This window comes from Pseudomonas sp. 9_2_1 (assembly GCF_059295275.1).
Genome location: NZ_CM181239.1, coordinates 565,869 through 620,872, shown reverse-complemented (window position 1 = coordinate 620,872; position 55,004 = coordinate 565,869). Strand labels below are relative to the sequence as shown.

The window sequence follows — 55,004 nt, the reverse complement described above, 5'->3', positions numbered from 1 at the left end:
ACAGCCCGCCCAGACCTGGCAGACGCTGGGCAGACGCTGCATTGACGCGGCGCAGCTGGTCCATGTCGAACAGCTCACCGATGTGCTCTGGCAGGCGCCCCAGGCGCTCCACCAGGCGTTGCCGCGCCAGGCTGTTGATCGCCTGCAGGCGGCCATCGGCGTCCCACGCCAGCAGGTAGTCAGGCTGGCTTTCCACATAGCCCGGCGTGCCATGGGCGCGCATCACCCAATGGCCTTGGGCACTGTGCATGAAAAACGCGTTTTCGATTTCGCGGGCAGTCTGCTCCACCAGCTGGCGGATCAGGTGCTGACTGCGACGGTCGTCCGGGGACTGCAAGGCCGAGACATCCACCACGCCCAGCAACTCGCCCTGCGGGTCGAACACCGGTGCTGCGGTACAGGTCAGGCCGATGAAGGCCGCGCGAAAATGATCGCGCTTGTGCACCGTGACAGGCGCCCTGCTGGTCAGCACCGCCGCCACCCCGCAGGTGCCCTCCTCGCCTTCCGACCAGCAAGTGCCCAGGTACAGCCCGGCCTTGCGGCAGTCGTTGCGGATGGATGACTCCACCCGGTAGTCGATGGTACGCCCCAGGCCGTCGGTCAGCAGCACGCAGTAGTCGGCGCCGCGCACCTGCTGGTGCAGGCGCGCCACGGCATCACTGGCGATACGCAGGAACAGTTCCGCACGTTCACGGCATTCGTTGAGCAGGCTTTGCGAGAGGATGCGCGGCCCTTGCTGAGAGCCAGGGTCGAGGTGGTGCAGGTCCATGGAGCGGCGCCATGAATCGAGGATCAGCGCAGGCACCGGCGCCTGCGGCAGGCGATCGGCGTTCTTCAGCACCCTGCTGACGCAGTCGACATGGGCTCGGGAGTTCGCGGCAAGCATTCAGGCCCTCCGGTTCTCGTTGCTGTTCTTGTCGTTGTGCGGCCATTAAGCGCTTCCGAACATGCCCCGACAAGCACTGCGTGATTACCGGCTCGCTTGAGACGCAGCGTCTCGGCGTCTCGGCAATTACCACCCTGCGCAGGCACCCGGCGTCTCGCCGGCGCTGCCGTCAATGTGCGGCCGAGCGCATTCAGACCGCTCTGCCTCAGGTATTTCAGCGCAGCCGGAGAAAGCTGGCACCGGGCTTGCTCCTGCCTTGGCAAACAACAATACGAGGTGCGCCATGCCGCTACCCGCCCCGACTGTCGGGATCATTGCCAACCCGGCCTCAGGCCGCGACCTGCGCCGCCTGACCGCCAATGCCGGGCTCTATTCGAGCACCGACAAGGCCTCGGCTATCCAGCGCCTGCTTGCTGCCTTCGGCGCCACCGGCATCGGCCAGGTGCTGCTGCCCAGCGACATGACCGGCATCGCTGCCGCCGTGCTCAAGGCCAGCAACGGCCCGGTCGCCCATGACCAGCACTGGCCTGCCATTGAAATACTCGACCTGCCACTGACCCAGACCGTGGCCGATACCCACCAGGCCACCCGACGCATGGTCGAACGCGGCGTGGCGATGATCGCCGTGCTCGGTGGCGACGGCACCCACAAGGCAGTCGCCGCCGAGGCCGGTGACATACCCCTGCTGACCCTGTCCACCGGTACCAACAACGCTTTCCCCGAGTTGCGCGAAGCCACCAGCGCGGGCTTGGCCGGCGGCTTGCTCGCAAGCGGCCAGGTGCCCGCCAGCATCGGCCTGCGCCGCAACAAACGCCTGCTGGTGAAGGTACCCGAGCAACAACTTGCGCAGTGGGCCCTGGTGGAAGTGGCGGTGTCACCCCAGCGCTTCATCGGTGCACGCGCGCTCAGCCGCAGCGAAGACCTGAGCGAAGTGTTCGCCTGTTTTGCCGAGCCTCACGCCATCGGCCTGTCGGCCCTGTGCGGCCTGTGGTGCCCGGTCTCGCGCCAGGACCCGCACGGCGCCTGGGTACGCCTGAACCCGGGTGCCGACCAGGCGCTGCTCGCGCCACTGGCGCCCGGCCTGCTGCAAGGCTGCGGCATCACCGCCAGCGGCACGCTGACAGCGGGCGTCGCCCACCGCCTGAGCCTGGCCAGCGGCACGCTGGCCCTGGACGGCGAACGCGAAATCGAATTTGCCGAGCACGACACCCCCACCATCACCCTCGACCACCAAGGCCCGCTGAGCGTGGATGTCGAGGCCGTGCTGGCGCATGCCGCCCGCCACCACCTGCTGGCCGTGCCTCGCGGCCATCGGCTGCACCCTGCAAACCCGCGTTGAGACAACCCTGGAGAACAACAAGATGTCCAATCAACTGAGTACCGAACAACTGCTGCATGCCTATGAAGTGATGCGCACCATCCGCGCCTTTGAAGAACGCCTGCACATAGAGTTCGCCACCGGCGAAATCCCTGGCTTCGTCCACCTGTATGCCGGCGAAGAGGCTTCCGCCGCCGGGGTCATGGCCCACCTGCGCGATAGCGATTGCATCGCCTCGACCCACCGTGGCCACGGCCACTGCATCGCCAAGGGCGTCGATGTGTACGGCATGATGGCCGAAATCTACGGCAAGAAGACCGGCGTGTGCGGGGGCAAGGGCGGCTCGATGCACATTGCCGACCTGGAAAAGGGCATGCTCGGTGCCAACGGCATCGTCGGTGCGGGTGCGCCACTGGTGGCCGGTGCTGCCCTGGCCGCCAAGCTCAAGGGCCGCGACGACGTGTCGGTGGCGTTCTTCGGCGACGGTGCCTCCAACGAAGGCGCGGTGTTCGAAGCCATGAACATGGCGTCGATCATGAACCTGCCGTGCATCTTCGTCGCCGAGAACAATGGCTACGCCGAAGCCACTGCCTCGAACTGGTCGGTGGCTTGCGACCACATCGCCGACCGCGCCGCCGGTTTCGGCATGCCCGGTGTCACCATCGACGGCTTCGACTTCTTTGCCGTGCATGAAGCCGCCGGGGCAGCCATCGAGCGTGCGCGTGCCGGGCAAGGGCCGTCGCTGATCGAGGTCAAGCTCAGCCGCTACTACGGGCACTTCGAAGGTGACGCGCAAACCTACCGCGCGCCCGACGAAGTGAAGAACCTGCGCGAAACCCGCGACTGCCTGATGCAGTTCCGCAACAAGACCACCCGTGCCGGCCTGCTCACCGCCGAGCAACTGGACGCCATCGACGCCCGCATCGAAGACCTGATCGAAGACGCCGTGCGCCGTGCCAAGTCCGATCCCAAGCCGCAGCCCGCCGATTTGCTCACCGACGTCTACGTCGCCTACCCCTGAGCCCCGGACTACAAGAACAACAGGAGAACCACCATGCCAAGAAAGATTAGCTACCAGCAGGCCATCAACGAAGCCCTGGCCCAGGAAATGCGCCGCGACAACAGCGTGTTCATCATTGGCGAAGACGTGGCCGGCGGGGCCGGTGCGCCCGGTGAAGAAGACGCCTGGGGTGGCGTGCTGGGGGTGACCAAAGGCTTGTATCACCAGTTTCCGGGGCGTGTGCTCGACGCACCGCTGTCGGAAATCGGCTACGTCGGTGCTGCGGTCGGTGCTGCAACCCAAGGCCTGCGCCCGGTGTGCGAACTGATGTTCGTCGATTTTGCCGCCTGCTGCCTGGACCAGATCCTCAACCAGGCTGCCAAGTTCCGCTACATGTTCGGCGGCAAGGCGGTCACCCCGCTGGTGATGCGCACCATGTATGGCGCCGGCTTGCGCGCGGCAGCCCAGCACTCGCAGATGCTGACCTCGCTGTGGACGCACATCCCCGGCCTGAAAGTGGTCTGCCCGTCCTCCCCCTACGATGCCAAGGGCTTGCTGATCCAGGCCATCCGCGACAACGACCCGGTGATCTTCTGCGAGCACAAGCTGCTGTACAGCATGCAGGGCGAGGTGCCGGAAGAGGTGTACACGGTGCCGTTCGGCGAAGCCAACTTCCTGCGTGATGGCGATGACGTGACCCTGGTCACCTACGGCCGCATGGTGCATGTGGCGCTGGAGGCCGCCAACAATCTGGCCCGCCAGGGCATCGACTGCGAAGTGCTGGACCTGCGCACCACCAGCCCGCTGGACGAAGACAGCATTCTGGAAAGCGTGGAGAAGACCGGCCGCCTGGTGGTGATCGACGAGGCCAACCCGCGCTGCTCGATGGCCACCGACATCAGCGCACTGGTGGCGCAGAAAGCCTTCGCTGCGCTCAAGGGCCCGGTCGAGATGGTCACCGCGCCGCACACCCCGGTGCCGTTCTCCGATGCGCTGGAAGACCTGTACATCCCTGACGCGGCGAAAATCGAGGCCGCCGTGCGCAAGGTGATCGAAGCTGCAAGGAGTGCCGCATGAGCCAGATCCATACCCTGACCATGCCCAAGTGGGGCTTGTCGATGACCGAGGGCCGGGTAGACACCTGGCTGAAGCAGGAAGGTGACCCGATCAACAAGGGCGACGAGGTGCTGGACGTCGAGACCGACAAGATCAGCAGCAGCGTCGAAGCACCGTTCAGCGGTGTGCTGCGCCGCCAGGTGGCCAGGCCGGATGAAACCCTGCCGGTCGGCGCACTGCTGGCAGTGGTGGTGGAGGGCGAGGCCGAGGAAGCCGAAATCGATGCGCTGGTACAGCGCTTCCAGGCCGAATTCGTCGCCGAAGGTGGCGCCGACCAGGCCCAGGGGCCTGCTCCGCAGAAAGCCGAAGTGGGCGATCGGCTGCTGCGCTGGTTCGAGCTGGGTGAAGGCGGCACGCCGCTGGTGCTGGTGCATGGTTTTGGTGGCGACCTCAACAACTGGCTTTTCAACCACCCGGCACTGGCTGTCGAGCGCCGGGTAATCGCCCTCGACCTGCCGGGCCACGGCGAGTCGGCCAAGGCCCTGCAGCGTGGTGACCTGGATGAACTGAGCGAAACCGTGCTGGCCTTGCTCGATCACCTGGACATCGCCAAGGCCCACCTGGCCGGCCATTCCATGGGTGGCGCGGTCTGCCTGAACCTGGCGCGCCTGGCGCCGCAGCGGGTGGCCAGCCTGAGCCTGGTGGCCAGCGCCGGGCTGGGCGAGGCGATCAACGCGCAGTACCTGCAAGGTTTCGTCGCCGCTGCCAACCGCAATGCCTTGAAGCCGCAGATGATGCAGCTGTTTGCCGACCCGGCGCTGGTCACCCGGCAAATGCTCGAGGACATGCTCAAGTTCAAGCGCCTGGAGGGTGTGGATCAGGCCCTGCAGCAGCTGGCCTCGGCGCTCGCCGACGGCGACCGGCAGCGCCATGACCTGCGCGGTGTGTTGGGGCAACACCCGGCGCTGGTGGTGTGGGGCGGCAAGGACGCGATCATCCCGGCCAGCCATGCCGAGGGGCTGGAGGCTGAAGTGCTGGTGCTGGCGGAGGCCGGGCATATGGTGCAGATGGAGGCGGCTGATGAGGTGAATCGGCGGATGATGGACTTTTTGCGAGGGCGTTGAGGGCGCATGCCTCTCGCTGTCTCAGGATCCAATTCTGCGTCATACTCGGCAGACCTATTGCCCGGTCCTCGCCATGCGTCCACTGCTCCCCATCACCTTGGTCCTGCTGCTCGCCGCCTGTGGCGATGGCGAATCGCTGCTCCCGCCGGACGCACGCCTGCCTGACGGCGGGCGCTACCGGGGCCAGGTGGTCGATGGCCTGTTGCAGGGCGAGGGCCGCATCGACTACCCCAACGGCAGCTGGTACGCCGGCAGCTTCAAGGACGGCCAATGGCATGGCCCGGGTGAATGGCACGGCCAGAACGGCGAGGTGTACCGGGGCCAGTTCAGCGAAGGGCTGTTCCAGGGCCTGGGGGACCTGACAACCCCCGGCAGCCACTATGCCGGCACCTTCAACCACGGTCGCCGCGATGGCGAAGGCACCCTCAAGCAAGCCGACCAGACCTACCGTGGCCAGTTCAAGGACGACCTGTACGAAGGCGCAGGCGAACTGGAGCTGGCCGACGGCAGCCGCTACCAGGGCCTTTTCGCCAAGGGCAAGCCCAACGGCGCCGGCGTGCGCAGCGATGCCAGCGGCAACCAGTTCAGCGGCCGCTTCGTCAATGGCCAGTTGCAAGGCAGCGGCACCTACGACAGTGTCGACGGCGAGCAGTACATCGGTGAGTTCAAGGACAACCGCCTGGAGGGCCGTGGCCGCTACGAAAACGCCGATGGCGATGTGTGGATCGGCGAATTCAAAGACGGCTCGCTGTCCGGCGAAGGCGAACTGCTAGGCAGTGACGGCAGCCACTACAAGGGTAATTTCGTCGACTGGCGGCTGTCCGGTCAGGGCAGCCTGCAGCTGGCCGACGGCAGCAAGTACATTGGCGGCTTCCTCGACGATGCCTACCACGGCAAGGGCCAGCTGACCTTGGCCAGCGGCAGGGTCGAAAGCGGCATGTGGGCCAATGGCGTGCGCGTGCGCGACCACAAAGGCAAGCTGCTGTCCGACCCGCTGGACCTGGCCCTGCTCAACCAGGGTCGGCTGCTGGAAGAGGCGCTGGCCCGGGTACCGCGCTCGGCCCCGCCGATCCAGCTGTACAGCCTGGTAGTGGCCGGCGATGGCCAGCAAAGCGTGTTCCTGCGCGAAGCCGACTACGTCAGCAACATGCTCAAGGTGCGTTTTGGCGCCCGTGGCCAGGTGACCCTGGTCAACCACCGCGACCACATGGCCACCCGCCCCATGGCCACCCGCGAGAACCTCACCCGCGCCGCCAGCACCTTGGCCGAACGCAGCGGCCCCGAAGACCTGGTGTTCATCTACCTCACCAGCCATGGCAGCCACGACCACCAGCTGGTGCTCGACCAGCCGCGCCTGCAACTGGCCGACCTGACCGCTGACGAACTGGCCAGCGCCCTCGCGCCGCTGAAGGACCGAGACAAGGTAATCGTCATATCCGCCTGCTATTCCGGGGGCTATATCGCCCCGCTCAAGGATGAACGCACGCTGATCATGACCGCCGCCAGGGCTGACCGGGTGTCTTTCGGGTGTTCGGAAGAAGCCGATTTCACCTACTTTGGCGATGCCCTGTTCGCCGAAGCACTGAACCAGACCGACGACCTGAAACAAGCGTTTGAACTGGCACGCGCCAGCGTTGCCGAAAGGGAACACAGAGAAGGCTTCGAAGCCTCTGAACCGCAGCTGTGGGCCCCCCCGACGGTGCTTGAGCACTGGCAGCACTTGCGCCGCCAGCAAGCCGAGGAGGCACTGCGCAATGCCACGCAGGCCAACATGGGGGAACAGGCAAAAACGCCCGGCAGCCACTAAGCTTGAGTGTAACAAGGGAGAGACATCATGTACTTGACGCCTCAGCATGTCCTGCTTGCCGGAGCCACCGGCCTGACCGGTGAACACCTGCTCGACCGCCTGCTCAACGAGCCGACCATTACCCGGGTGCTCGCGCCTACCCGTCGGCCCCTGGCCGAGCACCCGCACCTGGAAAACCCGGTGGGCGACCCGGCCGTGTTCCTGCCGCAGCTGGCCGGGCGGGTCGATATCGCCTACTGCTGCCTGGGGACCACGCTGAAGCAGGCCGGCTCCGAGTCAGCCTTCCGCGCGGTGGACCTGGACATGGTGGTGGCGTTCAGCAAGCGTGCCCGGGAAATGGGCGCGCGGCATCTGTTGGTGGTCAGTGCGCTGGGCGCGGACCCCAAGTCGTCGATTTTCTACAACCGGGTGAAGGGCGAAATGGAAGAGGCGCTGAAGGCTCAGAACTGGCCACAGCTGACCATCGTGCGGCCGTCGTTGCTGCTGGGCGAGCGGATTCAGCCACGGCTCGGTGAACAGCTGGCTTCACCGTTTTCCAGGCTGATACCCGGAAAGTACCGGGGGATCGAGGCCTGCACGCTGGCCCGGGCGCTGTGGCGCCTGGCGCTGGAGGAAGAAGACGGGATACGGGTTGTGGAGTCGGATGAGTTGCGCAGGTTGGGCAAGATATAGCCGTTACAGGCCGCCGGTGGCCTGGAAGCCTACCCCGGCCGCCGTCAGCAACGACAACGGCAGCAACAGGGTGTCGAGCAACATGCTGCCAGGCAGGTCCAGCGCTGGGTAACCCGGCGCGTCAGCCCCGTAGCGATCTCGCGGGCAGCAGCCACCATTGATCACATACAAGTCCAACCGGGTACCGGCATACACTACCGGTGCCCCGGGTTTGTTGGCGTCCAGCGTGCGCACCGTGGCACAGCCACTCAACAGTCCCAGGGTCAGCAAACCAGCCAGCGCTCGCTTCAATCATCCACCCCGTAATGATGCTCGCCCCAACGCGGCAACATGTCCTGGGGAATGTTCAGCAGGTTGAGCACACGCGCCACGACAAAGTCGACCAGATCGTCGATGGTCTGTGGCTGATGATAGAAGCCCGGCGCCGCCGGCAGGATCACTGCGCCCATCTGCGACAGCTTCAGCATGTTCTCCAGGTGGATGGTGGAAAACGGCGCTTCGCGAGGCACCAGGATCAGCTGACGGCGCTCCTTGAGGGTAACGTCGGCCGCGCGCTCGATCAGATTGTTGCAGGCACCGGTGGCAATCGCCGACAGGGTGCCTGTGGAACAGGGCACCACCACCATCGCCGCCGGGGCACCGGAACCCGAGGCTACCGGCGACATCCAGTCTTCCTTGCCGTACACGCGGATCTGCCCGTCGGCGGCGCCGGTGTATTCGGTGAGGAACGCCTGCATGGCCTGGGGCTTGGCCGGCAGCAGCACGTCGGTCTCGGTGGCCATTACCAGTTGCGCAGCCTTGGAGATCAGGAAGTGCACCTCACGGTCTTCGCGCACCAGGCAATCAAGCAGTCGCAGGCCATATTGGGCGCCCGAGGCGCCCGTCATGGCCAGGGTGATGCGTTCCGGCCCGCTCACTTCAGCGCCTCGGCCAGCTTGCCGTGCAGGCCGCCAAAGCCGCCGTTGCTCATGATCACCACGTGGGTGCCTGGGCGGGCCTGGCCCTTGATCCGTTCGATGATCGCCTCGAGGCTGTCAGCCACCACGCTCGGCACCTTGCATTGTGCGGCGGTGGCCGCCAGGTCCCAGCCGAGGTTCGCCGGCGCGTACCAGATCACCTGGTCAGCGTCGTTGACGCTTTCCGGCAGGCCGTCGCGGTGGGCACCCAGCTTCATCGAGTTGGAACGTGGCTCGATCACCGCGATCACCGGGGCCTCGCCAACGCGCTTGCGCAGGCCGTCGAGGGTGGTGGCGATGGCGGTGGGGTGGTGGGCGAAATCATCGTAGATGGTCACGCCCTGCACTTCGGCAACCGTTTCCATGCGCCGCTTGACGCTCTTGAAAGCACTCAGGCCGTCGATGCCCATGGCCGGCACCACGCCCACGTGACGGGCCGCTGCCAGGGTGGCGAGGGCGTTGGCAACGTTGTGCTGGCCGGTCAGTGGCCAGTCGACAATGCCCTGCGCTTCACCTTCGAAAAGCACTTCGAAACGTGAGCCGTCAGCGCTGAGCAGGCGCGCCTGCCACTGGCCACCTTCACCGGTGGTCTGCACCGGGGTCCAGCAGCCCATGCCGATGACCCGCTCCAGCGCCTGTTCGGTGGTCGGGTGAATGACCAGGCCTTCACTGGGGATGGTGCGCACCAGGTGGTGGAACTGTCGCTCGATCGACGCCAGGTCCGGGAAGATGTCGGCATGATCGAACTCAAGGTTGTTGAGGATCGCCGTGCGTGGGTGGTAGTGCACGAACTTCGAACGTTTGTCGAAGAACGCGCTGTCGTACTCGTCGGCTTCAACCACGAAGAACGGTGTGTCGCCCAGGCGCGCCGACACCGAGAAGTTTTGCGGCACACCGCCGATCAGGAAGCCCGGGCTCATGCCCGCGTGCTCTAGCACCCAGGCCAGCATGCTGCTGGTGGTGGTCTTGCCGTGGGTCCCGGCAACCGCCAGTACCCAGCGCCCTTGCAGCACGTGATCAGCCAGCCACTGCGGGCCGGAGACGTAGGGCAGGCCCTTGTTCAGCACGTACTCTACCGCCGGGTTGCCACGCGACATGGCGTTGCCGATGACCACCAGGTCTGGCGCCGGGTCCAGCTGGACGGGGTCATAGCCTTGGGTCAGCTCGATGCCCTGGGCCTCGAGCTGGGTGCTCATCGGCGGGTAGACATTGGCGTCCGAACCGGTGACACGGTGGCCAAGTTCCTTGGCCAGCACGGCCAGCGAACCCATGAAAGTGCCGCAAATACCGAGAATGTGAATATGCATGGTCGACCTCGCAAAACATCGAGGCAGGGTAGCCCAGGGCGCGACAAATCGCACCCGCTGTTTCGCTCAGTCGGGCCTGGTGATCCCATGTTTGCGCAGTTTGCGATACAAGGTATTGCGGCTGATGCCCAGGTGTTCGGCGACGCGGGTCAGGTGCCAGTGTTTTGCTTCCAGGGTCGCCATCAGCGCATGGCATTCGGCATCTTTCAATGCAGCTGGCCCTGTCGCCGGCAACGCAGCGCCCACAGGGACAGCAGATGGCCTGAAGTCGGCGCGGTCGGGGTGGGAGCTGGCTTGCCGGCGATCAAGGGCAGCGCCCTGGCGAACCATGGCGGGGAGGTCCGAAAACACGATCCGGGCATCTTCGCAAAGCGCCACCAGGGTGCGCAGCACATTGCGCATCTGCCGCACGTTACCGGGCCAGGTGAAGTCGAGCAGCGCCTGGCGCGCCCTGGGCTCTATATCGATCAGCTGCCCGTGCGCCTCCTGGCGCAGCAGAAAGTCCAGCAACTGCGCCTTGTCGCTGCGTTCGCGCACCGCCGGCAACGCTACCTCCAGGCCATTCAGGCGGTAATACAGGTCCTCGCGGAAACCGCCCTGCTCGACTCGCTCCAACAAGTCGCGGTGCGTGGCACTGACGATCCGCACATCCACCGCCTGTGGCTCGCCACCGATAGGCACCACCTGCCGATCTTCCAGCACCCGCAACAGACGGGTCTGCAGGGCCAGCGGCATGTCGCCGATCTCGTCCAGCAACAAGGTGCCGCCGTCTGCCTGCAACAACTTGCCGCGCATGCCTTCCTTGCGAGCACCGGTAAAGCTACCGCCGCGATAGCCAAACAGCTCGCTCTCGATCAGGCTCTCCGGGATCGAGGCACAGTTGATGGCGACAAACGGCTTGCCACGCCGCTCGCTGGCCTGGTGCACGGCCTGGGCGAAGGCCTCTTTGCCGCAGCCGGTCTCGCCGCGCAGCAGCAGCGGCACATCACGCTCGAACACCCGCACGCTGCGGCGAAAGTCGTTTTGCAGGGCCGCGTCCAGCAGGCACACAAGCGGCTCCACTTCGCGCGCCGGGCGTGGCTGGCCGATAGGCACCGACCACACCGGCGCACGGGCCTGGCCACGCAGGCTGGCGAAGACCTGACGACCGTCCAAAGTACGCAGCGGCCAGACGGTGCTGCCACCGGGTGTGGCGCGGCTGAACAGATCATCGTGGCTGCAGGCGAAGAAGCGTTCCAGGGGTTTGCCCAGCACGCCACCGCGCACGCTGCCCAGCAGGTTCAGCGCGCTCTGGTTGGCGGCGCGGATACGCCCATCGCCGTCAAACGCCAACAGCCCTTCGCTGAACAGGCCGACCGATTCAGCCTGCAAGTGAAAACGCAGCAGCCACTGTTGCTCGAAATGGCGCAGGAAATAGCAGCTTTCGATCATCTTCGCCGACAAGTTCACCAAGGCCATGGTGTGGAACTGGCTTTGCCGGGAAACGTCGGGCCGCGCCGAGGACACGTCGAGCACCGCCAGCAGTTCGCCATGTGGGTCGAACACCGGGCTGGCGGAACAGGTAAGGCCTGTGTGACGGCCGCGGAAGTGTTCGTTCTGGTGGATGGTCAGCGCCTGGCGCTCGACCAGGCAAGTGCCGATGCCGTTGGTGCCCTCGCGTGCCTCGCTCCAGTCGGCGCCCAGCCACAGCCCGGCATGCTCGAAACTGCGCCGCTCGTTAGGGGCGCTGACGCAATTCAGGATCACACCACGGGCATCGGTCAGCAACACCGCATGACCGGCCCCGGAAAGCTGCTGGTGCAGGCTGTTCATTTCATGATCGGCAATTTGCAACACCTGGCGCAGACGCTCGCGGCTTTCCAGCAGGCGCCCGTGTTCGAGCACCACCGGCGCCTGGGCCACCGACGGGTCGAGGTGGTAGTCCTCAAGACAGCGCAACCAGGAGCGGGCGATGGACGGATCGCTTGCGCCCTCCCCGGCCCCGCCGTGGGCCACGCTATGCACCTGCCGGGCATGGTGACTGAAATGATTGCTCTGCATTTGTTGTAGTTCTCCGCAGATAGAGAGTCCAGTCAGCATCCTCTACCCGGAAAAGGTTTGCAATGCACCCTACGGTGACGTGTCGCAAATGGCACAAAGTGTCACTGCGGGCGTACCGATGCTGGCACAGAGCTGCGCGGCAAACTGCTGGATGCTGAGCCAACCCATTGATTTGCCTGGTGCTGCCAACGCTGGCCCGACCTTTGCTCTACGCTTTCCAACTCCCTAACAAACACAATAGCCAGGAGACACACCATGCGTTATGCACATCCCGGTACCGAAGGCGCGAAGGTTTCCTTCAAGAACCGCTACGGCAACTACATCGGTGGTGAGTTCGTTCCTCCGGTAAAGGGTGAGTACTTCACCAACACCTCTCCGGTGGACGGTCAGCCGATCGCCGAATTCCCGCGCTCTACTGCAGAAGACATCGACAAAGCCCTGGATGCCGCCCACGCTGCGGCTGACGCCTGGGGCCGGACCTCGGTGCAGGACCGCTCCAACGTCCTGCTGAGAATCGCCGACCGTATCGAACAGAACCTGGAACTGCTGGCCATCACCGAAACCTGGGACAACGGCAAGCCGATCCGCGAAACCCTCAATGCCGATATCCCGCTGGCGGTCGACCACTTCCGCTACTTTGCCGGCTGCATCCGCGCCCAGGAAGGCGGCGCAGCAGAGATCAACGAAGGCACCGTGGCCTATCACATCCACGAGCCGCTGGGCGTGGTCGGGCAGATCATCCCGTGGAACTTCCCGATCCTGATGGCCGCCTGGAAGCTGGCCCCGGCCCTGGCCGCCGGCAACTGCGTGGTGCTGAAACCGGCCGAGCAGACCCCGCTGGGCATCACCGTGCTGATGGAAGTGATCGGCGACCTGCTGCCAAAAGGCGTGCTCAACGTGGTGCAAGGCTATGGCCGCGAAGCGGGTGAAGCACTGGCCACCAGCAAGCGCATCGCCAAGATCGCCTTCACCGGCTCCACCCCGGTGGGCTCGCACATCATGAAATGCGCCGCCGAAAACATCATCCCTTCCACTGTCGAACTGGGCGGCAAGTCGCCGAACGTGTACTTCGAAGACATCATGCAGGCCGAGCCGAGCTTCATCGACAAGGCTGCCGAAGGCATGGTGCTGGCGTTCTTCAACCAGGGCGAGGTGTGTACCTGCCCGTCGCGCGCACTGGTCCAGGAGTCGATCTACCCGCAGTTCATGGAAGTGGTGATGAAGAAGGTGCTGCAAATCAAGCGCGGCGACCCGCTGGACACCGACACCATGGTCGGCGCCCAGGCCTCGCAGCAGCAGTTCGAGAAGATTCTGTCGTACCTGGACATTGCCCAGAAGGAAGGCGCCGAGCTGCTGACCGGCGGCAAGGTGGAAAAACTGGAGGGTGCGTTGGCTACCGGGTACTACATCCAGCCGACCCTGCTCAAGGGCAACAACAGCATGCGCGTGTTCCAGGAGGAAATCTTCGGGCCGGTGGTGAGCGTGACCACCTTCAAGGACGAAGCCGAGGCGCTGGCGATTGCCAACGACACAGAGTTCGGCCTGGGTGCCGGCGTGTGGACGCGCGACATCAACCGTGCCTACCGTATGGGCCGGGGTATCAAGGCCGGCCGGGTGTGGACCAACTGCTACCACCTGTACCCCGCGCATGCGGCGTTTGGCGGGTACAAGAAGTCGGGGGTCGGGCGTGAGACGCACAAGATGATGCTTGATCATTATCAGCAGACCAAGAACCTGCTGGTGAGCTACGACATCAATCCGTTGGGCTTCTTCTAGACCGCGTCGCCGTCTTCGCGGGTAAACCTGCTCCCACAGGGACCGCACGGTTTTCAAGACCTGTGCAATTCATGTGGGAGCGGGCAAGCCCGCGAAAGGGGCAGACCTGCAAACACAAAACCCAGGGCGGCAACCTGCACCAGCCGCTCTGGCTCGCTTCCTGCAGTACCCATCACCATCGGCCCGGACCTCCCCCGGCCACCAAGAAAAAAAACAGGTGAATCTATGCCAAGCGATCAATCCGCCGGCTCGTCGGCAGGCTCTTCCGTAGACTTCGAAAAGGTCGGCTCAGACTACTTCCAGCAACGTGAACTGAAAAAAGGCGCCGCCGGCTGGGTGCTGCTGGTCGGCCTGGGCGTGGCCTACGTGATCTCCGGCGACTACGCCGGCTGGAACTTCGGCCTGGCCCAGGGCGGCTGGGGCGGCATGTTCCTCGCCACACTGCTGATGGCCACCATGTACCTGTGCATGTGCTTCTCGCTGGCCGAGCTTTCGTCGATGATCCCCACCGCTGGCGGCGGCTACGGCTTTGCCCGCAGCGCCTTCGGCCCCTGGGGCGGGTTCCTTACCGGCACGGCAATCCTGATCGAATATGCCATCGCCCCCGCCGCCATCGCCACCTTCATCGGGGCCTACTGCCAGTCACTGTTCGGCATCGGCGGCTGGATGATCTACCTGGCGTTCTACATCGTGTTCATCGGCATCCATATCTTCGGTGTGGGTGAAGCGCTGAAGCTGATGTTCATCATCACTGCCGTGGCCGCTATCGCCCTGGCGGTGTTCCTGGTGGCGATGGTGCCCCATTTTGATGCAGCCAACCTGTTCGACATCGCCCAGACGGACGCCGTGGGCGCCAGCAGCTTCCTGCCGTTTGGCTATGTCGGCGTGTGGGCGGCGATCCCCTATGCGATCTGGTTCTTCCTGGCTGTCGAAGGCGTGCCCCTGGCTGCCGAGGAAACCAAGAACCCGAAACGCGACCTGCCACGCGGCCTGATCGGCGCGATGCTGGTGCTGGTCGCCTTTGCCTTGCTGATTCTGGTGGTCGGCCCTGGCGGCGCGGGTTCCGAAGCGCTGAAAGCCTCTGGCAACCCGCTGGTCGAAGCATTGGCCAAAGCCTACGGCGGCTCTACCTGGATGGGCAGCTTCGTCAACCTGGTCGGCCTGGCCGGGCTTATCGCCAGCTTCTTCTCGATCATCTATGCCTATTCCCGGCAGATCTTCGCCTTGTCCCGTGCCGGCTACCTGCCGCGCAAACTGTCGGAAACCAACAAGAGCAAGGCGCCGGTACTGGCTTTGGTCATCCCCGGCATCATCGGCTTCGCGCTGTCGCTGACCGGCCAGGGCGATTTGCTGATTCTGGTCGCGGTATTCGGTGCCACACTGTCTTATGTGCTGATGATGGCCGCGCACATCACCCTGCGTATCCGCCGGCCGAAGATGGAGCGCCCGTACCGCACCCCTGGCGGCATCTTTACCTCGGGCGTGGCGCTGCTACTGGCCTGCGTCGCCGTGGTGGCCGGTTTCCTGGTCGACCCACGGGTAGTGATTGGCGCGGCAGTGATCTATGGGGTATTGATTGCCTACTTTGCTTTCTACAGCCGCCACCACCTGGTAGCCGGTACACCGGAAGAGGAATTCGCCGCGATCCAGCAGGCCGAAGAGACCCTGCACTGATTGCCGCCACCCGCCGCGGGCCAGCCCGCGGCTCTGGAGATTCTGTATGGCAAGTTTCGTACACACGGTAGGCAACATGGTCTACCGCTTCGACAGCCTCAAGGAAGTATTGGCCAAGGCCAGCCCCGCACGCTCGGGTGACTTCCTGGCGGGGGTTGCTGCCAGCAACGACGGCGAACGGGTCGCCGCGCAGATGGCCCTGGCCAATATCCCGCTGACGCATTTCCTGAATGAGGCGCTGATCCCTTACGAACAGGACGAAGTTACCCGCCTTATCATCGACACCCACGACGCCCAGGCCTTCGGCCCGGTAAGCCACCTGACCGTGGGCGGCCTGCGCGACTGGTTGCTGGGCGAAGAGGCCAACGAAGACAGCCTGCGCGCCCTGGCGCCCGGGCTGACGCCGGAAATGGCTGCCGCCGTGTCGAAGATCATGCGCGTGCAGGACCTGGTGCTGGTGGCGCAGAAAATCCGCGTGGTCACCCGGTTCCGCGGCACCATGGGCCTGCGCGGGCGCCTGTCGACCCGGCTGCAGCCGAATCACCCGACCGATGAGCCAGCCGGTATCGCCGCCAGCATTCTCGACGGCCTGCTGTACGGCAACGGCGACGCCATGATCGGCATCAACCCGGCCACCGACAGCATCGCCTCGATCTGTGCCCTGCTGGAAATGCTCGATGCAATCATCCAGCGCTACGACATTCCCACCCAGGCCTGCGTGCTGACCCACGTCACCACCTCGATCGAAGCCATCAACCGTGGCGTGCCGCTGGACCTGGTGTTCCAGTCCATTGCCGGCACCGAGGCAGCCAACGCCGGGTTTGGCATCAATCTGAACGTATTGCAGGAGGGCTACGAGGCTGGGCTGTCGCTGAAGCGCGGCACCGTCGGGCAGAACCTGATGTATTTCGAAACAGGCCAGGGCAGCGCCTTGTCGGCCAACGCCCACCATGGCGTCGACCAGCAAACCTGTGAAACCCGCGCCTATGCCGTAGCCCGCCATTTCAAGCCGTTTCTGGTCAACACCGTGGTCGGCTTCATCGGCCCGGAATACCTGTACAACGGCAAGCAGATCATTCGCGCCGGCCTCGAAGACCACTTCTGCGGCAAGCTGCTGGGCGTACCGATGGGCTGCGACATCTGCTACACCAACCACGCCGAAGCCGACCAGGACGACATGGACACCCTGCTGACCCTGCTGGGTGTGGCCGGGATCAACTTCATCATGGGCATACCCGGCTCTGACGACATCATGCTCAATTACCAGACCACCTCGTTCCATGACGCGCTTTACGCGCGCCAGACCCTGGGCCTGAAGCCCGGGCCGGAGTTCGAGGCATGGTTGGCTCATACCGGCATCTTCACCCAGGCCGACGGCCGGGTGCGCTTTGGTGACAACCTGCCGCCGGCTTTCCGCCAGGCCTTGGCCCAGCTTGCATAGGGATGACCATGAACCGCACGCCTACCCCTGACAACCCCTGGCTGGCCTTGCGCACCCTGACCCCGGCGCGCATCGCCCTGGGCCGTGCCGGCACCAGCCTGCCGACCGGGGCGCAGCTGGATTTCCAGTTCGCCCATGCCCAGGCCCGCGACGCCGTGCACCTGGCCTTCGACCATGCTGGCCTGGCCACTCAGTTGAAAGAAAAGGGCCGCGACAGCCTGGTGCTGCACAGCGCCGCGAGCGACCGCCACCAGTACCTGCAGCGCCCGGACCTGGGCAGGCGCCTGAATGACGATTCGATCAGCACGCTGCGCCAGCACGCCCAGGCCAACCCCGGTGGCGTCGACCTGGCCATCGTGGTCGCCGATGGCCTGTCGGCCTTGGCCGTTCATCGCCACACCCTGCCGTTCCTGACCCGTTTCGAGGAGCAAGCCGCCGCCGATGGCTGGACCTGTGCGCCGGTGGTGCTGGTAGAACAGGGCCGGGTAGCAGTCGCCGATCTGGTGGGCGAATTGCTGGGCGCACGGATGACCGTGATGCTGATCGGCGAGCGCCCGGGGCTCAGCTCGCCCGATAGCCTTGGCCTGTACTTTACCTACGCGCCCAAGGTAGGCCTGACCGATGCCTACCGTAACTGCATCTCCAACGTGCGCCTGGAGGGCCTGAGCTATGGCATGGCGGCGCACCGCCTGCTGTACCTGATGCGCGAAGCCTGTCGGCGCCAGCTTTCCGGGGTGAATCTGAAGGACGAAGCCGAGGTCCATAGCCTGGAGAGTGACAACGCTGGCAACCAGAAAGGCAACTTCCTGCTCGGCAAAGGGTAAAAAACATGTAACGGAAGGCGGATTGCACTTGTGACGCGCATTGGGCAGCATGCCCTTGAAAGCTGCTGGCATTCCGCTGTTTCCCCAAATGGACTCTGAGGGCCGCACATGCGCATCATCAAGGCAACCCTGGAACACCTCGACCTGCTCACGCCGTTGTTCGTCAAATACCGTGAGTTCTATGGGCAGCTGCCCTACCCCGACAGTTCGCGCAGCTTCCTGGAAAAGCGCCTGAAACGGGATGAATCGGTGATCTATCTGGCGCTGCCGGAAGACGACGACAGCAAGCTGCTGGGCTTCTGCCAGCTTTACCCGAGCTACTCATCGCTGTCGCTGAAGCGGGTATGGATTCTCAACGATATCTACGTGGCCGAGGATTCGCGGCGCATGCTGGTGGCCGACCACCTGATGCGCGAGGCGAAGAAGATGGCCAAGGACACCAACGCGGTACGCCTGCGGGTCTCAACCAGTGCCGGTAACGAGGCAGCCCGCAAGACCTATGAATCCATTGGCTTTCGCAAGGACACCGAGTTCGAGAACTACATCCTGCCGATCAGTCAGGATTGACCTCTCAAAACAGGGCAGCGCATTTGTAGGAGCAGCCTTGCGCTGCGAAAGGGCCGGTACGGCAAATGATTGCATGTGGCCTTACTGGCCTCTTCGCAGCGCAAGGCTGCTCCTACAGCTGCTCTGTGTTGACCCACAAACTCCCTACCGTAACCCCCCGCTACAAACTCCCCGGGCATGTTCTTCACTTCGCCGTATAATGCCCCACCTGTCATGTGTGAAAATTTACCCATCGCCAGGTAACCGAGCCTACGCCCAAGAACACAGGTGCTGTACATGGATTTCAACCCGCTGGACCTTATCCTGCATCTCGATGCCTACCTCGATCTGCTGGTCACCAATTACGGTCCATGGATCTACGCCATCCTGTTCACCGTGATCTTCTGTGAAACCGGGCTGGTGGTCATGCCGTTCCTGCCGGGCGATTCGTTGTTGTTCATCGCCGGCGCCGTAGCTGCGGGCGGCGGCATGGACCCGGTACTGCTGGCTGGCCTGCTGATGGCAGCGGCAATCCTGGGCGACAGCACCAATTACGTGATCGGCCGAACGGCCGGCGAGCGGTTGTTCAATAACCCCAACTCGAAAATCTTCCGCCGCGACTACCTGCAGCGCACCCACGAGTTCTATGAACGCCATGGTGGTAAAACCGTGACCCTGGCGCGCTTCCTGCCCATCCTGCGCACCTTCGCCCCGTTTGTTGCCGGTATTGCCCACATGCATTACCCCCGCTTCCTCGGCTTCAGCGTCGCCGGTTCGCTGCTGTGGGTCGGCGGCCTGGTCACCCTGGGTTACTTCTTCGGCAACGTGCCGTTCATCAAGCAGCACCTGTCGCTGATGGTGGTGGGCATCATCGTCCTGTCGCTGGTGCCAATGATCCTCGGCCTGCTGCGTGGCCGCCTGGGCCGTGCGGCCAAGGCTCACTGAACGCTCGAAGCACAGCAGTCATGTGGTCATTCAGCGCCTGGCGGCGCAAGCGCACCCTGGCGCGCTACCCCATCGCCCCCCAGCAATGGCAGGCCGTGCGCGCGCGCCTGCCGATGCTGGACGGCATCAGTGACGAAGAAGACCACTGGCTGCGCGAAGCCTGCATCCTTTTCCTGCTCGAAAAACACCTCACCTGCCTGCCAGGCGTCGAGCCGGACGATGAGCAACGGCTGTTCCTGGCCGCCCAGGCCCAGTTACCGTTGCTGCACCTGGGCGACCTGAACTGGTATCAGGGTTTTCACGAAATCATCCTTTACCCCGACGACTTCAAAAGCCCCCAGCGCCACCGCGACGCCAGCGGCGTGGAGCACGTCTGGGATGGCGAGCACAGCGGCGAGGCCTGGCAACAGGGCCCGATCATCCTCGCCTGGAACGGCGTGCTGGCCAGCGGCGGCTGGGAAGCCTACAACCTGGTCATCCACGAACTGGCGCACAAGCTGGACATGCTCAACGGCGATGCCAATGGCCTGCCGCCGCTGCACAGCGGCATGCCTGTGGATGAATGGGCGCACGCCATGCAACAGGCCTACGACGACCTCAACCGCCAGCTGGACAACGACCCCGACGCCGAAACCGCCATCGACCCGTATGCCGCCGAAAACCCGGCAGAGTTCTTTGCCGTTACCAGCGAATACTTCTTCAGTGCCCCCGACCTGCTGCAGCAGGCGTATCCACGGGTCTACCATCAGCTGTCGCTGTTCTACCGCCAGGACCCGCTGGCGCGCCTGAGCCGGCTCCAGGCCGAACACCCCGACTACCGCGAAAGCCACGCCTGACGCGGCCACACATCAGGCCAGGCGTGGCATGCAGCGGCAGAATGTGCCTATAATCGCCGCCACTTTTTTGGTCAAACACGGGGGCACTGCCCAATGAGCTACAGCAAGATTCCGGCGGGCAAAGACCTGCCGAACGACATCTACGTCGCCATCGAGATCCCGGCCAACCACGCGCCGATCAAATACGAGATCGACAAGGACAGCGACACCCTGTTCGTCGACCGTTTCATGGCCACCCCGATGTTCTACCCAGCCAACTACGGCTTCATCCCGAACACCCTGGCTGACGACGGTGACCCGCTGGACGTGCTGGTGGTTACCCCTTACCCGGTAGCCCCAGGCTCGGTTATCCGCGCCCGTCCGGTCGGCATCCTGAACATGACCGACGACGGCGGCGGCGACGCCAAGGTCATCGCTGTACCGCACGACAAGCTGTCGCAGCTGTACGTCGACGTGAAGGAATACACCGACCTGCCAGCCCTGCTGATCCAGCAGATCGAGCACTTCTTTGCCAACTACAAAGATCTCGAGAAAGGCAAGTGGGTCAAGATCGAAGGCTGGGACGGCGCCGACGCCGCCCGTGCTGCGATCACCAAATCGGTTGCTGCCTACAAAGGCTGATACCGGTTGTGCAAAAAACCCCGCCTCGGCGGGGTTTTTTTTGTCCGGATGGAGGGTGCGGAGACTGGCGGTAATAAATCTTACGCAGTCCTACACCAACGCCCTACAAACGGGCCCTTTTCGTACAATTTCCGTCAACACTCGGTTCATATCCTTACTGGCAACCCGCCGCTACACTCGCGGCCATGAACACTTCCGGCGACCGCCTCAAAGCCCTTCTTCACGAATGTGGCCTGACCTCTTCTGATTTCGCTGCCCAGCGCAGCGTCACACCACAGCACGTCAACAACTGGTTAAAACGCGGCGTCCCCCTGGCCCGGCTGGACGAACTGGCCGATTTGTTCTGTGTGCATCGTCGCTGGCTGCGCACGGGCGAAGGGCCCAAACACCCCAACCCGATCCTGCGCAACTTTCCGCCCCGCCCGGCACCCGCCAACACCCCAAGCCCCTTGTCGGTGCATCGCGGCCGGGTACTGAATGTGCCCTACCACGAGGTACGTAACGGCCTGCTTTCGCCAGCTGCCGGACAACACCTGCGCCTGCCAGCAAAAGCCCTGAAAGAGCTGGGTGTACGCCCTCGCAACGCCGTCTGCCTGGCGATGCCGGCCAGCAACATGGCCCCGCTGATTCCACTGGACGCTACCCTGGCCATCGATCTGGGCATGACCCAGGTGGTCGAAGGCGAAACCTATGCCTTGTTGCACAACGGCACGCTGAGGGTGAACTACCTCAGCCTCGGCCAGCACGGCACGCTTTACCTGCACAGCCATGACCGGCACAACTACGCGGCCGAACGCTACACCGCCGCGCAGCGTCAGGCCCAGAGGCTGGAAATCATCGGCTGGGTGTTCCACTGGTCGCATTTCCGCCAGCAACGGCCCGGCTGAAACACCCTGTGCCATTTTTTGCTGGGCAGACCGCGCGAGCCCTTGTATGCTACGCCGCACATTCAGCCCCGACCGGCGCAAGCCGCAGTCCAGAGGGCTCGGCAATATCCCACACGGTTATCTGCCATCTCTTTCAGGCCCTTGATGGCCACACAGTTAAGGCGGTTGCGACTTACCATAAATTAGTCGGAGCCGTCCCCGAGAAGCCGGCCACAAGCCGGCTTTTTAATGCCCGCAGAAAATTCGCGGCGCTGGCAAAACCCTCCCGGTCAGCGCCCACCAACTCGATATCATGGCGGGCCCCAAGCGGCCGAGTGCTTCGGCTTCAGGAGTAACTGGTCCGAAACAAATGTGTAAGCGGGCTTGTTCCGCGAAGCGCCGCGCGGGCGGCGCTTGTCACAGGCGCAGCAAATCTCCCGACATGCACCTACCCGCCCCATCCCCATCAGAACTCATACCGCGCCCCAACCATCATGCTCCGCGAAGGCCCATAGAAGTTGAACGTCGAGGTCGATCCCACCCGCGACAGGTAGTCCCGGTCAAACAGGTTGTTGACGTTGAACGTAGCCGTCAGCTTCGAAGTCACCGGGTACGACAGCATCGCATGCGGCCAAGGGTGGCCGCCGTGGCGCCGATCGATCTGCAGCCTACGTAGCGGCACGATTGCGCCGAAGGTCGTAGAACCGCGGGTTGCCAGTGGGGTGGCCCTGTGCTGTATGCTTGGCCGGTCTTCAGGGCGGGGTGCAAGTCCCCACCGGCGGTAAATCGAAAGATGAGCCCGCGAGCGCCCCGGCCATGCCGGGGGTCAGCAGATCTGGTGCGACTCCAGAGCCGACGGTCATAGTCCGGATGAAAGAAGGCGTCAGGCAGGGGCCATTTCGGGCGCCCCTGCGCGCGCATTTTGTTCGCCCCGAGACGTTCATCGATCATTCACGAGGAGCGTTTCATGTCCACCCGCTACCACCCGCAATACCCCAACGTTACTGCCGCCATCGCTGCCTTCAAGGCCGGGCGCCCTGTGCTGCTGCTCGACGATGACGACCGCGAGGACGAAGCGGACATCATTGCCGCCGCCGAGAACATTTCGTTGCAGACCATGGCCATGATGATTCGCGATTGCAGCGGCATCGTCTGCCTGTGCCTGGACGAGGCAACCGTCGACGAGCTGCAGCTGGCGCCGATGGTGCAGAACAACCAGGCCCGGCATGGCACTGGCTTCACCGTCACTATCGAGGCGGCAGAAGGCATCACTACCGGCGTTTCGGCCCAGGACCGCATTACCACCATTGCTGCGGCACTGCGCTCCACTGCCGAACAGCGCCACATTGTCAGCCCGGGGCATGTATTCCCGCTGCGCGCCCGCAATGGCGGGGTGCTTACCCGCCGTGGCCACACCGAGGGCTCGGTGGACCTGGCACGCCTGGCCGGCCTGCGTCCGGCGGCGGTGCTGTGCGAGCTGATGAACCCCGATGGCAGCATGGCCCGCGGCGAGCAGGTGGCAGTGTACGCGCGGCAATACAATCTGCCGGTGCTGACCATCGAGGAACTGGCGCGCTACCGGGAAGCGATGGTGGAGCTGGAAGCCGAGCCTGCCTGATAGTCCACACTGGGTCCATTCGCGGGCAAGCCCGCGAATGGGGCCTTGAAACCAGCCTCATTACCCCTGAAGTTTGCTCCCCCCGCCCCGCTCTGCTAGTGTCGCGCCGTTCTGACCAGCTACCGAGACAGTCGCCATGGCCCGCAAAAAAGCCTCCCTCGATTTCGAGCAATCCCTCGCAGACCTGCAAGCATTGGTCGAGCGCCTGGAGAACGGCGAATTGTCGCTGGAAGACTCGCTGGCCGCCTTCGAGCAAGGCATCGCCCTGACTCGGGACTGCCAAGGCGCCCTGGCGCAGGCCGAGCAGAAGGTGCAGATTCTGCTGGAGCGCGATGGCGAACTGGCCGCGCAGCCTTTCGATGCGGAGCCGGAAGCATGATTGGCACCTACCAGGCCAACTGCCAGGCGCGTGTCGACGCAGCCCTCGAGCCGCTGTTCGTCGCGCCTACCGATGAACTGCAACGCCTTTACGCCGCCATGCGCTACAGCGTGATGAACGGCGGCAAGCGGGTACGCCCGTTGCTGGCCTACGCGGCCTGCGAAGCGCTGGGTGCCCCGGCCGAACAAGCCAACGGCGCTGCCTGCGCTGTCGAGCTGATCCACGCCTACTCGCTGGTACATGATGACCTGCCGGCCATGGACGACGATGACCTGCGCCGTGGCCAGCCAACTACCCACAAAGCATTCGACGAAGCCTGCGCCATCCTCGCTGGCGACGGCTTGCAAAGCCTGGCCTTCGCCGCCCTGCTCGACCCGGGTTTGAGCCCGCAGGCCGACAGCATCCGCCTGGCCATGGTGCAGACCCTGGCCAAGGCTGCCGGCCCGGCCGGCATGGTCGGCGGCCAGGCCATCGACCTGGGCTCGGTTGGCCTGAAACTGGACCAGCAGGCGCTGGAATTCATGCACCGGCACAAGACCGGTGCACTGATCGAAGCCAGCGTGCGCCTGGGCGCCCTGGCCAGTGCCCGCGCCGAACCGGCGCAGCTGGATGCGCTGCAGACGTATGCACAGGCCATCGGGCTGGCGTTCCAGGTGCAGGACGATATCCTCGACGTGGAAAGCGACACCGCCACCCTGGGCAAGCGCCAAGGCGCTGACATAGCCCGTGACAAACCGACCTACCCGGCCCTGCTCGGCCTGGAAGCGGCCAAGGCCTATGCGATAGAACTGCGCGACCAGGCGTTGCTCGCACTGCAAGGCTTCGGCGAAAACGCCGAGCCGCTGCGGGCGCTGGCGCGTTACATCGTCGAACGCCGCAACTAAGCTGCTACATCAATCCTTGTAGGAGCGAGGTTTACCCGCGAATGCGATTGTTGATCCAGCGCCGCATTCACAGGTAAAGCTGCGCCCACCAGGGGCCCCGCAACCCGTGGTCGAATGGGCACTTTTCCCACAATGGGGTAAACTGCCGCCACTTCAAACCTATAACGACTCGCCTGATGCCCACGACGTTTCAAGAGATCCCCCGCGAACGCCCGGTCACGCCGTTGCTCGACCGCGCTGACACGCCTGCCGGCCTGCGCCGGCTGGCCGAAGCCGACCTGGAGACCCTGGCCGACGAATTGCGCCAGGAACTGCTCTACACCGTGGGTCAGACCGGTGGGCATTTTGGTGCCGGTCTGGGCGTGATCGAGCTGACCATCGCCCTGCACTACGTTTTCGACACCCCGGACGACCGGCTGGTGTGGGACGTGGGCCACCAGGCCTACCCGCACAAGATCCTCACCGGGCGCCGCAACCGCATGCTCAGCCTGCGCCAGAAGGACGGCATCGCCGCCTTCCCGCGCCGCAGCGAAAGCGAGTACGACACCTTTGGCGTCGGCCACTCCAGCACCTCGATCAGTGCCGCGCTGGGCATGGCCATTGCCGCCCGCCTGCAGAACAGCGCACGCAAGTCGATTGCGGTGATCGGTGATGGCGCGCTGACTGCCGGCATGGCCTTCGAGGCGTTGAACCACGCCCAGGAAGTCAACGCCGACATGCTGGTGATCCTCAACGACAACGACATGTCGATTTCGCGCAATGTCGGCGGCCTGTCCAATTACCTGGCCAAGATTCTTTCCAGCCGCACCTACGCGAGCATGCGCGAAGGCAGCAAGAAAGTGCTGTCGCGCCTGCCGGGTGCCTGGGAAATCGCCCGCCGCACCGAGGAGTATGCCAAGGGCATGCTGGTGCCGGGCACGCTGTTCGAAGAGCTGGGCTGGAACTACATTGGCCCGATCGACGGCCACGACCTGCCGACCATGATCGCCACCTTGCGCAACATGCGTGACCTCAAGGGCCCGCAGTTCCTGCATGTGGTGACCAAGAAAGGCAAGGGTTTCGCCCCGGCCGAGGTCGACCCGATTGGCTACCACGCCATCACCAAGCTGGAGCCGGCCGACAAACCTGCCGCGCCCAAGAAAGCCAGCGGCCCGAAGTACTCCGCCGTGTTCGGCCAGTGGCTGTGCGACATGGCCGCCGCCGACAAGCGTCTGGTAGGCATTACCCCGGCGATGAAGGAAGGCTCCGACCTGGTCGACTTCAGCGAGCGTTACCCTGAGCGCTACTTCGACGTGGCGATTGCCGAACAGCACGCGGTGACCCTGGCCGCCGGCATGGCCTGCGAGGGCAGCAAGCCGGTGGTGGCGATCTACTCGACCTTCCTGCAGCGCGCTTACGACCAGCTGATTCACGACGTGGCGGTGCAGAACCTCGACGTGCTGTTCGCCATCGACCGCGCCGGCCTGGTGGGCGAAGACGGCCCGACCCATGCGGGCAGCTATGACCTGTCGTACCTGCGCTGCATCCCCGGCATGCTGGTGATGACCCCAAGCGACGAAAACGAGTTGCGCAAGATGCTCAGCACCGGCCACCTGTACAACGGCCCGGCAGCGGTGCGCTACCCGCGCGGTACCGGCCCGAATGCGCCGATCAGCGGTGACCTCGAACCACTGGAAATCGGCAAGGGCGTGGTCCGCCGGCAAGGCGAAAAAGTCGCCCTGCTGGTGTTTGGCGTGCAACTGGCCGAGGCCATGCAGGTAGCTGCGCAGATCAACGCCACGGTGGTCGACATGCGCTTCGTCAAGCCGCTGGACGAGGCCCTGGTGCTGGAACTGGCTGCCAGCCATGAACTGCTGGTGACCATCGAAGAAAACGCCATCATGGGCGGTGCCGGTGCGGCGGTGGGAGAGTTCCTGGCCAGCCAGGCGGTGCTCAAGCCGCTGCTGCACCTGGGGCTGCCGGATATCTATGTCGAGCACGCCAAGCCTGCGCAGATGCTGGCCGAGTGTGGGCTGGATGCGGCCGGCATCGAGGCTGCTGTCAAAGCTCGGATGGCCAAGCTCGGCCTGTAATCCCTGGGGCCGCTTTGCGGCCCTTTCGCGACACAAGGCCGCTCCTACAGAGACCGCGCCGCTCTCCCGGCCTTCGCAATACCTGTAGGAGCGGCCTTGTGTCGCGATCGAGGGCGCAGCCCTCGTAAAATGGTACTGCCCATGAAATCCCCAACCTTTGCCACCCTGCTCTGCCTCCCCCTGCCGCTATTGGCCGCCGAACGCGACGACGCCCTCAAGCTCCCCGACGTGCTGATCAGCGCCAGCCGCCAGGTCGAATCGCGCACCGCTACCAGTGCCGCCAACACCGTCTTCACCCGCACCGACATCGACCGCCTGCAGCCCAGCAGCGTCACCGACCTGCTCAGCCGCGTACCCGGCGTCCAGGTGGCCCCCACCGGTGGCCGTGGCAGCCTGCCAGGCATCTTCATCCGCGGCACCAAGGCCGCACAAAGCCTGGTACTGGTCGATGGCGTGCGCATCGCCAACGCCACCTCGGGCGACAGCGGCCTGCAGTTTCTCGACGTTGACCAGATCGAGCGGGTAGAAGTGCTGCGCGGCTCGCGCTCGGCGGTGTACGGCAGCGACGCAATTGGCGGGGTCATCCAGATCTTCACCCGACGCAGCAACGGCCCCGGCCTGCAGCCACGCCTGCGCCTGGCGGCCGGCAGCAACCAGACATTCCAGCGCAGCCTGGGGCTTTCTGGCGGCAACGACGCCACCCGTTTCAACCTGGGCGCCAGCCTGGACGAGACTGCAGGCATCGATGCCACAGGGCCGTCCTTCGCCAGCGATGGCGACCATGACGCCTACCGCAACAAGGCCTTCAACCTGAGCCTGAGCCACACCTTCGGCGAGCGCTTCGAGGCAGGCCTGAACCTGCTCGACAGCCGCGGCCGCAGCGAATACGACAACCCGTTCGGCGGCTTCGACCCGATCACCTTCGAGAGCTTTGGCCAACAGCCGTACACCGACTTCAGTGTGAGTAGCCTGGGCAGCTACTTCGACGCCCAGCTCAGCGATGCCTGGCACTCACGCCTGGAACTTGCCCACAGCGAAAACCGCGATGACAAGCGCGACAAACTCAGCGCCGAACGCTTCGTGTTCAATACCTATCGGGACCAGGCCACCTGGCAGAACGACCTGGCCCTGGGGCAGCAACACACGCTGCTGATCGGCGCTGACTGGTACCAGGACCGCGTACATGGCAGCACCGACTTCACCCAGGACAGCCGCTGGAACCGTGCCGTATTCGCCCAGCACCGCTACCAGGGCGAACGGTTTTCCACCGAACTGGGCGTGCGCCATGACCGCAACCAGCAGTTTGGCGGCCAGACCACCTGGAGCGGCAGCGTCACCGTCCCGCTGAACGCGCAGAACGATGTGCTGCTGTCCTACAGTGAGGGCTTCCGCGCGCCGACGTTCAACGACCTGTATTACCCGCAGTTCAGCAACCCGGACCTGGACCCCGAGCACTCCCGCAGCTACGAGCTGCAATGGCGCAGCCAGCTGACTGGCGACAGCCGCCTGGAGACTTCGCTTTACCGCACCGACCTGCGCGACGCGATCATCTTTGGCCTGGACTCGATCCCCCGCAACGTCGCCTCGGCACGCATCAACGGCCTGGAAATGGCGCTCAACCAGCAATGGGGCGCCTGGCACAGCCAGCTTGGCCTGGCGCTGATCGACCCACGCGATCGCGATACCGGCCACACCCTGGCCCGCCGCGCGCGACGCACCTTGAGCCTGGACCTGGACCGTGAATTCGGGCGCTTCAGCATTGGCGGCAGCTGGCAGGCGGTCAGCAGCAGCTATGACGATGAGGCCAACCGCAACCGTATCGGTGGCTATGGCGTGCTGGGCCTGCGTGGTAGCTGGGCGGCAACTGATGCGCTGAAACTGGAAGCCAAGCTGGATAACCTGCTGGACCGCAGCTCCAGCCGCGCCCTGTACAGCTACGAGGGGACCTACCACCCTTACCGTGAAGAAGGCCGCACGCTGCTGTTCAGTGTCACCTGGACGCCGGCGCTCTAGCGGCCAGCAGCGCACACAAGCGGGCGGTGGCTTCGATCATTTGCCCGCTGGGCCGCTCCAGCCCTTTGTCAGGCACCACCAGCAAGCGGTCATCGGCGACCGCACGGATTTGCGGCCAGGCCTTCCAGCTGGCCAGTTGCGCCTGGTCGCCGGCCAGGATGACCTGCGGGTTGCGCAGCAGCACCGTTTCCACATTCACTTGCGGCGCCGGTTGCGTGAGGTCGGCGAAGACATTGCGCGCCCCGCACACGGCCAGGGCATCGCTTACCACCTGCCGGCCACCGAGGGTATACAGCGGCCGGTCCCAGACCTGGTAGAACACCTGCAAGGGTTCTTCCCGTCGATACTGCTTGCGCAGTTGCTGCAGCCGCTCACGCAGGGCTTGAGCGTAGTTCTTGCCTTGCTCGGCACGGCCGACGCGCGTGGCGATGGCCTCGATCTGCTCGATCAGCTGCTCGATGCCATGGGGTTCAGCACTGAAAGTAGCGATGCCCAAGCGCTTGAGCTGGTCGCGCTGGGCGGGCGCCACGCTGCCTGGCCACAGCAACAGCAGGTCGGGACGCAGGCTGAGCAGGCGCTCCATGTCCAGTTGCCCCTGGCGCCCTACCGAGGGCAGGTCGCGCAGCGCCGTCGGTCGCTCGCCACCGTCGAGCACCCCCACCAGCAGGTCGTCGGCGTGCAGCTCGAGCATGATTTCGCTCATCGAAGGTGCCAGGCTGACGACCCGCAGCGGTTCGCCGGCCATTGCAGTGCAGGCCAGCAGCGCCAGCAGGCCAGGCAGCAGGCGCATCAGCCGAGCTGGCGCGGAATGCGATAGAGGTACAGCACCACAACGGTCGACAGTGCCAGCAGGATCTGTGGCACCGCCTCCAGGCCAACCAGCACCGACAGCGCTGCGACCCAGGCCGGGAAGCAGGCATACAGCATGGCCAGGCGCCGCACCCGCGCCAGTTCTATCCAGGCGGCAGGTTCTTCACTGGTGCCGAGCACTTTGGAAGTGGCGATCAGCGCGCGCTTGTAGGCACCGAAGCGTGGCAGGCTGAGGAACATGGTCGCCGCACCGGCGATGAACAACGGCATCGCCAGCAGCGGGATCAGCGCATCACCGCCACCGAAGGCCCAGGCCATGACCGGCAGCGGCACCAGGCCCATCGCCAGGTACTGCCACCAGGCCAGCGCCAGACGCCGCTTGACCTGGGCCCGGGTCACGCCTGGGGCACCTCGCCCTGGTGTTCGCTGCCCAGCATGTGGCCCAGTTTGCCGGCCTTGGTCGCCAGGTAGTAGCGGTTGTGCGGGTTGTGACCGGTGTGCAGCGGCACCCGCTCGGCAACCACGATGTTCATGTCGGTCAGGGCTTTGACCTTGCGCGGGTTGTTGGTCATCAGGCGCAGGGCCTTCACGCCCAGGTGTTCGAGCATCGGCAGGCAGATGGCGTAGTCGCGCTGGTCAGCGGCAAAGCCCAGGCGCTCGTTGGCTTCTACGGTGTCGGCGCCGCCATCCTGCAGCTCGTAGGCGCGGATCTTGTTCAACAGGCCGATACCACGGCCCTCCTGACGCAGGTACAGCAGCACGCCACGGCCTTCGCGGGCAATGGCCTGCAGGGCGGCCTCCAGCTGCGAACCGCAGTCACAGCGCTGGCTGAACAGGGCATCGCCGGTCAGGCACTCGGAATGCAGGCGCCCCAGCACCGGCTGCCCGTCCGCGATGTCACCCAGGCTGAGCACCACGTGCTCACGGCCGGTGGCTTCCTCAAGGAAACCATGCATGGTGAAAGTCGCGAAGGGCGTCGGGAGTTTAGAGGCGGCAACAAAGACGACGGGCACGTTGTGCTCCTGGAATAAGTTGAAAATTTCTCGTGGGCCGATTGTATCAGCAGGTTGGGGGATATGGGCGGGCTGAATACCGTGGGGCAGGATCGAAAAGTTCGATGCTTGGCAGAGTCCGGCACCCGGTCAATCGGGTTTGCACAGTCCCTGTGGGAACCGCGCCAGGCCACATGAACAGGATTCAGTGCGGTGTGCTATCTGCAGTGAACGGATACGGCTGCTTCCAGTGCTCGAAAATCGGCTTCAGCTCGCCACTGCGCACAAGTTCGGCCATGCGCTTGTCGAACAGATCGCGCAAGGCCCTGGCCCGGTCGTTGCGGGCGAAGGCCAGGTACAGCGGCAGTTCGGCTACATGGGTGCGGCGGAAACGCTCGGGGTGCGGGGCCTGGCTGAGCACGTAGTCCACCTCGGTCAGCGCATCGATGTAGAAGTCCACGCGATCGTGCTCGAGCATTGGCAAAATGCCCTCGCGGCGCTGGATTTCACGGAAGTCATGAGCATTGGGCAAGTAGCTGGAATAGTCGTAGCCACGCACCCAGGCCAGGCGGTAATTGCCTACGTTTTCCGGGGTCGGCACAGGCTTGCTGGCCAGACCAAGGGCGTAGATGTGGTCCAGATCGAAGTGCCAGCGCGGGTAGAGGTTGTCGTCGCTCTCATCCTTGTAAGAACCCACCCAGGCATCGGCCTCACCCCGTTTCACCAACCCGACTGCACGGCTATAGGGCGCACTCTGGGCAACCACCTTGACCCCGGCCGGCTCGAACACCTTGCGCAATACGTCCCAGGCCACCCCGGTACCGTCGGCGTTGGTGTAGTCGAGCCATTCTTCGCTGACCAGATGGATCTGCTTCGGCACGCCGTCGGCAGCCATCACCCACGGGGCAAAGCCAAGCAGCATCGCCAGCAGCACAGTCCTTATGGCCATTCACGCGCTCCCTGTTTCAGGCAACCGCCCACACCAGAACCTGCATGCCCAGCCAGGCGAACACGCCGGCCAGGATATCGTCGAGCATGATGCCGACGCCGCCATGCACATGGCGATCGATCCAGCGGATCGGCCACGGCTTGAGGATGTCGAAGAAGCGGAACATCAGGAACCCCGCCAGCAACCACTGCCAGCCTTCCGGCACCAGCCAGAGGGTGATCCACATGCCGACGATCTCGTCCCAGACAATGCCTTCGTGATCGTGCACGCGCAAGTCATTGGCGACCTTGCCGCACAACCAGAAGCCGAACAGCATGCTCACCCCGAGCAGCAGCCAGTAGCCCCAGTCGGGCAGCATCTGCCACAAAGGAATGAACGGTATGGCGACCAGCGAACCCCAGGTGCCCGGCGCCTTGGGCAAGGTGCCGGAACCGAAGCCAAACGCGATGAAGTGCCACGGGTTGCGCCAGACCGAAGGCGGAACGAACTCCGCAGGCACCTGGTTGGGGTGATCGGTCACGGTGTCTCCCTAAAGTGTTGATAGCCCCGCTGAACGGGGGTGATGTCATGGCCCAAGGCGTCGTGCAAGGTCACACCCTGCCCTTCGAGCACACGACCAATGGTATGCACCTCGATGCAATCGAAGGCAGCCAGAGCTGCCAGCGCCTCAGGCGGCAAGGTGAAAGCCAGTACATAGTCATCGCCACCGCTGAGGGCGGCCTGCAGCGCCGCCTCACGGCCGAGAAACGCCTCTACAGCAGGAGACACTGGCACCTGCGCCAGGTTCACCTGCAGTGCGACAGCGGACGCCTTGGCAATATGCCCACAGTCCGCGAGCAGGCCATCAGAGATATCCAGCGCCGCCGTGGCCCGGCCGCGCAGCAGCCGACCCAAGGCGAGCTGCGGCATCGGCGACCAGTAGTGGGCCAGCAGCGGCTCGGCCTGCTCGGCCGGCGCCTCGCGCTCACCCAGCACCAGCGGCAACGCCCCCGCCGCCTTGCCCAGCACACCACCGACACACAGCAGGTCGCCCGGCCGGGCGCCGCTGCGGCGCAGGGCCTGGCCAGCGGGTACACGGCCGAACACGGTCACGGTGATACTCAGCGGGCCACGTGTGGTGTCCCCACCAATCAGGCTCATGCGGCAACGCTGGGCCATGCGGCTGAGGCCGTCGGCGTAGGCCGCCAGCCAGTCAGGGCCAACGTCAGGCAGGGTCAGGGCGAGGGTAAAGCCGATTGCGGTCGCGCCCATGGCTGCCAGGTCACTTGCTGCCACGGCCAACGAACGCTGGCCAAGCAGAAGCGGATCGCAGACAGCGGGAAAATGCACGCCGGCGACCAGGGTGTCGGTCGACACCGCCAGTTGCTCACCGGGCGGAAGGCTGAGCAAGGCGCAGTCGTCGCCGATACCCAGGGCCACGCCCTCGCCACCCTGCGCACAAGGCGCGGCGGCGAAGTAATGGTTGATCAGCTCGAACTCACCCATGGTTCGCAAGCGCCTGGATCAGCGCTTGTTCGCCTTGACTTCGGCTTCTCGAAGCGACGGTGCCAGCTTGTCCAGCACACCATTGACGAACTTGTGGCCGTCAGTGGCGCCGTAGACCTTGGCGAGTTCCACGCCTTCGTTGATGACCACGCGGTACGGCACGTCCACGCGCTTCATCAGTTCCCAGGTGGACAGGCGCAGCACGGCCAGTTCGACCGGGTCGAGTTCGTCCAGGGCGATGGTCATGCAAGGCACCAGTGCCTGGTCGATTTCGCTCTTGAACGCCGGAACCCCATGCAGGATTTCGCGGAAATAAGCACCGTCGACATCGGTAAAATCGTTATCGACCCGAAACTGCGCTTCGATCTCGTTCAGCGAGTGCTTGGCCATGTGCCACTGGTAGAGGGCCTGGGTCGCGAGCTGTCGGGCTTCGCGGCGCTTGGCGCTCTTCGAGGGCTTGCCGGCATCCGCAGGTTTTGGATCGCGCGGGTTGAAACGATCGCTTTCGTCGCTAATCACTTGGCCTCCAACTGCGCCAGCAGGCTGACCATTTCCAGAGCGGACAGGGCAGCTTCAGCACCTTTGTTGCCGGCTTTGGTGCCGGAACGCTCGATGGCCTGTTCGATGGAGTCAACGGTCAGCACACCGAACGCCACCGGTACACCGAACTCCATGGACACCTGGGCCAGGCCCTTGGTGCATTCGCCCGCCACGTATTCGAAGTGCGGGGTACCACCACGGATCACCGCGCCCAGGGCGATGATCGCGTCGTAGGCGCCTTGCTGGGCGACTTTCTGTGCTACCAGCGGGATTTCGAAAGCACCCGGGGCACGGATGATGGTGATGTCGCTTTCGCTGACACCGTGGCGTACCAGGGCATCAACGGCACCGCTTACCAGGCTTTCAACGACGAAGCTGTTGAAGCGGCCAACCACCAAAGCATAGCGACCTTTGGGGGCGATGAAGGTACCTTCGATGGTCTTCAGGGTCATTCCGATATTCTCATCTTCAAGAGCGAGGCCGCATACAAGCGGCCTCGACAGGGTTCTGGACTCGAGCAGAGGGCGTCAATGCCGCCTCAAGTCACTCGGAGGGCACGTATTCTACAACTTCCAGATCGAATCCGGATATCGCGTTGAACTTCATCGGCGAACTCATCAGGCGCATCTTGCGCACGCCGAGGTCGCGCAGGATCTGCGAACCGGCGCCAACGGTGCTGTAGGTGGTCGGTGCCTTGGTCGGCACATCGCCCGCGCTTTCGCGGATGTGCGCCAGCAGCACGTCGCCGTCCAGCGGGTGACCCAGCAGCAATACCACGCCGCTGCCAGCCTCGGCCACGGCGGCCATGGCCGCACGCAGGCTCCAGCGGCCCGGCTGCTTGACCAGCAGCAGGTCGCGCAGCGGGTCCATGTTGTGAACGCGCACCAGGGTTGGCTCTTCGGCGCAGATCTTGCCCAGGGTCAGGGCCATGTGCACGTCGCCTTCCACTGCATCGCGGTAGGTAACCAGGTTGAATTCACCCAGTTCGCTTTCGACCGGTTGCTCGGAAACGCGCTGCACGGTGCGCTCGTGGATCATGCGGTAGTGGATCAGGTCGGCGATGGTGCCGATCTTCAGGCCGTGCTCGGCGGCGAACACTTCCAGCTCGGCGCGACGCGACATGGTGCCGTCGTCGTTCATCACTTCGCAGATCACGCCACTGGGCTCGAAACCGGCCATGCGCGCCAGGTCGCAGGCTGCCTCGGTGTGCCCGGCACGGGCCAGGGTGCCACCTGGCTGGGCCATCAGCGGGAAGATGTGGCCAGGGCTGACGATGTCTTCGGCCTTGGCATCCTTGGCGGCGGCGGCCTGCACGGTGCGGGCACGGTCAGCGGCGGAGATGCCGGTGGTGACACCCTCGGCGGCTTCGATCGACACGGTGAACTTGGTGCCGAAGCCCGAGCCGTTGCGCGGCGCCATCAGCGGCAGCTTCAGGGTTTCGCAACGCTCGCGGGTCATCGGCATGCAGATCAGGCCACGGGCGTGCTTGGCCATGAAGTTGATGTGCTCGGGCAGGCAGCATTCGGCTGCCATGATGATGTCGCCTTCGTTCTCGCGGTCTTCGTCATCCATGAGGATGACCATTTTGCCCTGGCGGATGTCTTCTACCAGTTCTTCGATGCTGTTGAGCGCCACGCGGCACCCCCTTCTCAATCAGGATTTCAAGAAGCCATTGGCGGCCAGGAAGCTTTCGGTGATGCCACTGCCCTTGCTCGGTTCGGCGGCCTTGTCACCCAGCAGCAAGCGCTCCAGGTAACGGGCCAGCAGGTCGACCTCAAGGTTTACCCGACGCCCTGCACGGTAGTCGGCCATGATGGTTTCGGACAGGGTGTGCGGGACAATGGTCAGCTCGAACTCGGCGCCATTGACCTCATTGACCGTCAGGCTGGTGCCGTCGACGGTGATCGAACCCTTGTGGGCGATGTACTTGGCCAGTTCCTTCGGTGCACGCACGCGGAACTGGATGGCGCGCGCGTTATCGCTGCGCGAGATGATTTCGCCGACCCCGTCGACATGGCCGCTGACCAGGTGCCCACCCAGGCGAGTGGTGGGGGTCAGGGCCTTTTCCAGGTTGACCTTGCTGCCGCTCTTGAGGTCGATGAAGGCGGTGCGCTTGAGGGTTTCGACGCTGACGTCGGCCCAGAAGCCGTCGCCCGGCAGTTCGACCGCAGTCAGGCACACGCCATTGACGGCAATGCTGTCGCCAAGCTTGACGTCCGCCAGGTCGAGCTTGCCGGTTGCGACATGCACGCGCACGTCACCGCCCTTGGGGGTGAGGCTGCGAATGGTGCCGATGGATTCGATGATGCCGGTGAACATGGGGTCTTCCTCAAAAACGGTTTGCGCGGGGCAAGCCCGGCATTATACGCCGGACGCCGGCAGGGGCATGGCCGTGACCCGCCAGTCATCGCCCACTGCGCGCATTTCGGTAATTTTCAGCCGCGGGGCTTCGCTCATCTTCTCCAGCGGCCAGTCCAGCAGCGGGCGGGCGTGGGAACCGAGGAAGGTGCCGGCGACGAACAGCTGGTACTCATCTATCAGGCCCAGCCTGGCAAAGGCACCGACCAGGCCGGCACCGGCTTCCAGCAGGATTTCATTGACCCCGCGCCTCGCCAGGGCCTGCAGCAGCGCCGGCAAGTCAACCTGGCCATTGTCACCCGGCAGGCTGAGCAGTTCGTGGCCGGCAGCGGCATAGCGCGGGTCATCCGCGACAGCGCACACCACCAGAGCCGGGCCGGCCTGGAAGAACGGCGCATCCAGTGGCAGGCGCAAGCGGCCATCGACCAGCACGCGCAGCGGTGTGCGGCTAAGTGCCAGGCGGGTGGTTTCGGCGTCCAGCCCAAGCTCCGTGCCACGCACGGTCATGCGCGCGTTGTCGGCCAGCACGCTGGCGGCGCTGGTCAGCACCACGCTGGACCGGGCGCGCAGGCGCTGCACCGCCGAGCGGGCGGCCGGGCCGGTGATCCACTGGCTTTCACCACTGGCCATGGCGGTGCGACCGTCCAGGCTCATGGCCAGCTTGGCCCGCACGAACGGCAGGCCGTGCTCCATACGCTTGAGGAAGCCCGGATTGAGTGCCCGGGCCTCGGCTTCGAGCACGCCGCTGGCGACTTCGATGCCGACCTCGGCCAGGCGCCGCAGGCCCTGCCCCGCCACCTGCGGGTTGGGGTCCTGCATGGCTGCAACGACCCGCGCCACGCCGGCCTTGACCAGCGCCTCGGCGCACGGCGGTGTGCGGCCATGATGGCTGCACGGCTCCAGGGTGACGTAGGCGCAGGCGCCGCGGGCAAGTTCACCGGCCTGGCGCAGGGCATGCACTTCGGCATGCGGCTCGCCGGCGCGCACGTGCCAGCCTTCGCCCACCACCTGGCCATCGCGCACGATCACGCAGCCTACGCGCGGATTCGGGTGGGTGGTATACAGGCCTCTGCGCGCCAGCTCCAGCGCGCGGGCCATGTAGTGGGCGTCGAGGATGGCAGCTTGGCTGGGCATGTTCACTCTTTGGCCGGCTCGCGAGCCAGGCGGTCGATTTCTTCGCGGAACTCGTCAAGGTCCTGGAAGCGCCGGTAGACGGAGGCAAAGCGGATGTAGGCCACTTCGTCGAGCTTGCGCAGCTCGGCCATGACCATTTCACCCACCACCAGCGATTTGACTTCGCGCTCGCCGGTGGCCCGCAGGCGGCTCTTGATGTGCGCCAGTGCCGCTTCCAGGCGCTCGACGCTGACCGGGCGTTTTTCCAGTGCCCGTTGCATGCCGGCGCGCAGTTTGTCTTCGTCGAAGGGCTGGCGGGTGCCGTCCTGCTTGATCAGCCGCGGTAGCACCAGCTCGGCAGTTTCGAAGGTGGTGAAGCGCTCGCCACAGGCCACGCATTCGCGGCGGCGGCGCACCTGCTCGCCCTCGGCGACGAGACGAGAGTCGATGACCTTGGTGTCGTTGGCACCGCAAAAGGGACAGTGCATGGTGGCAGGCAACAAAAAAAGGGAGGGCCATGGTAGCGCATCCCACTGGCAAGACAAGCCAAAGGGGTTAACATCCAAGGGAAATCTGCCCGTGAAGGACTACCCCATGCACTACCGAGCGCTCGTCGTGCTGTGCTGCGCCGCCCTGCTTGCCGCCTGCGGCAGCGACAGGCCGAAGACCGATACCCCCGCAGCACCCACCCCCGCCCGGTCGGCCAAGCAGGCCGAAGTATTGGGCCCGTTGCCGGCCTACCAGCGCGAACTCAGCGGTACCCTGCTGGAAATCCCGGCCGGCGCCAACGTGGAGCTGGCCTTGCTGGTCATCGACGAACGTGACCGCCCGCAACGCCTGCTGGCCAGCAGCAACCTGACGGGCACCGGCCAGGCCCTGCCCTACCACCTGCGCTTCAACCCTGAGGCCTTTCCGGCCGGGGCCCGGGTCGAGCTGCGTGGCCGCGCCAGCAGCTCCGGCCAGCTGATCATGCACCTGCCACCGGTGCGCATAACCCAGGCCCAGACCCAGGCCACCGGCCCGCTGCGTTTCGAGAAGGCGCCATAGTGGCACCGCTGGCCCTGCAACAGGCCCTCAGCGGCCTGATCGGCGAAGCGCGGCTGGTGGTCAGCGAGCTGCCCGGCTGTGACCTGAAGCTGTGGCTGATCGATGACCAGAACATGGACCGCGCCTTCAGCAGCGAAGAAACCCGGCGCATTCTTGAAGAGCCGCCCTACTGGAGCTTCTGCTGGGCCAGTGGCCTGGCCATGGCCCGTTACCTGGCCGAGCGCCCGGAGTGGGTGGCCGGCAAGCGGGTGCTGGACTTTGGCGCCGGCTCCGGCATCGCTGGCATTGCCGCGGCCCGCGCCGGTGCGCTGGAAGTGGTCGCCTGCGACCTCGACCCGCTGGCCCTGGATGCCTGCCGTGCGAATGCCGCGCTCAACGGTGTGGAACTGGCTTACAGCAGCGATTTCTTTGCCGAGGCCGACCGCTTCGACCTGATCCTGGTAGCCGATGTGCTGTACGACCGCGCCAACCTGCCGCTGCTCGATGCCTTTCTCGGTCGCGGCCGCCAGGCGCTGGTGGCCGACTCGCGGGTGCGTGACTTCAGCCACCCCCAGTACCAGCAACTGGGCGTGCTCGAAGCACTGACCCTGCCCGACCTGGCCGAGCCACACGAATTCCGCCGGGTCAGCCTGTACCACGCCAGCCGCGACACCTTATAGTGGTGCCATCCACGAGTTTGCGAGAGTCGCGATGACCCAAGACACCCCGTACATTTTCGACGCCACCGATGCCAACTTCCAGCAACTGGTGATCGAGAACTCCTTCCACAAGCCGGTGCTGGTGGACTTCTGGGCCGAGTGGTGCGCACCGTGCAAGGCGCTGATGCCCTTGCTGGCGAAGATCGCCGAGGGTTACCAGGGCGAGCTGCTGCTGGCCAAGATCAATTGCGATGTGGAGCAACAGGTAGTTGCCCAGTTCGGCATCCGCAGCCTGCCGACCGTGGTGCTGTTCAAGGACGGCCAGCCGGTGGACGGTTTTGCCGGTGCGCAGCCGGAATCCGCCATTCGCGCCATGCTCGAACCCCACGTGCAACTGCCCCCCGCCCCCACTGCATCGCCGCTGGAACAGGCCAAGACGTTGTTTGCCGAAAGCCGTTTTGCCGAGGCCGAAGCGCTGTTGCAGGTGCTGCTGGGTGAAGACAACAGCAATGCCGAGGCGTTGATCCTGTACGCCCGTTGCCTGGCCGAGCGTGGTGAGCTGGGTGAAGCGCAAGTGGTGCTGGACGCGGTCAAGACCGATGAGCACAAGGCAGCACTGGCCGGTGCCAAGGCGCAGCTGACCTTCCTGCGCCAGGCCGCGAGCCTGCCGGAAGTGGCAGACCTGAAGAGCCGCCTGGCGCAGAACCCGCAGGATGACGAAGCGGCTTACCAGTTGAGCATCCAGCAGCTGGCGCGGCAGCAGTACGAAGCGGCGCTGGATGGGCTGCTGAAGCTGTTCCAGCGTAATCGTGGCTATGAGAACGGGCTGCCGCAGAAGGCGATGCTGCAGGTGTTCGAGTTGCTGGGTGGGGATCACCCGTTAGTTGGGGTTTATCGTCGCAAGCTGTCGGCGCTGATGTTCTGATAATCATGGGGCCGCCTTGCGGCCCCATGATTCTGAAACCATCACCCCACCCAGTGATAAACCGGCGAATCCACGCCACTTTCCACCTTCACCTCACTGCTATGCCGCAAGCGCACCAGCAGCCGCTTGCCTGCCGCCGTACTCCCCGCCAGCCCTTCCAGACGGTCCAGCAATTCCGGCCCGCTCATCTGCCCTGCCAAACGCAGCACATCACGCGCCGCGGTCCACTGCCCGTCGTCCGAACGCGCCGCCGCAACAGCTGCCGGGGCTGCGGCCTGCGCCACCGCCGGCACACCGACCTGCCGCCCAAGTTGCGCCCACTCTTCAGGCGCCAGCTCGATGGTCAGGTCCACCGGCCATTCACCAATCTGTCCACGAATTCTCACGATGCGTTCCTTGAGCAAGGTCAATGCAGCCATGCTACCCCAACATGAAACCTGCGCCACACAGACTGGCGGCGCGAATAAATCTTGTTATAACATAACTAAATCTTTCAGCCCGCTCCGGAGCCATCCATGCGTCGCCTGCTGCTCGCCCTGCCCTTCGCCTTGCTGCCACTGGTCGTAGCCCATGCCCACGACGAGCATGATCATGACCATGCGCATGGCACCCTCGGCGCCCACGAGCATGGCGTTGCCAAGCTCAACGCCGTGCTTGATGGCAACACCCTGGAGCTGGAGCTGGACAGCCCGGCCATGAACCTGGTCGGTTTCGAACATGCCGCCAGCAGCGATGCCGACAAGGCCAAGGTCGCCGCCGTACGCCAGCAGCTGGAAAAACCCCTGCAGCTGTTCGGCCTGCCTGCCACTGCCGGCTGCAAAGAAGACCAACAAGCGCTGGAAAGCCCGCTGTTCGGCGACACCGCGAAAGCCGACGACGATGGCGACGCGCATGAGCACGGCCACCAGCACAGCGACATCGGCGCCCACTACCAGCTGACCTGCGCCAACCCCGAAAAACTCACCCAGGTGGACCTCGCGCCGCTGTTCAAAGCCTTCCCGGCCACGCAGAAGATCAACGTGCAACTGATCGGCGCCAATGGCCAGAAAGGCGTGGAAGCGACGCCGGCCAAGGCTGCGGTCGTCTTCTGAATGAGCCAGCCGTTGATCGAACTGCATGACCTGATGTTCGCCTGGCCAGGCCAGCCGCCGCTGCTGGATATTCCGGCGTTTCACCTGGACGCCGGTGAAGCACTGTTCCTCAAGGGCCCCAGCGGTAGTGGCAAAACCACATTGCTGGGCCTGCTGGGCGGGGTGAATGTGCCGGGGCAGGGCCGTATACAACTGCTCGGCCAGGACCTTGGCAGCCTGGGCCAAGGTGCCCGCGACCGCTTTCGGGTCGATCACACGGGCTACATCTTCCAGCAGTTCAACCTGCTGCCGTTCCTGTCGGTACGCGAAAACGTCGAGCTACCCTGCCGCTTCTCGCACACCCGCAAGGCCCGCGCCGTGCAGCGCCACGGCAGTGTCGACCAGGCAGCCAGCACGCTGCTGGCGCACCTGGGCCTGGGTGACCCTGCCCTGCTCACGCGCCGTGCCGACAGCTTGTCGATCGGCCAGCAGCAGCGGGTCGCCGCTGCCCGTGCACTGATCGGCCAGCCCGAGCTGGTGATTGCCGACGAGCCGACCTCGGCACTGGATGCCGACACCCGCGAAGCGTTCATTGGCCTGCTGTTCGACGAATGCCGCGCCGCTGGCGCCAGCCTGCTGTTCGTCAGCCATGACCAGAGCCTGGCGCCGCTGTTCGACCGCCACCTGTCGCTGGCCCAACTGAACCGCGCCGCCACGCCCCGGGAGGCATGATGTACCTGCTCCGCCTTGCCCTGGCCAGCCTGGCCAACCGCCGCTTCACTGCATTTCTCACCGCCTTTGCCATCGCCTTGTCGGTGTGCCTGCTGCTGGCAGTCGAGCGCGTGCGCACCGAGGCGCGTGCCAGCTTTGCCAGCACCATCAGCGGCACCGACCTGATCGTCGGCGCCCGTTCGGGTTCGGTGAACCTGCTGCTGTATTCGGTATTTCGCATCGGCAACGCCACCAACAACATTCGCTGGGACAGCTATCAGCACTATGCCAGGGACCCGCGGGTAAAGTGGGCAATCCCCATTTCGCTGGGCGACTCGCACCGCGGTTACCGGGTGATGGGCACCACTGGCGACTACTTCAGCCATTACCAGTACGGCCGCCGCCAACACCTGGAATTGAGCCAGGGCCGCGCCTTTGCCAACGACCCGTTCGAAGTGGTGCTGGGTGCCGAAGTGGCCGACGCCTTGCACTACAAGCTGGGCGACAAGCTGGTGCTGGCCCACGGCGTTGCGGCGATCAGCCTGGTCAAGCATGACGACAAGCCGTTCACCGTGGTCGGTGTGCTCAAACGCACCGGCACCCCGGTCGATCGTACCCTGCACATCGGCCTGGGTGGCATGGAGGCCATCCATATCGACTGGCATAACGGTGTGCCGGCCCGTGGTGCCGGGCGGATCAGTGCCGAGCAGGCGCGCACGATGGACCTGCAGCCTGCCGCCATCACCGCGTTCATGCTTGGGCTGAACAACAAGATCGCAACCTTCAGCCTGCAGCGCGAAATCAACGAGTACCGCAACGAGCCGTTGCTGGCCATTTTGCCCGGGGTGGCACTGCAAGAGCTGTGGAGCCTGATGGGCACCGCGGAACAGGCGCTGTTCGTGGTTTCGCTGTTCGTGGTGCTGACCGGGTTGATCGGCATGCTTACGGCGATTCTCACCAGCCTCAACGAGCGCCGCCGGGAGATGGCGATATTGCGCTCCGTGGGCGCACGGCCGTGGCATATCGCCGGTTTGCTGGTACTGGAGGCGCTATCGCTGGCAGCGGTCGGCATCCTCGCCGGGCTAGGCTTGCTGTATGCCGGTATAGCCCTGGCCCAGGGGTATGTGCAGGCCAACTATGGTTTGTACCTGCCGCTGGCGCTGCCAAGCGCTCATGAATGGACCTTGCTGGCTATCATCCTCGGGGCTGCGCTGCTGATGGGTAGCGTGCCGGCGTGGCGTGCCTATCGGCAGTCGCTGGCCGATGGTTTGTCCATACACCTCTGAGAGCCAGTAATGATCCAGTACCTCATGCGCTTGTTCGCGGGTAAACCCGCTCCCACAGGTACTGCACAGCCCTTGAACCCTGTGCAGTACCTTGTGGGAACGGGTTCACCCGCGAAGAGGCCAGCGCAGACAGCAAAAATCCTGTTGATCATGCTGCTCTCGCTGGCAATACCTGCCTGGGCCGCCGAACCCAAGGAGCTGGACTGGCCCGCCCTCATCCCCGAAGGCGCCCCGGTCATCCCGCCACAACTGGCCCCACTGCACGACCTGTCGCAAATCAGCAGCGCCCTGTCTGCCGAGTCCGCCCCCGCAGCGCGCCAGCAAGCCCCCGACGCGCCAGTGGTGAAAAGCCTCGACGGCCAGCAGATCAAACTGCCCGGCTACATTGTGCCGCTTGAAGTCAGCGAAGAGGGCCGCACCACCGAGTTCCTGCTGGTGCCCTACTACGGCGCGTGCATCCACGTACCACCGCCACCGTCGAACCAGATCGTGCATATCTTCAGCGAAATGGGTGTGCGCGTCGAAGACCTCTACCAGCCCTACTGGATCGAGGGAAAGATGCAGGTCAGAGCCTCCAGCAGCGAACTGGCAGACGCCGGTTACCAGATGGAAGCCGAGAAAATATACGCTTATGAGCTGAAATGAGAACCACTTCGAATTCTTGCGGACGCTTCTTTTGAGCTGGGTCAAACAATCGGTTTAGACGGCTCCGTACCATTGGACTACTCGATTACTCACGTCCTTTGGGAGCTTCCATGAACAAGTCCTTGCTCGGCGCCGCCCTCGCGGCCCTGGCGCTCGCTGCCCCTGTTGCCCACGCCCACCAGGCGGGCGATGTCATCGTCCGCGCCGGCGCCATCACCACTGCCCCCAACGAGAGCAGCGGCGACCTGAAATTCGACGGCAACAAGGTATCGGGCACCAAGGCTACCCTGGACAGCGACACCCAGCTGGGGCTGACTTTCGCCTACATGCTCACCGACCACATCGGCCTGGAACTGCTCGCCGCCACGCCGTTCAAGCACACCGTCGGCGTCAAGGGCCTGGGCGGCGGCCTGGATGGCAAGCTGGCGAACATCAAGCAGCTGCCACCGACCTTGTCGTTGCAGTACTACCCGATGGAGCCGAACTCCCGGTTCCAGCCGTATGCCGGCGTCGGCATCAACTACACCCTGTTCTTCGATGAAGACCTCAGCAGCAGCCGCAAGCAACAGGGTTTCAGCAACCTGAAGCTGCAGGACTCGGTCGGTATCGCCGGTCAGCTGGGCATGGACTACATGATCACTGACAACCTGCTGGTGAACGCCTCGGTCTGGTACGTCGATATCGATACCAAGGCCAGCGTCAACGGCCCGACCGCCTTGGGCTACAGCAAGACCAAGGTCGACGTGGAAGTCGACCCGTGGGTCTACATGGTCGGCCTGGGCTACAAGTTCTGACCTGAGCACTGCAGGGCGGCCTCGGCCGCCCTCGCCCGTTGCAGCCATAGCCAATGCCCCAGTGCGAACGCACTGATCGCCATGCCAAGCCCGCATACCGCAGCCCAACCCCAATGGGCGTACACCCAGCCCGCCAGCACCGCCCCCAAGCCACTGCCCAGCGAATAGCAGCACATGTAGGCGCCAATCAAGCGGCTGGCCATCACGCCACGCCCGGCCAGCAATATGCTCTGGTTGGTCACGTGCACCGCCTGCACGGCGAAGTCCAGCATCAGCACCCCCAGCACGAAGGCAATCAGTGAATACTCGACGAATGCCGTGGGCAGCCAGGACAGTACCAGCAGCGCCAGCGCCAGCCCGGTGCTGCGCTCGCCCAGCCCCTGGTCGGCCAGGCGACCGGCGCGCGCCGCCGCCAATGTGCCTGCAACACCTGCCAGGCCGAACAGGCCGATCTCGGTATGGCTCAGTGCCAACGGCGCAGCACTCAAGGGCATGACCATGGCACTCCACAGCACGCTGAACGCCGCGAAGATCAACACACCGAACAACCCGCGCTGACGCAGCAGCCGGTCGTGCCGGTACAAGCTGAACTGGGCAGCGATCAAGGCCCGGTAGCCCGGCCCGTGCGCCATGCGCTGCCCGCTCGGCAAGGTGCGCCACAACACCAGGGCCATAAGCATCAGCAGCCCAGCTGCAACCAGGTATACGCTGCGCCAGCCGGCCACATCAGCCAGCCCGCCCGAGACCAGGCGCGCTAAGAGAATCCCCAGCACCACGCCACTGGTCACGGTCCCAACCGCCCGCCCTTGCTGGCCGGGTACGGCCATGCTCGCGGCATGCGCCACCATCACCTGCACCATCACTGCCATCAGCCCGGTAGTAGCCAGGGCCAACAGCAACACGGACCAGTTCGGCGCCATACCCACCCCGACCAGAGCCACCGCAGAGAACAGCAACTGGCCAAGGATCAGGCGCTTGCGGTCGATGAGGTCGCCCAGCGGCACTATCAGCAACAGCCCAAAGGCGTAGCCCGCCTGGGTCGCGCCGACCACCCAGCCGATCTGCTGCTGCGCCACCCCCAGCTCGGCGGCCATCGATTCGAGTAACGGCTGGGCGAAATACACCGTCGCCACGGCCATGGCGCTGGTGATGGCCAGCAGGAGGGTTATCCAGCGTGTCTGCGAAGGGGTCATCGGCTGGCCTCGAAAACTGGTTTCGAATTGAAACCACATGCTGGCTATTTAGCAAATGTAGTTTTAATCTGCAACCAGATAACCACGGCAGGCCGACTCCATGCTCGACGAAAACAATGCGCAATGCCCCGTGGCCCGGGCCCTGGAGGTACTGGGTGACCGCTGGGCGCTGATGATCCTGCGCGATGCCTTCGATGGCCTGCGGCGCTTCAGTGAGTTTCAGAAGAACCTGGGGTTGGCGAAGAACATCCTCGCCACGCGGCTCAAGCTGTTGGTGGAGAGTGGGTTGCTGGAGATGCAGCCGGCTTCGGATGGCAGCGCTTACAAGGAATATGTGCTGACCGGGAAAGGCCGCTCGGTGTTTCCGGTGGTGGTTAGCTTGCGGCAGTGGGGGGAGAAGTTTCTGTTCGAGGCGGGCGAGGTGCGATCGGAGTTGGTGGAAGCGGCTAGCGGCCACGGGCTTGAGACGTTGCAGGTGCGCGGCCAGGACGGGCGGGTTTTGAATGCCGAGGATTGCCTGCGCAGAGTTGTGCGGCATGGGTGATCATGGGGCTGCTTTGCAGCCCATCGCCGGCAAGCCAGCTCCCACAGGTACCGCGTTGATCTTGCGATTACTGGATCTTGTGGGAGCTGGCTTGCCGGCGGTTGGGGCGCAGAGCGCCCGCAATGGATATCAGCTTTTACCCAAAAGCCGCGCCAAACCCTCGACCATCGGCGTCGCCTGCGGAAAATCGAACCGCGCCAGCAAACGCTGGTTGTCCGCCCGCGAATGGCGAATGTCACCCGAACGCGCTGCGGCGTAGCTGACCGCAGGCAAACTGCCAACCACCTTCTCCAGCGCGGCCAGCAACTGGTTCAGCGAAGTGGCCTGGTTGAGGCCGATATTCACCGCCCCCTCCTGCACCTGAGGCTGCTCCAGCGCCTGCACCATCACCTGCACCAGGTCGCCCACGTAGAGGAAATCGCGGGTCTGCTCGCCATCGCCAAACACGGTGATCGGCGAACCCTGCACTGCGCGCTCGGCGAAAATGCTGATAACCCCGGAATACGGCGAGGACGGATCCTGACGCGGCCCGAAGATGTTGAAGAAGCGAAACACCACCGGCTCCAGGCCATGCTGACGGCGGTAGAAGTCCAGGTACTGCTCACTGGCCAGCTTGTCCACGGCATACGGGGTCAACGGCGCCTTGGGCGTGTCTTCGGCAATCGACTCGCCCTCGCCATTGTTGCCGTACACCGCCGCGCTGGAGGCGAACAGTACCCGGCGCAGCCCATGCACGCGCATGGCTTCGCACACGTTGAGGGTGCCGATGAAGTTGCTTTGGTGGGTGCGTACCGGGTCCTCGACCGAGGCCTGCACCGAGGCCACTGCTGCCAGGTGCACCACGGCACGGCAGCCAGCCGCGGCCTGGGTGACCAGCGCTGCATCGGCGACATCACCTTCGATCAGTTGCAGCCGGGGGTGGTCGAGCTGCAGGTTGGCCCGCCGGCCGGTGGACAGGTCGTCGAGAATGCGTACGGCGTAGCCTTTGTCCAACAACGCATCGCACAGGTGGGAACCAATGAAGCCGGCACCGCCGGTGATCAGGATGGGGGCGTCAGCCATGGCGATAGAACCGGTCCAGTAAGGGCGGCAGGCCGGCACGCCAGGCGCGCGGCTTGATACCGAAGGTATGAAGAATTTTCTTGCAAGCCAGTACTGCGTGCTGTGGCTCTTCGCTGGCATCCGGGCGCGCCGCATGCGCCTGCGGCGTCGGTGCCTGCACAGCCAGCTGGCGGTAATGCCCGGCCTCGGTAAGTATCGCCTGGCCCAGCGCCAGCGGCGTGGTCGCCTCGTTGCCGGCGTAATGGTAGGTGCCCCACAGCGGCGCGCTACAGTCGAGCTGCTTGAGCACCGACAGGATCACCCGCGCGGCATCGTCGACCGGTGTCGGGTTGCCACGCCGGTCATCGGCCAGCAGCAGCTCTTGCGGCTGCTCGGCGCGGGTCAGGAAGCGGCCGAGGGCACCGTCGATGCTTTCGTCGAGCAGCCAGCCAAAGCGCAGCAGCACATGCTGCGGGCAAGCCGCGCGCACGCTCTGCTCGATACGCCACAGCGCCTGGCCACGCAGGCCGAGCGGCACTGGTTCGTCTTTTTCGCTGTAGGCCGTGGCCCGCGAACCGTCGAACACGCGATAGCTGGACGGCTGGATCAGGGTGATCTGGTGGTGCTGGCACAGTTCTGCCAGCCGCTCCACCGCCCGCTCCTGCTGAGCCAGGCGCTGCTCGCTGACCGACTCGGCCTGGAACCAGTCGAAGTAATAAGCCAGGTTGACCACGGCATCGGGGCGGTGATCATCGAGCAGCTGAGTGAGGCTGGCCGGGGCCCAGCCATTCTCGGGCGGGCGCGGCGCCAGGAAAGCGATGTCCTCCTCGGCCCCAAGACGAATCAGCGCTTGCCCGAGGGCATTGCCACCACCCAACAGCATTAGGCGCATACGCATAGAGTCAGCAGATCCGGAAGAGGTTAATGAATGAAAGGGGCATTTTGCGGTTTCCGATACGGGAAGTCCAACCACAGGGTTTATTGAGTTCCCTGTACTGACCTGATCGCGAGCAAGCCCGCTCCTGCAGGTAGCCCACTATTTCTGTATCAGCGTACCCGCGAAGAGGCCGGTTCCGGCAATATCCCTATTCAATCTCGAACAAACTGTTACGCAACGGCCCCACGCTCAGCCGCTCGCGTACATCGTCATCTATGCGCGGATCATCCGGCTGGTACAGCTTTACCTGTCGATAGGCATTGATGCGGTTGATCTCCTCTCCCAGATATTCCCACACCACCCGGGTACAGGCCGGGTTGCGCCGGTCGCCGCTGGATACCCCGGCCTTCAGGCCGTTGAGGCGGGTAATACGGCTTTTGAAGCTGGGAATGAGGATGGTCTGGCTCATTTCGTTGAAGGTGAGCGACTCGTAGTCGATGAGGAACACCCGGTCCTGCAACTGGAAAGCCGCACCCAGGTAGCGGCAACGTACTTCGGCATGCTGGTCGGCTGCGCTGGAGCGCTCCTGCCGCTCCTGACGTTCGAACAGGAAACGGCCGCGTTCCTCCCACAGATGCACCAGCGAGACGAGGATGGTGCCGGGTACCGACATGCAGTTGGAATACTCGAAGTAGTAACCGCAATAGCGCGACAAATTGCCCGCGTGTTCATGCAGCGGTCGGAACAGCTCGCTGATGGGGTCGCTGGGCTGATCGGCCAGGGTCGACACGCGGGCGCCGATCAACCGGGCGAACTGCTCGGCCGGCAGGTTCAGCTCGTAATCCTCGACACCGAAGAAATCGCCGATGCGCTTCAGGTTGAAAGCCGTCGGGCGGCTCTGGCCGCTCAGGTACTTGTTGAACTGCGCGCGGTTGATCGACAGCTGCCGGCAAACTTCGGAGATAGAGCGGTAGTGGCTGCAAGCCAGCTTGAGGTTGGTAGCGAAATGATCGCTCATGTGCGGAACCCAGGTGACGCGAATGGCGCCATTGTAGCATCAAGTCGCATCAAGTCAGAGCAATCCGCGAAATTGTAACCACTCTTGTCATGGCCAACCATGCGCCCCAACGAATAGCGGTGCGCCTGCCGTCCGCTGGTCTTTCCATGCGAAGAATAAGAATCGAGGTCATTTTCCAATGCTCGAAGCACTCAACGATTTCCTTTCCGGGAAACTCCTCATCGTGCTGATCGTCGGTCTCGGCGGTTACTTCACCATCCGTTCCCGGTTCGTACAGTTCCGCCATTTCGCCCACATGTTCACCGTATTCAAGGAATCGCTGCGTGGCCAGGCAGGCCAGCTGAGCTCTTTCCAGGCCCTGATGCTGAGCCTGGCCGGTCGCGTGGGCGCGGGTAACATCGCCGGTGTCGGCATTGCCGTGACCCTGGGTGGCCCAGGCGCGGTGTTCTGGATGTGGGTCACTGCGCTGGTCGGCATGGCCAGCAGCTTCTTCGAATGCACCCTGGCCCAGGTCTACAAACGCGCCGACGGCGACGGCCTGTACCGCGGTGGCCCGGCCTACTACATCCAGCACGGCCTGAAGCTGAAAAGCATGGCCATCGTGTTCTCGGTGCTGCTGCTGGTCACTTACGGCTTTGCCTTCATCGGCCTGCAGTCGTACACCGTGACCCACTCGCTGCAGAACGCCTTTGCCTTCGACCCAAGGCACACCGGTATCGTCCTGGCCGTGCTGCTGGCCGTCACCTTCATCGGCGGCATCAAACGCATCGCTGCGGTTTCCGACCTGCTGGTACCGGTCAAGACCCTTGCCTACATCGGCGTGACCCTATACGTGATCGGCACCCAGATCGAGCACGTGCCTGCCATGCTGGAAACCATCTTCAAGAGCGCCTTCGGCCTTGATCCAGCGTTTGGCGGCCTGCTTGGCAGCGCCATCGTCATGGGCGTGAAGCGTGGTGTGTTCGCCAACGAAGCCGGCCTGGGTAGCGCGCCTAACGTCGCCGCCGTGGCGGCAGTGAAGCACCCGGGCGCGCAGGGCGTGGTCCAGGCCTTCAGCGTGTTCCTCGACACCTTCTTGATCTGCACCTGCACCGCACTGCTGATCTTGCTGTCGGGCTTCTACACCCCAGGCTTCGAAGGCGACGGCATTGTCCTGACCCAGAACTCGCTGGCCGCTGTGGTCGGTGACTGGGGCCGTGTGTTCGTCAGCGTGGCGCTGTCGCTGTTCGTCTTCACCTGCATCCTCTACAACTACTACCTGGGCGAGAACAGCCTGCAGTTCCTCAGCCGCAACCGCGTGGTGCTGATGATCTTCCGTGGCCTGGTACTGGCACTGGTGGTATGGGGTTCGATGCAGGACCTGTCGACCGTGTTCGCCTTCGCCGACATCACCATGACCTGCCTGGCCTTCGTCAACCTGGTGGCCCTGGCCATGCTGTTCAAGGTCGGCCTGCGGGTGATGAACGACTACGACGACCAGCGCAAGGCCGGTATCCAGCAACCGGTGTTCGACTCGAGCAAATTCGTCGACCTGGACCTGGACCGCAATGCCTGGCCTGCCAATGCCCAGGCCGAAACAGCCGCTGACAAAATGGCCGCTCAAGCCCAGCCACAGCGCTGATACCCTGCGCTACCCAGCCGCCCCGTTCGCGGGCGGCTTTTCTTTCTCCGCTCACCGCTACGGATGCTTTCCATGCGTGCAGTCAAGAATCTTCTCGTTCTCTATACCGGTGGCACCATCGGCATGCTCGAAACCCCGGAAGGCCTGGCGCCAGCCGGTGGTTTTGAAGCGCGCATGCGCGAACACTTCGCCCAGATGGCCGATGCGCCCCAGCTGCAATGGACCCTGCAAGAGCTGAACCCGCTGCTGGACAGCGCCAACATGCAGCAGCACAACTGGCTGGCGATGCGCGATGCCATCGTCGAGGCGGTGGATGTGGCTGGCCATGATGGCGTGCTGGTGTTGCACGGCACCGACAGCCTGGCCTACAGCGCCGCGGCATTGTCGTTCCTGTTGCTGGGCCTGCCAGCAGCGGTGCTGCTGACCGGTTCGATGCTGCCGGCAGGTGCCGGCGGCAGTGACGCCTGGGACAACCTGTGTGGCGCGCTGCGCCAGTTCGAACAGGGGCTGGAGGATGGCGTGCAGCTGTATTTCCACGGTCAGCTGCTGCATGGCTGCCGGACATCGAAACTGCGCAGCGAAGCGTTCGATGCCTTTGCTGCACTGCCGCGCCATCGTGAAGGCCAGCGTGCCGCCGAATTGCCGGCGGTGCTGGGCTATCGCCAACAGCGCCAGCCGGTCAACCTGGCGGTGATGCCGGTGTTCCCGGGCCTGCGTGCCGAACACCTGAAAGCGCTGCTCGACAGCGGTGTGCAAGGGCTGCTGCTGGAGTGCTATGGCAGCGGTACCGGGCCTTCGGATGACCAGGCATTGCTGGATGCGCTGCGCGCGGCGCGCCAGCGCGGGGTAATGCTGGCGGCTATCAGCCAGTGCCCTGAAGGGTCGGTGGTGTTCGATACCTATGCGGCGGGTAACCGCCTGCGCGGGGCCGGGCTGGTCAGTGGCGGCGGCATGACCCGCGAGGCGGCACTGGGCAAGATGGTTGCGCTGCTGGGGGCCGGGCTGGATGTCGACACGGCAGAGCGGTGGTTTGCCCTGGATCTATGTGGGGAGCGGGCCTGACAGGCCCGAGAAAATGGCGGAAGGCAGCGGGAGTCGAACCTGCCCGGGAACGGCTGCCGTCCCCAACCGGGTTTGAAGCCCGGCCGCGCCACCGGGCGCGATTGCCTTCCTTGTATTCAGTGCCTGGCCTGCTGCTGGGCCAGGGCGCTGTCGGCGCGGATGTAACGCTGGTCGGCCACCCTGCGGGTCAGGCCAATGCGGTCGAAATACTCCAGCACCTGCACACTGCGCTTGCGACCGATGCCCAACATATCGCGAAACGCGGCAACCTGCACTATCGGCGTCTCGCTGGCCTGCCCCAGCAGCAGCTCTGCCATGCGCTGTAGCGTCGAATCAGGGTAGAACAGGTCGCGCACCACCTGGTGCACCATGCCCAGCCGGGCCAGCTTGCGCAGCAACAGGCGCACGTCGGCTTCAGCACGGTTTTCTTCGGTTGCCAGCGTCCTCACCCACGGCGGATCGTACCGGCCCGCCAGCAACTTCGGCTGCAAGCGCGCCCACAACGCACTGTCGGCTTCGCTCAACTGCACCTTGTGATCAGGCAAATGCAACCATGGTCCGCTGCTGGCCAGGGCACCGCTATCGAGCAGCTCATCCAGCAGGCTGACGAATGCGGGTCGCTCCAGGGGCAAGGCGGCGAAGCGGCGCAGGCGGTCACGGTCCGGGCCAAGCTGGTCGGGCTCTTGCTGGTGAAAGCGCGCCAGCTGCTCCAGCACCTGCTGCCTGAGCGCCTGCCACTGGTCGTAGGCAAAAAGCAGTTGGCCTTGCCGTGTGGCCACCACCAGCACGTCCTTGGGCAACTGCCAGGTTTCGCGCAGGCGATTGAATTGCCGCTCGAGGCGCTGTGGGTCGAGACCACCGGGGGCGCTGCCAAGCAGGGCGGGCAGGGCTGCCTCCAGGTCCTCGGCGTCACGCAGCACCTGCAACTGGCGCAGGCGCTGTTCGCTGCGGCGCTGGCGGCCAGGCGCAAACGGGTCCAGCACCTTGCCGCCGCCCAGGGTGCGCTGGGCACGCTGGTCGCGCAGTACCAGGCGGTCGCCGTGCACCGCCTGCAGCGGCGCGTTGAGCAGCAGCTGGGCGAACATGCGCTGGCCGGCTGCCAGGGTTTCGCCTTCCAGCAACGCCACACGGGCCGTCACATCCTGGGTACCGAGGTGCACGTGCACGGCGCTGAAATGTTCGAAGGTACGCGTCTCGCCCGGTAACAGGCGCAGTTCGATATCCACTCGAACGCTGGGCGCATGCAGCCACTCGGGCAGCAACCAGTCCCCGCGGTGTACCTGCTCGACGGCCAGGCGATCAGCCGCAATGTTCAGCGCCACCCGCTGGCCCGCTTCAGCCACCAGCGCAGCCTGGTTCTGGGCATGCAGGCCGCGCACCCGTACCGGCTTGCCGGCCTTGCCCAGCAACAATGTCTCGCCGACACTGACCCGCCCGGCCAGCGCCGTTCCGGTGACTACCACACCCGCACCGGTCACCGCGAAGGCACGGTCGACAGCCAGGCGAAAGCCACCCTGCACACTCCTTTGCCCCACCCGCGCCTCGGCCTCCAGCAAGGCCTGGCGCAGCGCTTCGACCCCTTCCCCACTGAGGCTCGACAACGGGAACTGCCGTGCCCCGGCATACGGCCCGGGCGCCAGCAGTTCGCCGACCTGTGCCTGCACTTCAGCCAGGCGGGCCGGCTCGACCCGGTCGCTTTTGCTGATCGCCACCAACGCCTGGGGAATGCCCAGCAGTTCGATGATCGCCAGGTGCTCGCGGGTCTGTGGCATCACCCCATCGTCGGCAGCGACCACCAGCAACACCAGGTCGATGCCATGGGCACCGGCCAGCATGTTGTGGATAAAACGCTCGTGGCCGGGCACATCGATAAAGCCGGTCAGCGCTGCACCTTCGGCCAGCGCTGCATAGCGGTAGCCAAGGTCGATGGTCATGCCACGGGCACGCTCTTCCTGGCGCTGGTCACCGGCCTGGCCGGTCAGCGCCTGCAGCAGCGCGGTCTTGCCATGGTCGATGTGGCCGGCAGTGCCGACAATCACTGCACCGGCCCCAGCTGCAGGGCTGGCAACTGCGCCAACCACTGGGCTTCGTCATCCAGTTGGCGCAGGTCCAGCCACAAGGCGTCATCGTCGATACGGCCGAGCACTGGCACTGGCAGGTCGCGCAAGGCCCGCTCAAGCACATGCAGGCTGCGCCCGCGCAGCTTTTTCGACACCTGCGGGCGCAGGCACAAGGCTGCACTGGGCAGGCGCGCCACGGGCTGGCTGCCACTGCCGATCATGCCCAGCGCCGGTTCGACACTGACCGCCCATTGCTCACCGACGCGGGCCTTGAGTTCAGGGGCCAGGCGCTCGGCCTGGGCGTGGATCTCGGCCTGGTTGCGGGTGAGCAGGCGCAGGCTGGGCAGGCGCTCGGCCAGGCGGTCAGGGTTGCGATACAGCGCCAACACGGCTTCCAGTGCGGCGAGGGTGATCTTGTCGACACGCAACGCGCGCTTGAGCGGGTTTTTCTTGATCCTGGCGATCAGCTCCTTGCGCCCCACGATGATCCCGGCTTGCGGCCCCCCCAGCAGCTTGTCGCCACTGAAGGTGACAATATCGGCGCCGTCGGCCAGGGCCTGGCGCACCGTGGGTTCGGCGGGCAGCCCCCAGCGGGTGAGGTCGAGCAGGCTGCCGCTGCCCAGGTCCTCGAGCAGCGGCAATTCGTGTTGCCTGGCGATGCACGCCAACTCGGCAGTGGGCACCTGGGTGGTGAAGCCCTGGATGCTGTAATTGCTGCAATGCACACGCATCAGCAAGCCAGTGCGCGGGCCGATGGCGGCTTCGTAGTCGCGGGCGTGGGTGCGGTTGGTGGTGCCGATTTCGTGCAGCTTCACACCGGCGCGGGCCATGATGTCGGGGATGCGGAAGGCACCGCCGATCTCGATCAGCTCACCACGGGAGATGATGCCCTCCTTACGCGCGCCCAGGCTGTTCAGCGCCAGCAGCACCGCGGCTGCGTTGTTGTTGACCACGGTGACGGCTTCGGCACCGGTCAGTTCGCGGATCAGGCCTTCGATCAGGTCGTCACGGTCGCCACGCTTGCCGCTGGCCAGGTCAAACTCCAGGTTGAGCGGGTAGCGGGCGGCGGTCTGCATGGCTTCAATGGCCTCTTCCGGCAACAGTGCACGACCCAGGTTGGTGTGCAGTACGGTGCCGGTAAGGTTGAACACTCGGCGGACCTGGCTGCGTTGCTGGATGGCGAGGCGTTCGCCGCTACGGCCGAGCAGGATTTGCGGGGCCAGTTCGGCACTGCCGACTTGGCCATTACGGGCAGGGTCGCGCAGGTCGTCGAGCAATTGGCGCAAGGTGGCGAGGACCGCGTCGCGGCCGTGGCGGTCGATCAGTGGGAGACAGGCCGGGTGGCGCAGAAGGGTATCGATGGAGGGCAGGCGTGGGGTGTCGCTGGCGAGGGTGATGGACATTCGGTACTACCTTGGACTGATCCGTTGTCTGTTCCGGCGCCTTTCGCGGGTAAACCCGCCCCCACAGGATTGTGCGCGGACCTTGTGGGAGCGGGTTCACCCGCGAAGCAGGCAACTCGGTGTTTCAGTGTAGACACTCGGCCACTAGCCGGGCGCGAGCA

At 64.6% G+C, this 55,004-nt stretch carries 57 protein-coding genes, 1 tRNA gene and 1 riboswitch (2 of these 59 cut by a window edge); of the genes, 31 read left to right on the top strand and 27 right to left on the bottom strand.

Annotated features, from left to right (window positions below; genetic code table 11):
- Positions 1–886 carry the 5' portion of a sigma-54-dependent Fis family transcriptional regulator gene (locus AC5O5I_RS02760; RefSeq protein ID WP_494512034.1) on the bottom strand. It extends 968 nt beyond the left edge of the window, so the window shows 886 of its 1,854 coding nt (coding positions 1–886); its start codon is at positions 884–886; its stop codon lies off the left edge, out of view.
- Positions 887–1,169: 283 nt separating this feature from the next.
- Between AC5O5I_RS02760 and AC5O5I_RS02755 the strand changes: the two genes are divergently transcribed.
- The 6 genes from AC5O5I_RS02755 (at position 1,170) to AC5O5I_RS02730 (ending at position 7,863) form a co-directional block, all read left to right on the top strand.
- Complete coding sequence (locus tag AC5O5I_RS02755; RefSeq protein WP_172220502.1) at positions 1,170–2,225, top strand: ATP-NAD kinase family protein; 1,056 nt, start codon at positions 1,170–1,172, stop codon at positions 2,223–2,225.
- Positions 2,226–2,247: 22 nt separating this feature from the next.
- A complete protein-coding gene (locus tag AC5O5I_RS02750; protein ID WP_172220505.1) occupies positions 2,248–3,225 on the top strand; it encodes a thiamine pyrophosphate-dependent dehydrogenase E1 component subunit alpha in 978 nt (325 codons plus the stop codon).
- A gap of 33 nt (positions 3,226–3,258) precedes the next feature.
- Positions 3,259–4,281, top strand: coding sequence for an alpha-ketoacid dehydrogenase subunit beta (locus AC5O5I_RS02745; protein WP_494512033.1), 1,023 nt, complete (start codon positions 3,259–3,261; stop codon positions 4,279–4,281).
- Positions 4,278–5,384, top strand: a complete 1,107-nt coding sequence (locus AC5O5I_RS02740; RefSeq protein WP_494512032.1) for an acetoin dehydrogenase dihydrolipoyllysine-residue acetyltransferase subunit — start codon at positions 4,278–4,280, stop codon at positions 5,382–5,384. Before AC5O5I_RS02745 ends, AC5O5I_RS02740 begins: the two co-directional genes overlap by 4 nt.
- A gap of 73 nt (positions 5,385–5,457) precedes the next feature.
- Entirely contained in the window at positions 5,458–7,191 is a 1,734-nt protein-coding gene (locus tag AC5O5I_RS02735; protein ID WP_494512031.1) for a C13 family peptidase, read from the top strand.
- 27 nt (positions 7,192–7,218) lie between these two features.
- Entirely contained in the window at positions 7,219–7,863 is a 645-nt protein-coding gene (locus AC5O5I_RS02730; protein WP_172220517.1) for an oxidoreductase, read from the top strand.
- A gap of 3 nt (positions 7,864–7,866) precedes the next feature.
- On the opposite strand, the gene AC5O5I_RS02725 is transcribed toward AC5O5I_RS02730, so the two are convergent.
- From AC5O5I_RS02725 to AC5O5I_RS02710, 4 genes are all read right to left on the bottom strand, one after another.
- Positions 7,867–8,154 (bottom strand): YceK/YidQ family lipoprotein, encoded by a 288-nt coding sequence (locus AC5O5I_RS02725; protein ID WP_172220520.1) that lies wholly within the window; start codon positions 8,152–8,154, stop codon positions 7,867–7,869.
- Positions 8,151–8,780 carry a flavin prenyltransferase UbiX gene (ubiX, locus tag AC5O5I_RS02720; protein ID WP_172220523.1) on the bottom strand — a complete coding sequence of 210 codons (630 nt, stop codon included), beginning with the start codon at positions 8,778–8,780 and terminating at the stop codon, positions 8,151–8,153. The genes AC5O5I_RS02725 and ubiX overlap by 4 nt, the downstream gene beginning before the upstream one ends.
- Positions 8,777–10,126 (bottom strand): UDP-N-acetylmuramate:L-alanyl-gamma-D-glutamyl-meso-diaminopimelate ligase, encoded by a 1,350-nt coding sequence (gene mpl, locus AC5O5I_RS02715; RefSeq protein WP_172220526.1) that lies wholly within the window; start codon positions 10,124–10,126, stop codon positions 8,777–8,779. The genes ubiX and mpl overlap by 4 nt, the downstream gene beginning before the upstream one ends.
- Positions 10,127–10,192: 66 nt before the next feature.
- Entirely contained in the window at positions 10,193–12,166 is a 1,974-nt protein-coding gene (locus AC5O5I_RS02710) for a sigma-54-dependent Fis family transcriptional regulator (protein WP_494512030.1), read from the bottom strand.
- 255 nt (positions 12,167–12,421) lie between these two features.
- On the opposite strand from AC5O5I_RS02710, the gene exaC reads away from it, so the two are divergent.
- The 9 genes from exaC to AC5O5I_RS02665 all read left to right on the top strand — a co-directional run bounded on the left by exaC (position 12,422) and on the right by AC5O5I_RS02665 (position 21,716).
- The gene (gene exaC / locus AC5O5I_RS02705) at positions 12,422–13,942 is read left to right on the top strand and encodes an acetaldehyde dehydrogenase ExaC (RefSeq protein ID WP_172220532.1); all 1,521 of its coding nucleotides are present in this window, start codon (positions 12,422–12,424) and stop codon (positions 13,940–13,942) included.
- A gap of 225 nt (positions 13,943–14,167) precedes the next feature.
- On the top strand, positions 14,168–15,616 hold the full coding sequence (eat, locus tag AC5O5I_RS02700) for an ethanolamine permease (protein WP_172220535.1): 1,449 nt from the start codon (positions 14,168–14,170) through the stop codon (positions 15,614–15,616).
- Between the two features lie 46 nt (positions 15,617–15,662).
- Positions 15,663–17,057, top strand: a complete 1,395-nt coding sequence (locus tag AC5O5I_RS02695; protein WP_494512029.1) for an ethanolamine ammonia-lyase subunit EutB — start codon at positions 15,663–15,665, stop codon at positions 17,055–17,057.
- Between the two features lie 8 nt (positions 17,058–17,065).
- Positions 17,066–17,881 (top strand): ethanolamine ammonia-lyase subunit EutC, encoded by an 816-nt coding sequence (gene eutC / locus AC5O5I_RS02690; protein WP_494512028.1) that lies wholly within the window; start codon positions 17,066–17,068, stop codon positions 17,879–17,881.
- Positions 17,882–17,989: 108 nt separating this feature from the next.
- Positions 17,990–18,448: a GNAT family N-acetyltransferase gene (locus AC5O5I_RS02685; protein ID WP_172220544.1), complete on the top strand. Its 459-nt coding sequence runs from the start codon at positions 17,990–17,992 to the stop codon at positions 18,446–18,448.
- 276 nt (positions 18,449–18,724) lie between these two features.
- On the top strand, positions 18,725–19,372 hold the full coding sequence (locus AC5O5I_RS02680) for a DedA family protein (RefSeq protein ID WP_019472362.1): 648 nt from the start codon (positions 18,725–18,727) through the stop codon (positions 19,370–19,372).
- A gap of 20 nt (positions 19,373–19,392) precedes the next feature.
- Positions 19,393–20,208 carry a M90 family metallopeptidase gene (locus AC5O5I_RS02675; protein WP_494512027.1) on the top strand — a complete coding sequence of 272 codons (816 nt, stop codon included), beginning with the start codon at positions 19,393–19,395 and terminating at the stop codon, positions 20,206–20,208.
- Positions 20,209–20,301: 93 nt separating this feature from the next.
- Entirely contained in the window at positions 20,302–20,829 is a 528-nt protein-coding gene (gene ppa, locus AC5O5I_RS02670; protein WP_016497835.1) for an inorganic diphosphatase, read from the top strand.
- Between the two features lie 185 nt (positions 20,830–21,014).
- Positions 21,015–21,716 carry a LexA family transcriptional regulator gene (locus AC5O5I_RS02665; RefSeq protein ID WP_172220549.1) on the top strand — a complete coding sequence of 234 codons (702 nt, stop codon included), beginning with the start codon at positions 21,015–21,017 and terminating at the stop codon, positions 21,714–21,716.
- Positions 21,717–22,161: 445 nt separating this feature from the next.
- Here the strand turns inward: AC5O5I_RS02665 and AC5O5I_RS02660 are convergent, their stop codons facing one another.
- Complete coding sequence (locus AC5O5I_RS02660) at positions 22,162–22,377, bottom strand: hypothetical protein (protein ID WP_372242463.1); 216 nt, start codon at positions 22,375–22,377, stop codon at positions 22,162–22,164.
- Positions 22,378–22,439: 62 nt separating this feature from the next.
- A riboswitch (FMN riboswitch) is annotated at positions 22,440–22,581 on the top strand.
- 81 nt (positions 22,582–22,662) lie between these two features.
- On the opposite strand from AC5O5I_RS02660, the gene ribB reads away from it, so the two are divergent.
- The 5 genes from ribB to AC5O5I_RS02635 all read left to right on the top strand — a co-directional run bounded on the left by ribB (position 22,663) and on the right by AC5O5I_RS02635 (position 28,661).
- Positions 22,663–23,313: a 3,4-dihydroxy-2-butanone-4-phosphate synthase gene (gene ribB, locus AC5O5I_RS02655; protein ID WP_172286630.1), complete on the top strand. Its 651-nt coding sequence runs from the start codon at positions 22,663–22,665 to the stop codon at positions 23,311–23,313.
- Between the two features lie 136 nt (positions 23,314–23,449).
- A complete protein-coding gene (locus AC5O5I_RS02650) occupies positions 23,450–23,692 on the top strand; it encodes an exodeoxyribonuclease VII small subunit (RefSeq protein ID WP_027594918.1) in 243 nt (80 codons plus the stop codon).
- Positions 23,689–24,576, top strand: coding sequence for a (2E,6E)-farnesyl diphosphate synthase (ispA, locus tag AC5O5I_RS02645; protein WP_172286629.1), 888 nt, complete (start codon positions 23,689–23,691; stop codon positions 24,574–24,576). Before AC5O5I_RS02650 ends, ispA begins: the two co-directional genes overlap by 4 nt.
- 176 nt (positions 24,577–24,752) lie before the next feature.
- Positions 24,753–26,648: a 1-deoxy-D-xylulose-5-phosphate synthase gene (gene dxs, locus AC5O5I_RS02640; protein ID WP_494512026.1), complete on the top strand. Its 1,896-nt coding sequence runs from the start codon at positions 24,753–24,755 to the stop codon at positions 26,646–26,648.
- Positions 26,649–26,789: 141 nt separating this feature from the next.
- Positions 26,790–28,661 carry a TonB-dependent receptor domain-containing protein gene (locus AC5O5I_RS02635; RefSeq protein ID WP_494512025.1) on the top strand — a complete coding sequence of 624 codons (1,872 nt, stop codon included), beginning with the start codon at positions 26,790–26,792 and terminating at the stop codon, positions 28,659–28,661.
- Here AC5O5I_RS02635 and AC5O5I_RS02630 read toward each other — a convergent pair.
- The 12 genes from AC5O5I_RS02630 to nrdR all read right to left on the bottom strand — a co-directional run bounded on the left by AC5O5I_RS02630 (position 28,639) and on the right by nrdR (position 37,396).
- Entirely contained in the window at positions 28,639–29,451 is an 813-nt protein-coding gene (locus tag AC5O5I_RS02630) for a cobalamin-binding protein (RefSeq protein WP_494512024.1), read from the bottom strand. The genes AC5O5I_RS02635 and AC5O5I_RS02630 overlap by 23 nt on opposite strands.
- Entirely contained in the window at positions 29,451–29,870 is a 420-nt protein-coding gene (locus AC5O5I_RS02625) for an MFS transporter (protein ID WP_172232076.1), read from the bottom strand. Before AC5O5I_RS02625 ends, AC5O5I_RS02630 begins: the two co-directional genes overlap by 1 nt.
- Complete coding sequence (ribA, locus tag AC5O5I_RS02620; protein WP_172232079.1) at positions 29,867–30,484, bottom strand: GTP cyclohydrolase II; 618 nt, start codon at positions 30,482–30,484, stop codon at positions 29,867–29,869. The genes AC5O5I_RS02625 and ribA overlap by 4 nt, the downstream gene beginning before the upstream one ends.
- Before the next feature lie 184 nt (positions 30,485–30,668).
- Positions 30,669–31,412 (bottom strand): substrate-binding periplasmic protein, encoded by a 744-nt coding sequence (locus AC5O5I_RS02615; RefSeq protein WP_172286626.1) that lies wholly within the window; start codon positions 31,410–31,412, stop codon positions 30,669–30,671.
- Between the two features lie 16 nt (positions 31,413–31,428).
- Complete coding sequence (locus AC5O5I_RS02610) at positions 31,429–31,932, bottom strand: phosphatidylglycerophosphatase A family protein (RefSeq protein WP_003255391.1); 504 nt, start codon at positions 31,930–31,932, stop codon at positions 31,429–31,431.
- The gene (gene thiL, locus AC5O5I_RS02605) at positions 31,929–32,897 is read right to left on the bottom strand and encodes a thiamine-phosphate kinase (RefSeq protein ID WP_494512023.1); all 969 of its coding nucleotides are present in this window, start codon (positions 32,895–32,897) and stop codon (positions 31,929–31,931) included. Before thiL ends, AC5O5I_RS02610 begins: the two co-directional genes overlap by 4 nt.
- A gap of 18 nt (positions 32,898–32,915) precedes the next feature.
- Positions 32,916–33,416, bottom strand: a complete 501-nt coding sequence (gene nusB / locus AC5O5I_RS02600; RefSeq protein WP_172220555.1) for a transcription antitermination factor NusB — start codon at positions 33,414–33,416, stop codon at positions 32,916–32,918.
- Positions 33,413–33,889 (bottom strand): 6,7-dimethyl-8-ribityllumazine synthase, encoded by a 477-nt coding sequence (ribH, locus tag AC5O5I_RS02595; protein ID WP_003255395.1) that lies wholly within the window; start codon positions 33,887–33,889, stop codon positions 33,413–33,415. The genes nusB and ribH overlap by 4 nt, the downstream gene beginning before the upstream one ends.
- Positions 33,890–33,980: 91 nt before the next feature.
- Positions 33,981–35,072, bottom strand: coding sequence for a bifunctional 3,4-dihydroxy-2-butanone-4-phosphate synthase/GTP cyclohydrolase II (gene ribBA / locus AC5O5I_RS02590; protein WP_172286624.1), 1,092 nt, complete (start codon positions 35,070–35,072; stop codon positions 33,981–33,983).
- An 18-nt stretch (positions 35,073–35,090) separates the two neighbouring features.
- Positions 35,091–35,756, bottom strand: coding sequence for a riboflavin synthase (locus AC5O5I_RS02585; protein WP_172220561.1), 666 nt, complete (start codon positions 35,754–35,756; stop codon positions 35,091–35,093).
- A 42-nt stretch (positions 35,757–35,798) separates the two neighbouring features.
- A complete protein-coding gene (ribD, locus tag AC5O5I_RS02580) occupies positions 35,799–36,929 on the bottom strand; it encodes a bifunctional diaminohydroxyphosphoribosylaminopyrimidine deaminase/5-amino-6-(5-phosphoribosylamino)uracil reductase RibD (RefSeq protein ID WP_494512022.1) in 1,131 nt (376 codons plus the stop codon).
- 2 nt (positions 36,930–36,931) lie between these two features.
- Positions 36,932–37,396 (bottom strand): transcriptional regulator NrdR, encoded by a 465-nt coding sequence (gene nrdR, locus AC5O5I_RS02575; RefSeq protein WP_009685710.1) that lies wholly within the window; start codon positions 37,394–37,396, stop codon positions 36,932–36,934.
- Between the two features lie 106 nt (positions 37,397–37,502).
- Here nrdR and AC5O5I_RS02570 point away from each other — a divergent pair, with 106 nt between their 5' ends.
- Genes AC5O5I_RS02570 through trxA form a run of 3 tightly spaced genes read left to right on the top strand, consistent with a single transcriptional unit; the run spans position 37,503 to position 39,518 of the window.
- Complete coding sequence (locus tag AC5O5I_RS02570) at positions 37,503–37,955, top strand: YbaY family lipoprotein (protein WP_172287054.1); 453 nt, start codon at positions 37,503–37,505, stop codon at positions 37,953–37,955.
- Positions 37,955–38,614, top strand: a complete 660-nt coding sequence (locus AC5O5I_RS02565) for a class I SAM-dependent methyltransferase (RefSeq protein ID WP_172220570.1) — start codon at positions 37,955–37,957, stop codon at positions 38,612–38,614. The genes AC5O5I_RS02570 and AC5O5I_RS02565 overlap by 1 nt, the downstream gene beginning before the upstream one ends.
- Positions 38,615–38,645: 31 nt before the next feature.
- A complete protein-coding gene (gene trxA, locus AC5O5I_RS02560) occupies positions 38,646–39,518 on the top strand; it encodes a thioredoxin (RefSeq protein ID WP_494512021.1) in 873 nt (290 codons plus the stop codon).
- A gap of 41 nt (positions 39,519–39,559) precedes the next feature.
- On the opposite strand, the gene AC5O5I_RS02555 is transcribed toward trxA, so the two are convergent.
- Positions 39,560–39,904 (bottom strand): hypothetical protein, encoded by a 345-nt coding sequence (locus AC5O5I_RS02555; RefSeq protein WP_172220650.1) that lies wholly within the window; start codon positions 39,902–39,904, stop codon positions 39,560–39,562.
- 129 nt (positions 39,905–40,033) lie between these two features.
- Between AC5O5I_RS02555 and AC5O5I_RS02550 the strand changes: the two genes are divergently transcribed.
- The 5 genes from AC5O5I_RS02550 (at position 40,034) to AC5O5I_RS02530 (ending at position 44,024) form a co-directional block, all read left to right on the top strand.
- Positions 40,034–40,609, top strand: a complete 576-nt coding sequence (locus AC5O5I_RS02550; RefSeq protein ID WP_494512020.1) for a DUF2796 domain-containing protein — start codon at positions 40,034–40,036, stop codon at positions 40,607–40,609.
- Positions 40,610–41,320 (top strand): ABC transporter ATP-binding protein, encoded by a 711-nt coding sequence (locus AC5O5I_RS02545; RefSeq protein ID WP_172220579.1) that lies wholly within the window; start codon positions 40,610–40,612, stop codon positions 41,318–41,320. It begins immediately after the preceding gene.
- On the top strand, positions 41,320–42,585 hold the full coding sequence (locus tag AC5O5I_RS02540; protein ID WP_172220582.1) for an ABC transporter permease: 1,266 nt from the start codon (positions 41,320–41,322) through the stop codon (positions 42,583–42,585). Before AC5O5I_RS02545 ends, AC5O5I_RS02540 begins: the two co-directional genes overlap by 1 nt.
- Positions 42,586–42,735: 150 nt before the next feature.
- The gene (locus AC5O5I_RS02535) at positions 42,736–43,230 is read left to right on the top strand and encodes a DUF3299 domain-containing protein (RefSeq protein ID WP_172220653.1); all 495 of its coding nucleotides are present in this window, start codon (positions 42,736–42,738) and stop codon (positions 43,228–43,230) included.
- 110 nt (positions 43,231–43,340) lie between these two features.
- On the top strand, positions 43,341–44,024 hold the full coding sequence (locus AC5O5I_RS02530; protein ID WP_172220585.1) for an OmpW/AlkL family protein: 684 nt from the start codon (positions 43,341–43,343) through the stop codon (positions 44,022–44,024).
- Here AC5O5I_RS02530 and AC5O5I_RS02525 read toward each other — a convergent pair.
- The gene (locus AC5O5I_RS02525) at positions 44,012–45,217 is read right to left on the bottom strand and encodes an MFS transporter (RefSeq protein WP_494512019.1); all 1,206 of its coding nucleotides are present in this window, start codon (positions 45,215–45,217) and stop codon (positions 44,012–44,014) included. The two genes, AC5O5I_RS02530 and AC5O5I_RS02525, sit on opposite strands and share 13 nt — an antisense overlap.
- Positions 45,218–45,317: 100 nt before the next feature.
- Between AC5O5I_RS02525 and AC5O5I_RS02520 the strand changes: the two genes are divergently transcribed.
- On the top strand, positions 45,318–45,761 hold the full coding sequence (locus AC5O5I_RS02520; RefSeq protein WP_172287050.1) for a winged helix-turn-helix transcriptional regulator: 444 nt from the start codon (positions 45,318–45,320) through the stop codon (positions 45,759–45,761).
- Positions 45,762–45,890: 129 nt separating this feature from the next.
- Here AC5O5I_RS02520 and AC5O5I_RS02515 read toward each other — a convergent pair whose 3' ends face one another.
- From AC5O5I_RS02515 to AC5O5I_RS02505, 3 genes are all read right to left on the bottom strand, one after another.
- Complete coding sequence (locus AC5O5I_RS02515) at positions 45,891–46,823, bottom strand: NAD-dependent epimerase/dehydratase family protein (protein WP_172220594.1); 933 nt, start codon at positions 46,821–46,823, stop codon at positions 45,891–45,893.
- The gene (locus tag AC5O5I_RS02510) at positions 46,816–47,700 is read right to left on the bottom strand and encodes a sugar nucleotide-binding protein (RefSeq protein WP_172220597.1); all 885 of its coding nucleotides are present in this window, start codon (positions 47,698–47,700) and stop codon (positions 46,816–46,818) included. Before AC5O5I_RS02510 ends, AC5O5I_RS02515 begins: the two co-directional genes overlap by 8 nt.
- A gap of 187 nt (positions 47,701–47,887) precedes the next feature.
- Positions 47,888–48,697: a helix-turn-helix domain-containing protein gene (locus AC5O5I_RS02505; RefSeq protein ID WP_172220621.1), complete on the bottom strand. Its 810-nt coding sequence runs from the start codon at positions 48,695–48,697 to the stop codon at positions 47,888–47,890.
- Between the two features lie 178 nt (positions 48,698–48,875).
- Between AC5O5I_RS02505 and AC5O5I_RS02500 the strand changes: the two genes are divergently transcribed.
- Together AC5O5I_RS02500 and AC5O5I_RS02495 are read left to right on the top strand one after the other, a co-directional pair.
- Positions 48,876–50,318 (top strand): alanine/glycine:cation symporter family protein, encoded by a 1,443-nt coding sequence (locus AC5O5I_RS02500; protein WP_494512018.1) that lies wholly within the window; start codon positions 48,876–48,878, stop codon positions 50,316–50,318.
- 72 nt (positions 50,319–50,390) lie between these two features.
- Positions 50,391–51,380 (top strand): asparaginase, encoded by a 990-nt coding sequence (locus AC5O5I_RS02495; RefSeq protein WP_372242412.1) that lies wholly within the window; start codon positions 50,391–50,393, stop codon positions 51,378–51,380.
- 14 nt (positions 51,381–51,394) lie between these two features.
- On the opposite strand, the gene AC5O5I_RS02490 is transcribed toward AC5O5I_RS02495, so the two are convergent.
- The 4 genes from AC5O5I_RS02490 to fdhE all read right to left on the bottom strand — a co-directional run.
- A tRNA-Sec gene (locus AC5O5I_RS02490) sits at positions 51,395–51,490 on the bottom strand.
- Positions 51,491–51,496: 6 nt separating this feature from the next.
- A complete protein-coding gene (gene selB, locus AC5O5I_RS02485) occupies positions 51,497–53,419 on the bottom strand; it encodes a selenocysteine-specific translation elongation factor (protein ID WP_172220630.1) in 1,923 nt (640 codons plus the stop codon).
- Complete coding sequence (selA, locus tag AC5O5I_RS02480) at positions 53,416–54,843, bottom strand: L-seryl-tRNA(Sec) selenium transferase (protein WP_494512017.1); 1,428 nt, start codon at positions 54,841–54,843, stop codon at positions 53,416–53,418. Before selA ends, selB begins: the two co-directional genes overlap by 4 nt.
- Before the next feature lie 144 nt (positions 54,844–54,987).
- Positions 54,988–55,004 carry the final stretch of a formate dehydrogenase accessory protein FdhE gene (gene fdhE, locus AC5O5I_RS02475; protein ID WP_494512016.1) on the bottom strand. 904 nt of this gene lie beyond the right edge of the window, so only the last 17 of its 921 coding nucleotides appear in the window; the start codon falls outside the window, past its right edge; its stop codon occupies positions 54,988–54,990.

What these genes read in the sequence shown, in the direction of transcription:
- AC5O5I_RS02505 (WP_172220621.1), bottom strand. Translation starts at nt 48,697, where the DNA reads ATGAGCGATCATTTCGCTACCAACCTCAAGCTGGCTTGCAGCCACTAC.
- AC5O5I_RS02550 (WP_494512020.1), top strand. Translation starts at nt 40,034, where the DNA reads ATGCGTCGCCTGCTGCTCGCCCTGCCCTTCGCCTTGCTGCCACTGGTC.
- AC5O5I_RS02585 (WP_172220561.1), bottom strand. Translation starts at nt 35,756, where the DNA reads ATGTTCACCGGCATCATCGAATCCATCGGCACCATTCGCAGCCTCACC.
- AC5O5I_RS02520 (WP_172287050.1), top strand. Translation starts at nt 45,318, where the DNA reads ATGCTCGACGAAAACAATGCGCAATGCCCCGTGGCCCGGGCCCTGGAG.
- AC5O5I_RS02735 (WP_494512031.1), top strand. Translation starts at nt 5,458, where the DNA reads ATGCGTCCACTGCTCCCCATCACCTTGGTCCTGCTGCTCGCCGCCTGT.
- AC5O5I_RS02710 (WP_494512030.1), bottom strand. Translation starts at nt 12,166, where the DNA reads ATGCAGAGCAATCATTTCAGTCACCATGCCCGGCAGGTGCATAGCGTG.
- ribH (WP_003255395.1), bottom strand. Translation starts at nt 33,889, where the DNA reads ATGACCCTGAAGACCATCGAAGGTACCTTCATCGCCCCCAAAGGTCGC.
- ribB (WP_172286630.1), top strand. Translation starts at nt 22,663, where the DNA reads ATGTCCACCCGCTACCACCCGCAATACCCCAACGTTACTGCCGCCATC.
- AC5O5I_RS02495 (WP_372242412.1), top strand. Translation starts at nt 50,391, where the DNA reads ATGCGTGCAGTCAAGAATCTTCTCGTTCTCTATACCGGTGGCACCATC.
- ribD (WP_494512022.1), bottom strand. Translation starts at nt 36,929, where the DNA reads ATGCCCAGCCAAGCTGCCATCCTCGACGCCCACTACATGGCCCGCGCG.
- AC5O5I_RS02695 (WP_494512029.1), top strand. Translation starts at nt 15,663, where the DNA reads ATGGCAAGTTTCGTACACACGGTAGGCAACATGGTCTACCGCTTCGAC.
- AC5O5I_RS02730 (WP_172220517.1), top strand. Translation starts at nt 7,219, where the DNA reads ATGTACTTGACGCCTCAGCATGTCCTGCTTGCCGGAGCCACCGGCCTG.
- thiL (WP_494512023.1), bottom strand. Translation starts at nt 32,897, where the DNA reads ATGGGTGAGTTCGAGCTGATCAACCATTACTTCGCCGCCGCGCCTTGT.
- AC5O5I_RS02535 (WP_172220653.1), top strand. Translation starts at nt 42,736, where the DNA reads ATGCTGCTCTCGCTGGCAATACCTGCCTGGGCCGCCGAACCCAAGGAG.
- eat (WP_172220535.1), top strand. Translation starts at nt 14,168, where the DNA reads ATGCCAAGCGATCAATCCGCCGGCTCGTCGGCAGGCTCTTCCGTAGAC.
- AC5O5I_RS02665 (WP_172220549.1), top strand. Translation starts at nt 21,015, where the DNA reads ATGAACACTTCCGGCGACCGCCTCAAAGCCCTTCTTCACGAATGTGGC.
- AC5O5I_RS02740 (WP_494512032.1), top strand. Translation starts at nt 4,278, where the DNA reads ATGAGCCAGATCCATACCCTGACCATGCCCAAGTGGGGCTTGTCGATG.
- ppa (WP_016497835.1), top strand. Translation starts at nt 20,302, where the DNA reads ATGAGCTACAGCAAGATTCCGGCGGGCAAAGACCTGCCGAACGACATC.
- AC5O5I_RS02500 (WP_494512018.1), top strand. Translation starts at nt 48,876, where the DNA reads ATGCTCGAAGCACTCAACGATTTCCTTTCCGGGAAACTCCTCATCGTG.
- nrdR (WP_009685710.1), bottom strand. Translation starts at nt 37,396, where the DNA reads ATGCACTGTCCCTTTTGCGGTGCCAACGACACCAAGGTCATCGACTCT.
- selA (WP_494512017.1), bottom strand. Translation starts at nt 54,843, where the DNA reads ATGTCCATCACCCTCGCCAGCGACACCCCACGCCTGCCCTCCATCGAT.
- AC5O5I_RS02530 (WP_172220585.1), top strand. Translation starts at nt 43,341, where the DNA reads ATGAACAAGTCCTTGCTCGGCGCCGCCCTCGCGGCCCTGGCGCTCGCT.
- AC5O5I_RS02680 (WP_019472362.1), top strand. Translation starts at nt 18,725, where the DNA reads ATGGATTTCAACCCGCTGGACCTTATCCTGCATCTCGATGCCTACCTC.
- AC5O5I_RS02510 (WP_172220597.1), bottom strand. Translation starts at nt 47,700, where the DNA reads ATGCGTATGCGCCTAATGCTGTTGGGTGGTGGCAATGCCCTCGGGCAA.
- AC5O5I_RS02515 (WP_172220594.1), bottom strand. Translation starts at nt 46,823, where the DNA reads ATGGCTGACGCCCCCATCCTGATCACCGGCGGTGCCGGCTTCATTGGT.
- AC5O5I_RS02750 (WP_172220505.1), top strand. Translation starts at nt 2,248, where the DNA reads ATGTCCAATCAACTGAGTACCGAACAACTGCTGCATGCCTATGAAGTG.
- dxs (WP_494512026.1), top strand. Translation starts at nt 24,753, where the DNA reads ATGCCCACGACGTTTCAAGAGATCCCCCGCGAACGCCCGGTCACGCCG.
- AC5O5I_RS02525 (WP_494512019.1), bottom strand. Translation starts at nt 45,217, where the DNA reads ATGACCCCTTCGCAGACACGCTGGATAACCCTCCTGCTGGCCATCACC.
- AC5O5I_RS02685 (WP_172220544.1), top strand. Translation starts at nt 17,990, where the DNA reads ATGCGCATCATCAAGGCAACCCTGGAACACCTCGACCTGCTCACGCCG.
- AC5O5I_RS02635 (WP_494512025.1), top strand. Translation starts at nt 26,790, where the DNA reads ATGAAATCCCCAACCTTTGCCACCCTGCTCTGCCTCCCCCTGCCGCTA.
- mpl (WP_172220526.1), bottom strand. Translation starts at nt 10,126, where the DNA reads ATGCATATTCACATTCTCGGTATTTGCGGCACTTTCATGGGTTCGCTG.
- AC5O5I_RS02630 (WP_494512024.1), bottom strand. Translation starts at nt 29,451, where the DNA reads ATGCGCCTGCTGCCTGGCCTGCTGGCGCTGCTGGCCTGCACTGCAATG.
- trxA (WP_494512021.1), top strand. Translation starts at nt 38,646, where the DNA reads ATGACCCAAGACACCCCGTACATTTTCGACGCCACCGATGCCAACTTC.
- AC5O5I_RS02650 (WP_027594918.1), top strand. Translation starts at nt 23,450, where the DNA reads ATGGCCCGCAAAAAAGCCTCCCTCGATTTCGAGCAATCCCTCGCAGAC.
- eutC (WP_494512028.1), top strand. Translation starts at nt 17,066, where the DNA reads ATGAACCGCACGCCTACCCCTGACAACCCCTGGCTGGCCTTGCGCACC.
- AC5O5I_RS02755 (WP_172220502.1), top strand. Translation starts at nt 1,170, where the DNA reads ATGCCGCTACCCGCCCCGACTGTCGGGATCATTGCCAACCCGGCCTCA.
- AC5O5I_RS02675 (WP_494512027.1), top strand. Translation starts at nt 19,393, where the DNA reads ATGTGGTCATTCAGCGCCTGGCGGCGCAAGCGCACCCTGGCGCGCTAC.
- AC5O5I_RS02545 (WP_172220579.1), top strand. Translation starts at nt 40,610, where the DNA reads ATGAGCCAGCCGTTGATCGAACTGCATGACCTGATGTTCGCCTGGCCA.
- ispA (WP_172286629.1), top strand. Translation starts at nt 23,689, where the DNA reads ATGATTGGCACCTACCAGGCCAACTGCCAGGCGCGTGTCGACGCAGCC.
- AC5O5I_RS02615 (WP_172286626.1), bottom strand. Translation starts at nt 31,412, where the DNA reads ATGGCCATAAGGACTGTGCTGCTGGCGATGCTGCTTGGCTTTGCCCCG.
- exaC (WP_172220532.1), top strand. Translation starts at nt 12,422, where the DNA reads ATGCGTTATGCACATCCCGGTACCGAAGGCGCGAAGGTTTCCTTCAAG.
- AC5O5I_RS02570 (WP_172287054.1), top strand. Translation starts at nt 37,503, where the DNA reads ATGCACTACCGAGCGCTCGTCGTGCTGTGCTGCGCCGCCCTGCTTGCC.
- AC5O5I_RS02540 (WP_172220582.1), top strand. Translation starts at nt 41,320, where the DNA reads ATGTACCTGCTCCGCCTTGCCCTGGCCAGCCTGGCCAACCGCCGCTTC.
- AC5O5I_RS02745 (WP_494512033.1), top strand. Translation starts at nt 3,259, where the DNA reads ATGCCAAGAAAGATTAGCTACCAGCAGGCCATCAACGAAGCCCTGGCC.